Origin of the sequence: Modestobacter sp. VKM Ac-2984 (assembly GCF_026967985.1) — a bacterium.
Taxonomy (GTDB): Bacteria; Actinomycetota; Actinomycetes; order Mycobacteriales; family Geodermatophilaceae; genus Modestobacter.
The window spans coordinates 1-44,109 of record NZ_JAPVBJ010000005.1 but is presented as its reverse complement, the minus strand read 5'-3'; the positions used below and the strand labels follow the sequence as shown (position 1 = coordinate 44,109).

Sequence of the window (44,109 nt, the reverse complement as noted above, 5' to 3'; positions counted from 1 at the left end):
GTCGCCCGGATCGGCGTCACCAACGACGCTGCTGACGCTGCGGTGGGCAGGATCGGCGTCACCAACGACGCGGCCGACGCCGCCGTCGCCAGGATCGGCGTCACCAACGACGCCGCCGACCGGTCCGTGGCCCGGATCGGGGTCACCAACGACGCGGCGGACCAGTCCGTCGCCCGCATCGGCCGGTCGACCGACGCCGCCGAGGAGCTCCTCGCGGCGGTCGGCGGCACGGCCGGCGCCGCCGACGGCACCCTGGCCCGCGCAGAGGCGCTGCTCGCCACGATCGCCCCGCTGCTGGACGCCTACCGCCCGGCGTTGACCACACTCGCTCCGTCGCTGACCCGGTTCGCCGAGGAGCTGCACACCGACGAGGTCACCGCGATCATCACCCTCGTCGACCGGCTCCCCGACCTGGTGGTGCACCTCGACGAGGACGTCCTGCCGGTGCTGCTGACCCTGAGCGACGTCGCACCGGACGTGCACACCCTGGTGGAGACCGTGCAGGACATGCGGCAGGTGGTGAAGGGCTTCCCCGGCTCACGGCTGCTCCGTCGCCGCGGCGCCGAGGAGATCGCCGAGGAAGAAGCCGAGGCGGAGAACTCCTCCTCCTGAACGCACCGACCGGCGCCGCCCCCGAGGGGACGACGCCGGTCGGTGGTCAGGTCGGCTCTCAGGTCTCCGTCGGGTAGCCGAGCGCCCGGACGACGTCCCCGATCCGCTCGTAGACCTGCCCCTCGGGCAGTCGGGACAGCTCGCTGGCCACCACGTCCGGGGCCCGGTGGTCGCGAGCGGCCTCGACCAGATCCGGGCCGGTGCTGGGGAAGTCCGCGCGGTCCAGCCAGCGGGACAGCTCGGCCCGGGCCACGACGGCGTCGGCGTCCATGCCCTCCGGGGTACCGCCGACCAGGGTGCCGGCCGGATCGGAGTCGATGTCGGGCTGGTCCTCGCCGACCGGCTCCACCTCGCGCCACTCCTCGGAGCGCGTGGCCCGCTCGGCCTTCATCATCCCCTGCACCTCGTGCTCGAGCTCCTCGTCCAGGCGCGGGTTGTGCTTGGTGCTCCGGCTCCCAGTGAAGCCGCCGTCGGTCTCGCTCACGATGTCCTCCTCCGTGCGGGCGTCGCCGCGCCGCTCAGTCCTTCTCCAGTGCGCTGGGCTTGTGCACGGCGGTGCCCCCGCTCTTCTCGCTCTTCACCTCGTACTGCGGGTCGTCCGGGCTGGCGCGCACCGTGCGTCCGGCCGCCTCGGTGTCCTCGGTGATCTCCCGCTGCACCGTGCCCTCGGCCGTGCCGCCGTGGCTCTTCCAGCTCACGTGGTCGCCCTTCGAGAACTCCTCCGCCATCCCGGCCTCCCTCTCGCACCGTCGGTCCGGTGTGCCTGCCCGTGGTGGCGGCCGCGCACACATCGGGCGCCGGTGCACGCCGGGCGGCCGTCGGCCACCCGACGGCGGTCACCCGTTCGGGGGGTGTCCAGGGGGATGGTGGTGACGACGGCGAGATCGTCACGTAGCGTGCTCATTCGACGGGGTGCACACAGCGTCTTCCCTGATCAGTGCGATGAACTGGTCACGGTGGGTGAGGCCCTCGTCCACGATCGCCGGCTCGGCTGGTCCCATTCCCCCGGGGCCGGCCGGGTCGGCCCCGTTAGGGTCGGTCCTCGTGCCACCGACCGAGGAACCCGCCCCCACGGCAGCCGCCCCCGGCGCCGGGGCAGCCGATCCCGCCGTCCGCCCGGTCGACGTGCTCACCGTGACCTCCGTGCGTGACGTGACGCCGGCGGTCCGCCGGGTGACCCTCACCGCACCCGCCACCGTGGTCACCGCCTGCGGGCCCACGATGTCACTGCTCGTCCCCCGCGCCGAGGACCCTTCCCCGCGCTGGCCGGAGGTGGCGCGGGACGGTCGCATCGTCTGGCCCCAGGGCAGCCACGGCGTCGCCCTGCGCAGCTACACCGCGCGCCGACAGGACCCCGACGCCGGCGAGGTCGACGTCGACTTCGTCCTGCACGGCGACGGCCCGGCCGCCTCCTGGGCCGCGGCCGCCGCGCCGGGCGCCGTGCTGGGGCTGGCCAGCGCCGCGCCACTGGGCTCCTCGCCCGCCGGCTGGCTGCTGCTGGCCGGCGACGAGACCGCACTCCCGGCGATCAGCCGGATCCTGGCGGCGGCCGCGCCGGACACCCGTGGCGTGGCCCTGCTCGAGGTGGCCGGCCCCCAGGAGGAACAGCCGCTGACCGCGCCGGCCGGCGTCGAGGTGCGCTGGTTGCACCGGGCCGGGGTGGCGCCGGGGGTGAGCACCCTGCTGGTCGACGCGGTGGCCGCCCTGTCCCGCCCGCCGGGTGAGGACCTGTTCGCCTGGGTGGGCGCCGAGTCGGCCGTCGTCCGCGCGGTGCGGGCCGACCTGCGGGGCCGCTGGGGGCTGCGCCGGGGTCAGCACCACGCCATCGGGTACTGGCGCGCCGGCCGCGCGATGTCCCCGGCCGGTTGATCGCCCCGACACCGGTCCCACGACCTGATCCCCAGGCTGCTCACAGGTAGCGTCCAGGCCAGCCGCAGCCACCAGCGGGACCCTGGAGCGATGACGACGTCGCCGCAGGGTCCATCGGGAGGGGACGTGTCCACCATCAGCTCCGGCTCACCGGCGCCCGGCGCCCGGCGGCCCGAGGCCCGGCTCCTCGTCGTCGACGACGAGCCGAACATCCGTGAGCTGCTGTCGGCCAGCCTCCGGTACGCCGGCTTCGAGGTCGCCACCGCCCCGGACGGGCAGCAGGCCCTGTCGATCGCCGACCAGTTCCAGCCGGACCTGCTGGTGCTGGACGTGATGATGCCCGGGCTGGACGGCTTCGGCGTCGTCCGGCGGTTGCGTCAGAACGGGACGAACACCCCGGTGCTCTTCCTGACCGCCCGGGACGCCGCCGAGGACAAGGTGACCGGCCTGACCCTGGGCGGGGACGACTACGTCACCAAGCCGTTCAGCCTCGACGAGGTCCTCGCCCGGATCCGTGCGGTGCTGCGCCGCACCCAGAGCGTGCAGCAGGCCACCGAGGCACCGCGGCTGACCTTCGCCGACATCGAGCTCGACGAGGAGTCGCACGAGGTCCTCAAGGCCGGCAAGCTGGTCAGCCTGTCGCCGACGGAGTTCAAGCTGCTCCGCTACCTGATGACCAACGCCGGCCGGGTGCTGTCGAAGGCGCAGATCCTCGACCACGTGTGGAACTACGACTTCAACGGCGAGGCCAACGTCGTGGAGTCCTACATCTCCTACCTCCGCCGCAAGATCGACACCACCGAGCCGCGACTGCTCCACACGCTGCGTGGCGTGGGCTACTCCCTCCGTCTCCCCCGCGGCTCGTGACCGCGACCGCCCGGAGCAGGGCGGTGGAGACCGCACCGGCCCCGCCACCACCGGGTGCGCCGGTGGAGCACCCGGTCCAGGGCCCCACGCCCCGGGTCCCGCTGCGGGTCACCCTGGTGGCCCTGATGGTCGCCCTGGTCGCGGCCGCGCTGGCCGCCACCGGCTTCGCCGCCACCTCCCTGCTGCGCGAGTACCTCGTCGAGCAGCAGGACCGGCAGTTGCTCGCGACGCTGGACCAGACCGCGGCGCGGCCGATCGACGTCGTCCAGGTCTGCTCCTGGGGGGACATGCGCTTCCCCAGCAGCCAGTACAACGCGTGCCTCGGCCTCGGCGCCGAGGACGACACCCTGACGGTGGCGGCGGGCCCCCGGGACGACGAGGACCTGCCCGACGTCAGCGGCCTGGACCCGGCGTCGGTGGACGGGACCCAGATCTTCACCGCCGCCTCGGAGGACCGGCGGACCAGCTGGCGGATGGGCGCGACCCGGGTGCCGGCCACCCCGTTCAGCGACGAGTTCGTCGTCCTGGTGGGGCTCGACCTGTCCGCCGACGAGGACCTCCTGAGCCGGCTGGTGCGGATCGAGCTCATCGTCGGCCTGCTGGTCCTCTCGGTGCTGGGCGTCGCCGGTTACCTGGTGGTCCGCAACAGCCTGCGGCCCCTGGTCGAGGTGGAGCACACGGCCCAGGCGATCGCCGCCGGCGACCTGTCCCGGCGCGTGCCCGAGGGCGACGACCGGACCGAGGTCGGCCGGTTGTCGCAGGCGCTCAACGGCATGCTGGGCCGGATCGAGAGCTCCTTCCGCGCGCAGCAGGCCTCCGAGGAGCAGGCCGTCGCCTCGGAGGCGCGGATGCGCCGGTTCGTCGCCGACGCCAGCCACGAGCTGCGCACCCCGCTGACGTCCATCCGCGGCTTCGCCGAGCTGCACCGCCAGGGCGCGGTCGACGGCCCGGAGGACACCGGCCGGCTGATGCAGCGGATCGAGTCCGAGGCCACCCGGATGGGCCTGCTCGTCGAGGACCTGTTGCAGCTGGCCCGGTTGGACCAGCAGCGGCCGCTGGCCCTGGCCCCCGTCGACCTGGCCGAGCTGGCCGGGGACGCCGTGCACGACGCCCGGGCCGTCGCCCCCGACCGCCCGGTCAGCCTGCAGCTGGACCCCTCGCTGACCGACGCCCCCGTCGTGCGCGGTGACGAGGCCCGGCTGCGTCAGGTGATCGGGAACCTGGTCGCCAACGCGCTCACCCACACCCCCGCCGGCACCCGGGTGACCCTGCGGGTGGCCGAGGACGAGACGGAGCCCGACGGGCTCGTCCTCGCGGTCAGCGACGAGGGTCCCGGCCTGGCGCCGGCCGACGCCGACCGGGTGTTCGAGCGGTTCTACCGGGCCGACGCCTCCCGCACCAGGGCCGCCGGGGGCACCGGACTCGGGCTGTCGATCGTCGCGGCACTGGTCGAGGCGCACGGCGGCCGGGTCGAGCTGCGCACCGCCCGCGGCGAGGGCGCCACCTTCGCCGTCCACCTGCCCCGCTCCGGTCCGCAGCCGCCCGGCCCCTCCTGACCCGGCCTGCGGGTCGGCTGGTCCAATCCACGGGTGACGATCGAGGGAACCGCGACCGAGGCCGAGCTGCTGGCGGCCGTCACCGACCTGGGCAGTGCCCTGCGTGAGCTGGTCGGTGCCACGGTGACGACGACGGTCCCGGCCGCGGAGCTGCGCTCCGCCGCCGTCGCCGTCCGGGAGGTGACCGCCCGGCTGTCGGCGGCCCGCCGCAGCCGCGACCAGCTGCCTGCGCTGGACGACCCGGCCCAGGCGCGGCGGGTGTTCAACCCGGTCAGCGGGGTCGGCAGTCCGTTGGCCCCACCGCTGGTCATCCGGCGCGAGGACGGCGGTGTCGTCAGCGAGGTGACGCTGGGGCTGGCGTACGAGGGCCCGCCCAGCTACGTGCACGGCGGGGTGAGCGCGCTGCTGATGGACCAGCTGCTCGGATCTGCGGCGATCGCGGCCGGGCTCTGGGGCATGACCGCGCGGCTCGAGCTCGACTACCGCCGTCCGGTCCCCCTGGAGACGGCGCTGGTGCTCCGCGCGGCGGTCGACCGGAACACCGGCCGCACGACCGTCATCACCGGGACCATCGCCCTGGCCACCGCCCCGGACCAGCCGCTCGTCCAGGCCCACGGCGTGTTCGTCACGCCGCGACCGGAGCAGGTCGCCGCCTACTTCTCCACGATCACCGACGCGGCCGGTCGGCCGACCGCGCCCGGCCGGCCCGGGGACGCGACCGCGGTGGCCGACCAGGCCGGCTGAGCGCACCGCCCACCCGGGCCGGGTGGGCCATGACGGACACTGGGGTCCGGGAATCCCCATCACGTCGATGCGGTTGCCCCACTGATCGTGTCGCCGGCCGGCGATGCGTGCCGCCGTCCTCGGGAGCTCGACAGCGTGTCCATCGCCGACCACCGGCTCACCCAGCTGCAGACGCTGGAGGCCGAGTCCATCCACGTGCTCCGCGAGGTGGCCGCCGAGTCCGAGCGGCCGGTGCTGCTGTTCTCCGGCGGCAAGGACTCGATCGTCATGCTCGAGCTCGCCCGCAAGGCGTTCGCACCGGCCCGCATCCCCTTCCCGGTGATGCACATCGACACCGGGCTGAACTTCCCCGAGGTCCTGGAGTTCCGGGACAAGCGGGTCGCGGAGCTCGGCGTGGAGCTGGTGGTCGCCTCGGTCCCCGACGCCATCGCCGCCGGCACGGTGCGCGAGGAGCCCAACGGGTCGCGCAACCGGATCCAGACCCCCGTGCTGCTGGACGCCGTCGAGCAGCACGGCTTCACCGCCCTGTTCGGGGGCGCGCGGCGCGACGAGGACAAGGCGCGGGCCAAGGAGCGGATGTTCTCCTTCCGCGACGAGTTCGGCCAGTGGGACCCGAAGAACCAGCGCCCCGAGCTCTGGGACCTCTACAACGGCCGCACTCACCTCGGTGAGTCGATCCGGGTGTTCCCGCTGTCCAACTGGACGGAGCTGGACATCTGGGGCTACATCGCCCAGGAGGAGATCGCCATCCCGCAGCTGTACCTGGCCCGCGAGCGGGACGTCGTGGACCGGCAGGGGATGCTCTACGCGGTCAACGACTTCATCACGCCCCGGGACGGCGAGCAGGTGCTGCGCGAGAGCGTCCGGTACCGCACCGTCGGCGACGCCAACCTGACCGCGGCCGTCCGCTCCACGGCCATCAACGTCGAGGAGGTCATCGCCGAGATCGCGGTGACCCGGCTGACCGAGCGTGGCGCCACCCGCGGCGACGACAAGGTCAGCGACGCCGCCATGGAGGACCGGAAGAAGGAGGGCTACTTCTGATGGCGCCGACCCTGACGGCGCCGGGCACGCGCGGCCAGCGCGGCCTCCAGCCGCTCGACCTCGGCCTGCTGCCCCTGCAGACGAGCCCTGCGCAGCGAGCGCCGCAGGCGCCGACGGCGGTCGACCAGCACCCGGACGACGACGCCCAGGAGCACCAGCCCGGTCAGCCAGCCGACCACCTCGGGCACGCCCGGGTCCAGCGGCGCACCGAACGCCGAGTCGAGCAGACCGCTGGCCCACTCGGTGAGGGCGTAGCCGACGACGTAGCCGAGCACCACGACCATCAGCGCGGGCACCGCGGCAGCGAAGACGAACACCGTCACCTCTCCGTGGACGTGGCCCCCAGCGTCCGCCACCGCCGCGCCACCCGCCAGCGAGACCTCCGACGAGACAGGGGAGAGGCCGCCCGATGACCTCCGCCGACGCACCCATCGACGTCCACTCCGCCGCTGCCGAGGCGGCCGCGGAGATCGCGCACGCCCGCAAGGACATCCTGCGGATCGCCACCGCCGGCTCGGTCGACGACGGCAAGAGCACGCTGATCGGCCGGCTGCTGTACGACAGCAAGGCCGTGTTCGAGGACCAGTACGCGGCGATCGCGCGCGCCAGCCGGGGTGACTACGTCGACCTGGCGCTGCTCACCGACGGCCTGCGCGCCGAGCGCGAGCAGGGCATCACGATCGACGTCGCCTACCGCTACTTCAGCACCCCGCGGCGCACGTTCATCCTCGCCGACACCCCCGGGCACGTGCAGTACACCCGGAACATGGTCACCGGCGCCTCGACCGCGGACCTGGCGATCGTGCTGGTCGACGCCCGCAAGGGCATGGTGGAGCAGAGCCGCCGGCACGCCTTCCTCGCCTCCCTGCTGCGGGTGCCGCACCTGGTGGTCGCGGTGAACAAGATGGACCTGGTCGACTGGTCGGAGGAGGTCTTCGAGGGCATCCGCGACGAGTTCACCGCGTTCGCCACCAAGCTGGAGGTCCCCGACCTCACCGTGATCCCGATCTCGGCGCTGCAGGGCGACAACGTGGTGACCAGGTCGGCGAAGACACCCTGGTACGAGGGCACCTCGCTGCTGCACCACCTCGAGCACGTGCACGTGGCCAGCGACCGGAACCTGGTCGACACCCGGTTCCCGGTCCAGTACGTGGTCCGGCCGCAGTCCGACGCCTTCCACGACTACCGGGGCTACGCCGGCCGGGTCGGCGCCGGCGTGCTGCGCCCCGGTGACGAGGTGCAGGTCCTGCCCAGCGGGCTGACCTCGACGATCTCCGCGATCGACGGGCCCGACGGACCGGTGGAGGCGGCGTTCCCCCCGATGTCGGTGACCGTGCGGCTGGCCGACGACCTGGACGTCTCCCGCGGCGACATGATCTGCCGCCCGCACAACGCCCCGCAGGTCACGCAGGACCTGGACGCGCTGGTCTGCTGGATGGCCGACACCCCGCTCACCCCGCGGATGCGGCTGGCCGTCAAGCACACCACCCGCACGGTGCGCGCGATGGTCAAGGAGCTGCAGTACCGGCTGGACGTGAACACCCTGCACCGGGAGACCGACGCCACCGAGCTGGGGCTCAACGACATCGGCCGGGTGCGGCTGCGCACCACCCAGCCGCTGTTCGTCGACGACTACCACCGCAACCGGGTCACCGGTCGGTTCATCCTGATCGACGAGGCGACCAACGCCACCGTCGGCGCTGGGATGCTCACCCCCGCCGGGTGAACCAGCCGGCCCCGCGGGCCGTTCGCTCGCGGGGCGCGGCGCTGCTGCTGGTCACCGCGATCGTCGTCGTCGCACTGAGCCAGCGGCCCGCCATCGTGGCGGTGGCCCCGCTGCTCGGCGAGCTCCGGGCCGACACCGGCCTGAGCAGCGCGCTGGCCGGTCTGCTGACCGCGCTCCCGGTGCTCTGCTTCGGCGCGTTCGCCCCGCTGGCCCCACGGCTGGCCCGCCGGGTCGGGCTGGAGACGGCGGTGGCCGCCTCGCTCGCGCTGCTGGCCGTCGGCATCGGCCTGCGGCTGCTGTCCCCGGTCGCGCTCCTCTACGCCGGCAGCCTGGTGGCCGGCGCGGCGATCGCGATCGCGAACGTGCTGCTGCCGGCCTACGTCAAACGGGAGTTCGCCCGCCCGGGCGCCGTGATGGGCGCCTACACCGCCTCGCTCAACATCGGGGCGGCTGCCGCCGCGGGGCTCACCGTGCCACTGGGCGTGGCGCTGGGCGTGGAGTGGCGGGTGGCGCTCGCCTCCTGGCTGGTGCTGGCCGTCGCCGGCCTGGCGCTCTGGCTGCCGGTGGCCGGGGGCCGTGGCACCCCACCGAGGACGGCGGAGGCCGGCGCCGGGGCGTGGTCGTTGCTGCGGCAGCCGCTGGCCCGGCAGGTGACCGCCTACCTCGGCCTGCAGAGCGTGCAGTTCTACTCCTTCGCCGCCTGGCTGCCCACCCTGCTCGCCGACGCCGGCGTCCCGGTGCGGGAGGGCGGGCTGCTGCTGGCCGCCTCCAACGTGGCCGGTGCGGTCGGGGCGCTGCTCGTGCCGGCCGCGGCCGGACGGATGGCCCACCAGCGGCCGCTCGTGGCCGGCGTGCTGGCCGCGTACGCCGTCGGGCTGGGCGGGCTGCTGCTCGCCCCGGCCAGCGGCACGCTGGTCTGGGTGGCAGTCTTCGGTGTGGCCCAGGGCGGCGGGTTCGCCCTGGCGCTGACCCTCATCGTGCTGCGCAGCCCGACCCCGCTGGTGGCCGCTCGGCTGGGGGGCGTCGCCCAGTGCCTGGGCTACCTGGTCGCCTCCACCGGCCCGGTGGTGCTGGGTGCCCTGCACGACGTCACGTCGGGGTGGACCTGGCCCCTGCTGCTGCTCCTCGCGCTCCTGGCGCCGATGCTCCGGGCCGGCTGGGGAGCCGCGCGCGACGCCGTCCTGGACCCCGGGGAGGCGAGGACGGCGTCGCAGCTGGGCTAGGGGTGCCTGGCTAGGCCGACGGGTCGGTCGCCGCGTCCGGCTGCGGGGCGTCCGCGGCCTCGCCGTTCCAGTCCTTGCCGGCCGTGTCGGCGTTCTCGGAGGCGCTGTCGGTCTGCCCGGCGACGGTCTCCACCATCTCCTCGTCGGACAGACCCTGCCCGGCGGGCTCGGTGTGGCTGGTGGGCTCACTCATGCGACGACTCCTTCGTCTGACGATCGCGGTCCCCTCGACCGTCCCCGTGACGCGGGGACGGCAAACCAGCGGCGGTCAGACCTCGATGGGCTCCCCCGCGCCGCCAGGCGAGAGCTCGAACCACACGCGCTTGCCATCGGGGTGCTCCTCGGCTCCCCAGCGGTCCGCGATGGCGGCGACCAGCCGCATCCCGCGCCCCCGTTCCTCGGTGAGCGACAACGCCCGGACCACCGGCATCACCGCCGAGCCGTCCACGACGCCGATCCGCAGCCAGGCGCCGGCCAGGCCGAGCTCCAGGGTCAGCACGTCCCCACCGGCGTGGTCGACGACGTTCGCGACCAGCTCGGTCACGAGCAGCTCGGCGTCCTCCCGGTCCTGCGGGGCGTGCCAGGTGTGCAGCACGTCGCGGACCAGCCGGCGGGCGAGCGGGACGCTGCTCGCCCGGGACGGCAGGTCGATGCTCGCGGTGAAGGAGGACATGTCGTCTCGTCTCGGCCGGAACGATCTTCGATTGTGTACAACTGACTGCCGCATGACTCTCTCACCGAGCGCCTGCCTGTGCAACACCCGTTGCGTGTCATGGCGGTTGCGTGTCATGGCCCTTGCATGCAAGGGCCGTTCACTCCGGTAGCGTGCAACCGAATCGCTGGCCTGGACGGTCGGCGGCCGACGCGCGGGGTGGAGTTCACGGCGTGACGAAGACCGGCGGACCACCCGAGGACGACGCCACCCGCGCCCTGCGCACCCTGCTCCACGAGCTGGAGACGTGCACCGCCGAGCTGGAGCAGGCCAGGACCCGGGCCGAGGCACTGCTCGCCGCCCGCGCCTCCGGCCGCGCTTGGCTCGAGGTCGTCAGCCATGAGGAGCGCCCGCTCATCGTGGAGCGGATCAGCACCGTCCTCGGCACGCTGTCCACCGCCGGGCACTCCTGGCGCCGCGAGCAGGCCGCCGCCCTCCAGGCCGAGGACGTGAGCATCAACCGGATCGCCGCGCTGTTCGGCGTGACGAGGCAGCGGATCTCCGCCCTGCTCCGGGAGACCACCGACCCGGCCTGAGGGCAGCCGGGTCCCTCCTTCAGGCGCTGATCGCGTCGATCGCCTTGTAGACCCGCTGCTCGGAGATCGGCCGCGGGGTGCCGACGGTCTGGGCGAACAGGCCCACCCGCAGCTCCTCGATCATCCAGCGCACCCGGGTGACCGGGTCGTCCGGCGCCCCGGTCGGCGGCGCGGCGGCACGCAGCTGCGCGTACTCCGCCGAGACCGCGGCGACCTGCGCCGTCCACAGCTGGTCGCGGGCGGCGTTGGCCGGCAGCTTCTCCAGCCGGTGGGCCATCGCGGTCAGGTACCGCACGAGGTCCGGCAGCCGGCGCCGCCCGGCGTCGGCGACGAAGCCGCGGTGCAGCAGCCCGCCCATCTGGGCGCGCAGGTCGGCGATCGCCGCCTCCGGCACCCGGCGTCCGGGCGCGGCACCGATGGCGATCGCCACCTCGCGAGCCTGGGTCAGCACCGCCTCCACCCGGCGGACGGCGTCGGAGGTCAGCGGCAGCAGCTGCTCCCGCGCCGAGGCGACCAGCGCGGTGAACGCCTCCTCGGTGCGCGGCGGACCGCCGCCCGCGGCGATGAGCTCGTCGGCCGCCGCGTCCACGCAGTCGGCCACCAGGTCGGGGATCTCGCCGTCCGGGTTGAACTGCAGCGCCAGCCGGCTGCGCGGACCCAGCCCCTTGACCACCTGCTTGACCGGTGCCCCGGCGACCAGCACCAGCAGCCGCCGCGCGCCGCGCCAGCCCAGCCGGGTCGCCTCCGCCTGGGTGGCCACCACCCGGACGCCGACCGTCGCGCCCTCGTCGACCAGCGCGGGGTATGCGGTGACCACGTGGCCGCCGCGCTGCACCTCCACGGTCGCCGGCAGGTCCCCGAAGGTCCAGCCGGTCTGGCCGGTGCGCTCGTAGGTGGAGGCCGCCCGCGCCAGGCTGGCCCGGGCGTGCGGTGCCACCTCGGCGCGCAGCGCGGTCAGGTCCTTGCCCTGGGCCAGCGGACGCTGCTGGTCATCGAGCACCCGGAAGGTCGCCCGCAGGTGGGCGGGCACCTCGGCCGGCTGCCAGGCGTCGGGCGGGATGACCACCGAGGTCGCCCGGCGCAGCTCGCGCTCCAGCGCCGGCAGCAGCGGCTCGGTCAGGTCGACGTGCGGCAGCACCTCGCGCACCCGGTCGGGGATCGGAACCAGGCCGCGGCGCAGCTGCTTGGGCAGCGAGCGCAGCAGCTCGGTGACCAGCTCGGCTCGCTGTCCGGGCACGGTGAACGCCAGCGACTCCCCCGAGGTCCGGGCGAGGGTGTCCAGCACACCCAGCGGGACGTCGACGGTGACGCCGTCCTCGGCCGCTCCCGGGGCGAACGCGTAGGACAGCGGCAGGGTCAGCCCCTGGGTCAGCCGCACCTCGTCCGGGTAGTCCTCGGCCTGCACCTGCCCGGCGGCCGCGGCGTTGGTGAGCATCTCCGGGGTGAAGGTCAGGAGGTCCGGCCGGGTCCGGCGGGCCTCCTTCCACCAGCGGTCGAAGTGCCGGGTGGAGACCACGTCGGCCGGGACGCAGGCGTCGTAGAGCTCGAACACCGTCTCGTCGTCCACCCGGATGTCCCGGCGGCGAGCCCGCTCCTCCAGCTCGGCAACCCGCTCGATCGCGGCCTGGTTCTCCGCCCAGAACCGGTGGTGCGTCGTCCACTCGCCCTGCACCAGGGCGTGCCGGATGAACAGCTCGCGGGACACCACCGGGTCGATCGAGCCGTACTGCACCCGCCGGCCCACCACCAGCGGCAGGCCGTAGAGGGTGACCCGCTCGGTGGCGACGGCCGAGCCGCGCTTGGCGTCCCAGCGCGGCTCGTTGTACTGGCGGTTCACCAGGTGGTCGGCCAGCCGCTCGACCACCTCGGGGTCGATCCGGGCGACGGTGCGGGCGAAGAGCCTGCTCGTCTCGACCAGCTCGGCGGCGACCACCCAGCGCGGCGGCTTCTTGGCCAGCGGGGTGCCCGGGGCGATCACGAAGCGGGTGTTGCGGGTGCCCAGGTACTCCCGGCCGGGCCGGCCGGGCTTGCCGCTGCGGTCCTTGACCGGCTCGGCCTGCATGCCGACCTGGGAGAGCAGCCCGGCCAGCAGCGATGCGGTGACGCCGCGCTCGTCGGGGGCCGGGGCCAGCGAGCCGGTGGTCATGCCCAGCCGGCGGGCGGTGCTGCGCAGCTGGCCGTGCAGGTCCTGCCACTCGCGGATGCGGAGGTAGTGCAGGAACTCCTTCTTCACCGTGCGCCGGAACTGGTTGCCCGACAGCTCCTCGGCCCGCTCCGCCAGGTACTGCCAGAGGTTGAGCAGGGCGAGGAAGTCGGAGTTCTCGTCGGCGAAACGCTTGTGCAGCTCGTCGGCGGCCTGCTGGTGCTCCGCCGGGCGCTCCCGCACGTCCTGCACGGTGAGCCCGGCGGCGATGACCAGCACCTCCTCCAGCACCCCGCGCCGGTCGGCCTCCACGACCATCCGGGCGATCCGGGGGTCCAGCGGCAGCGCGGCCAGCGCCCGCCCGGTCTCGGTGAGCTTCCCGTGCTCGTCGAGGGCGGCGAGCTCCTCCAGCAGCGCGAGGCCGTCGGCGACCGCGCGGCGGTCCGGCGGGTCGATGAACGGGAAGTCGGCGACGTCGCCCAGGTCGAGCGAGGCCATCTGCAGCAGCACCGAGGCGAGGTTGGTGCGCAGGATCTCCGGGTCGGTGTACTCCGGCCGGGCGTCGTAGTCGGCTTGCGTGTACAGCCGGATGGCGATGCCCTCGCTGGTGCGCCCGCACCGGCCGGAGCGCTGCCGGGCCGAGGCCTGGCTGACCGGCTCGATCGGCAGCCGCTGCACCTTGGTGCGATGGCTGTACCGGGAGATCCGTGCGGTGCCCGGGTCGACGACGTACTTGATGCCGGGCACCGTCAGTGACGTCTCGGCGACGTTGGTGGCGAGCACGATCCGGCGGCCGGTGTGCGCCTGGAAGACCTTGTGCTGGTCGGCGGCCGACAACCGGGAGTAGAGCGGCAGGACGTCGATGGGCGTGCCGTTGCGCTCCGTCGTCCCGGCCAGCGCCTCGGCGGTGTCCCGGATCTCGCGCTCCCCGGCCAGGAACACCAGGACGTCGCCCGGCCCCTCGGCGACCAGCTCGGCGCAGGCGTCGACGATCGCCGAGACCTGGTCCCGGTCGGGGTCGGCGTCGTCGTCGTCGGGGTCGATGACCGGGCGGTAGCGGACCTCGACCGGGTAGGTCCGCCCGCTGACCTCGACGACCGGCACCTCGTTGCCCTCGTACGAGAAGTGCTTGGCGATCCGGTCGACGTCGATGGTCGCGGAGGTGATGACCAGCTTCAGGTCCGGACGGCGGGGCAGCAGCCGGGCCAGGTAGCCCAGCAGGAAGTCGATGTTGAGGCTCCGCTCGTGGGCCTCGTCGATGATGATCGTGTCGTACTGGCGCAGCATCCGGTCGCGCTGCACCTCGGCCAGCAGGACGCCGTCGGTCATCAGCTTGACCAGCGTGCGGTCGCCGACCTCGTCGGTGAACCGGACCTTCCAGCCGACGACGTCGCCCAGCGGGGAGCCGATCTCCTCGGCGATCCGCTCGGCCACCGTGCGGGCGGCCAGCCGGCGCGGCTGGGTGTGCCCGATCCGGCCGCGCACCCCGCGGCCCAGCTCGAGCAGGATCTTCGGCAGCTGGGTCGTCTTCCCCGAGCCCGTCTCCCCCGCCACCACGACCACCTGGGAGTCGCGCAGCGCGGCCGCGATGTCCTCGCGGCGCTGGCTGACCGGCAGCTCCTCCGGATAGCCGACCACCGGGACCGCGGCGCGGCGGCGCGCGATCCGCTCCTCGGCGGCGGCGACGTCCGTGGCGATCTGCTCCTGCTGGCGGGCGCGGGCCGCCGGGTCCTTGGTGCGCCGGGTGCCGTCGAGCCGTCGGCGGAGCCGGTGCTCGTCGGCGAGGGTGAGTGCGGACAGCCGGGACCGGAGGTCGTCGTGCGGGGTGGTCACGGGGTGCTCGCAGTTCCTTCCGAGGTGGACGGCTCCCAGGGTCTCACTTCTGCGGCCGCAGCTGCAGGCAGCACATCCAGTGCAGAGCACAACTGGTTGCGTGTACTGCGCAACGGCTTGTACCGTGCAACTGTTCCTCCGGCGCACCGTCGCGCTGCGCAGACCCGCCGCGACCCCCGGAGCACCGATGACCGACCTCGCCCGCCACCCGGACCAGGGGGTGGCCCTGGGCGACGAGCTCGCCCGCCTGATGCGGGTGATGCACGCGCTCAAGTCCCTGGCCACCGACGAGTCCGGCCCCGACGCCCGGGAGCGGGCGGCGCACGTGCTGCTGTTCCCGCTGACCCGGCTGGGCCCGGTCCGCCAGGGCGCGCTCGCCGAGGTCGTGCACGTCGACCCCTCGACGGTCAGCCGGCACGTCACGCTGCTCGTCGACCAGGGTCTGGTCCGCCGGGTGGCCGACGAGCGGGACGGCCGGGCCAGCCGGCTCATCGTGACCCCGGCCGGCGAGGCCGCCATGGAGCGGCTGCGCGAGGAGCGCAACGCCCACCTGGCCAGGGCCACCGCCGGGTGGACCCCCGCCGAGCTGGACTCCTTCACCGCGGCGCTGCAGCGGTTCGTGCAGGACCTCACCGACCACCTCCCGACCCCGGGCGCCCCCGCTGGCAGCGCCGGGGACGACAGCGAGAAGAAGGACCGATGACCCAGACCAGCGACCGCGCGACGGGCGCCGAACGCCGGAACGCCCGGGCCGCCGCGGCGGCACCCGACGAGTCCGGTGCGTTCACCCACCGCCAGATCATGACGATCCTGGGCGGCCTCCTGCTCGGCATGTTCCTCGCCGCGCTGGACCAGACCGTGGTGTCCACGGCGATCCGCACGATCGCCGACGACCTGAACGGCTACGACCTGCAGGCGTGGGCGACCACGGCCTTCCTGATCACCTCGACGATCACCACGCCGCTCTACGGCAAGTTGAGCGACATGTACGGCCGCCGGCCGTTCTACCTGTTCGCGATCGCCGTCTTCGTCCTCGGCTCGATGCTGTGCGGCCTGGCCGACACGATGTACCAACTGGCCGTCTACCGGGCGATCCAGGGCATCGGGGCCGGTGGCCTGATGTCGCTGGCGCTGGCGATCATCGCCGACATCGTGCCGCCGCGGGAGCGCTCGAAGTACCAGGGCTACTTCATGGCCGTGTTCGGCACCTCCAGCGTCCTGGGCCCGGTCATCGGCGGGTTCCTCGCCGGCCAGTCCACGATCCTGGGCATCACCGGCTGGCGGTGGATCTTCTACGTCAACGTGCCGCTGGGCATCCTGGCGTTCGCCGTCGTCTTCAAGGTGCTGCACCTGCCGCACACCAAGCGCGAGCACCGGATCGACTTCCCCGGCGCACTGGCGCTGATCACCTTCCTGGTGCCGCTGCTGATCGTCGCCGAGCAGGGGCGCACGTGGGGCTGGGCCAGCACCGGCGCACTGGTCTGCTACGCCCTGTCCGCGCTCGGCTTCGCGCTCTTCGTGCTCGCCGAGCGGGTCTACAAGGACGACGCGCTGCTGCCGCTGCGGATGTTCGCCAACCGCACCTTCGCGGTGACCAGCCTGAGCAGCATCGTGCTGGGCGCGGGCATGTTCGGCGGCATCCTGCTGCTGCCCCAGTACCTGCAGATCGTGCAGGGCTCCAGCCCGACCGAGGCCGGGCTGCAGATGATCCCGCTGGTCCTGGGGATCATGGCCGGCTCGATCATCGCCGGTCAGGTCATCGCCCGGACGGGCAAGTACAAGGCGTTCCCGCTGGTCGGCGTGGTCTTCATCGTCACCGCACTGGTGTCCCTGTCCTTCATCGTCGGCGCGGACACCCCGGTGCCGCTGATGTTCCCCTTCATGACGCTGATGGGGCTGGGCCTGGGCTTCAACTTCCAGCCGGTCATCCTGGCGGTGCAGAACGCGGTGAGCCCGCGGGAGATCGGCGTCGCCACCTCGTCGGTGACGTTCTTCCGCCAGATGGGCGGCACCCTGGGGACGGCGGTCTTCCTCTCCGTGCTGTTCACCCGGCTGCCCACCGACATCGGCAGCGCGGTCTCCGAGGCCGCTGCGGCCGACCCGGCGCTGGCCCCGCAGCTGCAGGCGGCGGCGGGCAACGCGGCCGACCTGTCCGACACCTCCTTCATCCAGGAGCTGCCGAGCGCCGTGGCCCTGCCGTTCAAGACCGGGTTCGCCGACTCGATCGACATGGTGTTCCTGATCGCCGCCGGCGTGGTCGCGCTGGGCTTCTTCGTGCTGCTCTTCCTGCCCCAGCTGGCGCTGCGGACGCAGTCCGGCATCCAGGCCCAGCAGGCCGGCGCCCGGGACGTCACCGACGACCCGAACACAGCGGCGGCGCACGCGGCCGGTGTCGCGGCGCCGACGTCGGTGGAGCCGCCGGTCGACGACGCCGACCGCACCGACCGTCGGTTGCACGAGGACACAGCGGCTGCGCCTGCCGACGGCGCACCGGCAGGCCGGCACGAGGCGACCGGGGACCAGCCGACCGGGCTGGACAGCGTCCCGGCCGACCACCTGCCCGACGGGGTCCGCGGACAGCGCTGACCCCGGTGGCGCGGAGCGGCCCGGTGACCCGGGCCGCTCCGCGGTCAGTGGGTGAGCTTCAGCCCGACGACACACCCGACGATGCCGGCCAGCAGCAGCACCCGGACGACGGAGAACTGCTCCTCACCCGACCACATCGCCCAGCCCGCGGTCAGCGCCGCGCCGATGCCGACCCAGACGGCGTAGGCCGTGCCGATGGGCAGGCCGCGCATCGCGTAGGCCAGCCCGGCCATGCTCCCGGCGAGGCCGACCGCGAAGACGGCCGTCGGACCCAGGCGGGTGAAGCCCTCCGACCGGCCGAGCGCGGTCGCCCAGACGGCCTCGAGCACGCCGGACAGAACGAGGACGAGCCAGTACACCGGGCCTCCAGGTACACCGTCTTGTCGCTGTCCGGGTACGGCGTGCTCGTCCGGGGGCCCGGCGCCGGGCCCGCCCCCAGCCTCGCACGGCCGGGGGCGGGCTCCTCAGCTGCCGGGGGTGAAGACGGCCCGCACGCAGCCGTCCTCCTTCTCCTTGAACATCTGGTAGCCGCGGGGCGCCTCGCTCAGCGGCAGCACGTGGGTGGCCAGGTGCTCGGTGGTGAGCTCTCCCCGCTCCATCCGCTCGAGCAGCTCGGGGATGTAGCGCTGAGCGTGCACCTGTGCCCCGCGGAAGGTGAGGCCCTTGTTCATCAGCGCACCCAGCGGGAACTTGTCCACCATCGCGGCGAAGACCCCGAGGGTGAACAGGCTGCCGCCCTTGCGGCAGGCCATGACCGCCTCCCGGAGCGCGGTGGGCCGGTCGGTCTGCAGCCGCAGCTGCTGCTTGACCTGGTCGTAGACGCCTGCACTGCCGGAGCTGTGCGCCTCCATGCCGACCGCCTCGATGCAGACGTCGGGCCCACGGCCACCGGTCCGCTCGCGCAGTTCGGCGAGGACGTCGGTGCGGGAGTAGTCGATGGCCTCGGCACCCACGTGCTCCCGCACCTGCTGGAGCCGCTCGGGGATGCGGTCGACGACGAAGACCTGCTCGGCACCCAGGAGCATCGCCGCCCGCGCCGCCATCTGGCCCACGCCGCCGGCGCCCCAGACGGCCACGACGTCGCCGGGCTTCGTGCCGGCCAGGTCCGCGCCCATCCAGCCGGTCGAGGCCGCATCGGAGGCGAACAGCGCCCGGGTGTCGGAGACGCCCTCGGGGACGACGAAGGTGCCGACGTCGCCGTAGGGCACCCGGATGTACTCCGCGTGGCTGCCGGCGTAGCCGCCCATGGCGTGGGAGTAGCCGAGGCAACCGCCGGGGCTCTGGCCCCACAGCCCCTCGGTGATGCCGGGGGCGGCGTTGCCGTTGTCGCAGAGGGAGTACTGCTCCTGCTTGCAGTACCAGCAGTTCCCGCAGGCCGCGAACGGCGCACCGACGACGCGGTCGCCGACCTTGCGGTTCCGCACGGCGGGCCCGGCCTCGACGATCTCGCCGATGAACTCGTGGCCGAGCACGTCGCCGGCCCGCATGAAGGGGATGTAGCCGCCGAGCAGGTGCAGGTCCGACCCGCAGGTGACCGACTGCTTCACCTTGAGGATCACGTCGTGGTCGTTGAGCAGCTGCGGCTCGGGCACCTCCTCGACGGAGACCTCGTTGACGCCGGTCCAGGTCGCGGCCTTCACAGCACGCCCTCCTTCGCTGCTCGCTCGTCCATGCCGTCGAGGGCCTTGCCCTGCGGGGTCTGCGCGCGGTGGCCGTGCGGCTGCGGCTCGTTCCGGAGCACCTCGCCGGTCTCGATCCGCTGCTTGGCCTCCCGCAGCGCCGAGCGGAGCTCACCCAGCTCCTCCTCGGTGACCGGCGAGCGGAAGCGGGCGGCGAGTTCGGCGCCACGATCACCCGGGGCCGGGGTCACCCGGACCTCGAGCCGGTCGCCGAACCGCGCCAACGGTGCCGGCGTCTCCGTCCGCAGCTGCTCGGGGTCGGTGAGCACCGTGACGGCTCGCCAGCGCCGGGCGGCGGTGTCCGGGTCGTCGGTGACCGACGCCTGACCGACGCCGGGGAGCCGGAGGTGCTGGAGCTGCTGGAGCGCACCGCTGCCGGCCTCGGTGGCCAGCCCGGCTGCACGAGCCAGGATCTTCGGTAGGGGCATGCCGCGCCCCCTACCCGGGCCGACCGGGCGACCAACCTCGGACAGTGCGACACGCTGCACGCCGACCGCCCGACGCTGGTCACCGAGCACCTCCGGTGACCACCGCCGTGCGCTTAACCTGACAGGGGGTCGGTCGTCCGCCCCGCCGACACCGCCGTCGTCAAGGAGCTCCCGTGCGCTCGTCGCTCGTCCTGTCCCCCCGCGACCTCGAGTTCCTGCTGCACGAGTGGCTGCAGGTCGAGACCCTCACCAAGCGGGAGCCGTACGCCGAGCACTCGCGGGAGACGTTCGACGCCGTCCTCGAGCTGGCCGAGCAGATCGCCACCGAGCAGTTCGCCCCGCACAACCGCAAGGCCGACGAGAACGAGCCGCACGTCGTCGACGGCAAGGTCGTGCTGATCCCCGAGGTGGCGGCCGCGCTCCGGGTGTTCGCCGAGGCGGGGATGAACGCCGCCGCGCTGCCCGAGGAGCTCGGTGGGCTGCAGCTGCCGGCGGTGGTGAACCAGGCGGTGCACGTGTGGTTCCAGGCCGCCAACATCGGCACCTCGGCCTACCCGTTCCTGACGATGGCCAACGCGAACCTGCTGGTCGCCCACGCGACCCCGGAGCAGGTGCAGACCTACGTGCCGCCGATGGCCGAGGGGCGCTGGTTCGGCACGATGGCGCTGTCGGAGCCGCAGGCCGGGTCGTCGCTGGCCGACATCACCACCCGCGCCGTCCCCCAGGACGACGGCAGCTACCGGCTGACCGGCAACAAGATGTGGATCTCGGCCGGCGACCACGAGCTGACCGAGAACATCGTCCACCTCGTGCTGGCCAAGGTGCCCGGGGGCCCGGCGGGGGTGAAGGGCATCTCGCTGTTCATCGTGCCGAAGTTCCTGGTCGAGGAGGACGGGTCGCTCGGCGAGCGGAACGACGTCGTGCTGGCCGGCCTGAACCACAAGATGGGCTACCGCGGGACGACGAACACCCTGCTCAACTTCGGCGAGGGCGTGCACACCCCCAGCGGGCAGCCGGGCGCCGTCGGCTTCCTGGTCGGCGAGCAGCACCGCGGCCTGACCTACATGTTCCACATGATGAACGAGGCGCGGATCGGCGTCGGGATGGGCGCCACGGGGCTGGGCTACACCGGGTACCTGCACGCCGTCGACTACGCCCGCGACCGCACCCAGGGCCGGCCGCTGACCGGTAAGGACCCCGCGACGCCGCCGGTGCCGATCATCGAGCACCCGGACGTGCGGCGGATGCTGCTGGCCGGCAAGTCCTACGTCGAGGGCGGGCTGGCGCTGGGCCTGTACTGCGCGCGACTGGTCGACGAGGAGCGCACCGCCGAGGAGCAGGCAGACCGGCAGCGGGCGCACCTGCTGCTGGAGATGCTGACCCCGATCGCCAAGAGCTGGCCCTCGCAGTGGTGCCTGGCCGCCGACGACCTGGCCATCCAGGTCCACGGGGGCTACGGCTACACCCGCGACTACCCGGTCGAGCAGTTCTACCGGGACAACCGGCTCAACCCCATCCACGAGGGCACCCACGGCGTCCAGGCGCTGGACCTGCTCGGTCGCAAGGTCGTCATGTCCGGCGGGGCCGGCCTGGCGCTGCTCGGCGAGACGATCGCGGCGACCACCGCGCGGGCTGCCGGCACGCAGTGGGCCGACCTGGGCGAGCAGCTCGACGGCCTGGTCCAGCAGCTCGGGGCGGTCACCGCGACGCTGTGGGGGCAGGGCGACCCGCAGGTGGCACTGGCCAACGCCAGCGTCTACCTCGAGGCGGCCGGCCACGTCGTCGTCGGCTGGCTGTGGCTGGAGCAGGCCCTGGCGACCGAGGGCCGGGAGGGTGACTTCTACGCCGGGAAGCGCCAGGCAGCGCGGTACTTCCAGCGCTGGGAGCTGCCGAAGGTCGGCCCGCAGCTGGCACTGCTGGCCTCGCTGGACACCACGGTTCTGGAGATGCGCGGCGACTGGTTCTGAACGCGACGACGGCGGCCCTCCGGGAGGAGGACCGCCGTCGTGGGGCAGTGAGGACCGCCGTCGTGGGGCAGTGCAGCGGCGCCGGGGAGGTCAGGAGACGGCGTTCGCGGGGAGCGACGAGCGGTTGTCGGCCGCCACGTGCCGTGCGCGCGAACCCGATGCTGCGCGCTTCTCCGCCTCATACCGCGCGGTGGACTGCGTGCCCATCGCGATGACCAGGGCCGTCAGGACCAGGAACCCGATCAGGGTCAGCGCCGGCCAGAACACCATCTGTCGCTCTCCATGCTTCTCTCCGAGGCTCGCCGGGACGCGCCCGGCGACTTCCGTCCGGCGTCCACTGCCCGGTCCGGCGCGCGACGAACCGCAGGTCACCCGAAATTCACCCAAACGAGTTGTGACGCTCCTCGCACCCGTCCTGGGCGGGCGACCAGGCACGTCGGGGTCGCCCCGACCCTCACACCACCCGGGACCGCCCGGTGTCGGATTCTCTCCCGCCGGAGGAGTGCCAGGGGCCGGGGCGGGGCACCCACCGCTCGACAATGACGGCGCCACATCCCCGGAGGCCACGAATGGCCGGAGCCAGTGCGCGCGACCCCCACGAGGGGGCGCGCAGTGACACTGCGCAGGACAGCCGTGAGCGAGACATCGCTCCCGGCGACGACAACATCACGCACGAGCGGGCGGACTTCGCGCCCACCGGCGCGGACACCGACACGAGCGCCGGCGGGACGCTGAAGCGCACGGCCAAGGAGTTCAGCGAGGACGGGCTGACCGACTGGGCGGCCACGCTGACCTACTACGGCGTGCTGGCGCTCTTCCCGGCACTCACCGCCCTGGCGTCGATCGTCGGCCTGCTGACCAACCCGCAGCAGCTCACCGATGCGCTCACCGAGGTCGTGCCCGAGCAGGCGGCCGACACGCTGAACCCGGTCATCGACCAGATCGCCGGCAGCCCCACCGCAGCCGGCTTCGGCCTGGTCCTCGGTCTGCTGGGCGCCATCTGGACGGCCTCGGGCTACGTCGGTGCCTTCACCCGGGCGGCCAACGTGGTCTACGAGACCCGCGAGGGCCGCAAGATCTGGAAGCTCAAGCCGCTGCAGCTGCTGGTCACGCTGATCGGCATCCTGTTCGCCGCGCTGATCCTGGCCATGCTGGTGCTCAGCGGTCCGGTCGTCGACGCCATCGGTCAGGCCCTCGGCCTGGGCAGCACCGTGCTGACCATCTGGACGTGGGTGAAGTGGCCGGTCATCCTGGTGGTGCTGGCGCTGATGATCGCCGTCCTCTACTACGCCACCCCGAACGCCGAGCTCCGCGGCTTCAAGTTCATCAGCCCCGGTGCCGGCGTGGCCATCCTGGTGGCGGTCGTCGCCTCCGCGCTGTTCGCCTTCTACGTGGCGAACTTCGGCAGCTACAACGCCACCTACGGGGCGCTGGCCGGCGTGGTGATCTTCCTGATCTGGTTCTGGCTGATCAACCTCGCCCTGCTGTTCGGCATCGAGTTCGACGCCGAGATGGAGCGGAGCAAGGAGCTGAAGGCCGGCGTGCCGCGCGCGGAGAAGGAGATCCAGCTGGACGCCCGGGACGAGCCGAAGCGTCAGCAGACCACCTGATCGACCCCTGCACACACGCGACGGCCCCCGGTCCAGCTGGACCGGGGGCCGTCGCGTGTCAGGCCGTCGTGCGTCCTCAGTCGGTCGGCCGGCGCATCGACCACATCTGGGCGGGGCGCTCGAACTGGGTGGCGATCTCCCAGCTGACCCCGGGCGGCCCGGTCTCCTTGCGGAAGTTGCCGACCGCCAGCCGGGCCAGCGCCGGGTCCCGGGCCACCCGGGCGGCCAGCTCCCGGGCGCGGCCCTCGACGGCGTCGTCGTCGTGGGCCTCCCAGGCCAGGCCCAGCCGGACAGCGGCCTCGCCGTCGACCTCCTCACCGAAGAGCGCCATCGCCGCGGCGGCCTCCCGCCCGATCAGCCGGGAGAGCAGCACGAAGTGCCCGCCGCCGGGGTGGATGCCGCGCTTGAGGAAGCCGCAGATCAGCCGGGCGTCACGGGCGACGATCCGCAGGTCGGCGGCGAGCAGCATGTTCATCCCGGCGCCGACCGCCGAGCCGCGGACGGCGGCGATCGTCGGCACCCGGACCTGACCGAGCCGGTAGAAGGAGTCGTAGATGGCGCCCATGCCGGCGTAGGCCTCGGGTGCCGCCGGGTCGCGACCGGCGTCGGTCAGGGTCTGCACGTCGCCACCGGCGCAGAACGACTTCCCGACCGCCTGCACGACGAGCGCGCCCACGTCCTCGCGGGCGTCGACCTCGTCGAAGGTGGCGATCAGCTCGGCCGCCATCGCGGGGGTGAGTGCGTTGCGCCGCTGGGGCGCGTTGAGCGTGACGACGGCGACGCCGTCGGACACTTCGAGCTGGACCTCGCCTGAGCTCTGGCCTGGACTGCCGGACATGCGACTCCCTCGCGTCGTCGGCCGGCGACGGTGCCGACCGTGTCCCTGCGATCAGACCACGCGGCCGGGGACGCCGTTCGGTGGTGGCACCACGGCGGACGCGGACGTGAGGGAGAGTGGGTGCCATGGCGAACCTGATCGGTCGGGCCCGGCGGACGGCGCAGGACCCGGTGGGCGAGAAGCTGGCCGGGCCGCTGCACGCGGTCGACGCGGCCGTCGGGCGCCCTGCGCTGGAGTCGTACGAGGACGTGCCGGCGCTGTGCGGCACCTACGTGCAGGTGGTGCCGGTGGAGGACGTGCCCGATGACACCGGGCTCTGCCCGGCCTGCCAGTACGGCGGCTGACCGGCAACACCGATTGCGCCGTTCCCGTCGGGTGTCGTCCCCGTCGAGCAGACTGCCGCGGTGACCACGGGCAGGCCGACGCCGGAGGACGGCGTCCCTGACCGGGTGCTCCTGGTCCGCGCGGCACCCGGTCGGGTCGAGGCGCGCGAGCTCTCCGGCGGCGCCGCCGGCCCGCCGGTGCGGCTGCCGGAGGAGGAGCTGCCCGGGTTCGTGCGGCAGCGCGAGCGCACCCGCTGGGTCTGGGACGACACCACGCGCTGGTACCCGGCGCTGCTGGCGGCCGGGGTGCGGGTGGAGCGCTGCAGCGACCTGCGGCTGAGCCGGGCGCTGCTGCGCCACTCCCCCTTCGTCGACCAGACGACCCTCGCCGGGGACGACGCCGCGGCCTGGGACGCGCTCGCCCCGGTCGCCGCCGAGGAGCACGCCCTCTTCGCCCTCGACGACCTGGCCGAGCGGCTGGACCCGGCGGCCGAGCACAGCCGGCAGCAGGCGGCCCTCGCCGCGGCGCCCGAACGCGGGCGGCTGGCCCTGCTGCTGGCCGCGGAGTCCTCCGGCGCCCTGGTGGCCGCGGAGATGACGCACGCCGGGCTCCCCTGGCGCGCCGACGTCCACGACCGGCTGCTGACCGAGCTGATGGGCCCGCGCCCGCCACGGGGGCAGCGGCCGGCGCAGCTCGACGCGCTGGTCCCGGAGATCCGCGCCGCCCTGGGGGCGCCGCAGCTGAACCCGGACTCCCCCGTCGAGCTGCTGCGGGCCCTGCAGAACGCCGGGCTGCCGGTGAGCGACACCCGGTCCTGGACGCTGGAGCAGCTGGACCACCCCGGCGTCCCGCCGTTGCTGGAGTACAAGAAGCTGTCCCGGCTGCTCGCGGCGAACGGCTGGGCCTGGCTGGACAGCTGGGTGCGCGACGGCCGGTTCCGCCCCACGTACCTGCCCGGCGGGGTGGTGACCGGCCGGTGGGCGTCCTCCGGCGGCGGGGCGCTGTCGGTGCCGACCCAGATCCGCCCGGCGGCCGTCGCCGACGCCGGGTGGCAGTTCGTCGTCGCCGACGTCGCCCAGCTGGAGCCACGGGTGCTGGCCGGGATGAGCGGCGACACCGCCATGGCCGAGGCCGCGCGGGCGGCGGACCTGTACCAGGCGATGGTCGACAGTGGCGCCGTGCCGAGCCGCAGCGACGCCAAGCTCGGCATGCTCGGCGCGATGTACGGCGGCACCCGGGGCGAGAGCGGTCGGATGCTCCCCCGGCTGGCGCGCCGCTACCCGCAGGCCATCGGGCTGGTCGAGGAGGCCGCCCGGGCCGGCGAGCGGGGCGAGGTGGTGCACACCCTGCTCGGCCGCGGGTCCCCGCCGCCGACCGGCGCGTGGGCCGAGCGCTCCCTCGAGCCCGCGGACGACGGGGTGCCACCCGAGGAGCTCGCCCGCGACCGCCGCGCCTGGGGCCGGTTCACCCGCAACTTCGTCGTCCAGGGCACCGGTGCCGAGTGGGCGCTGTGCTGGCTGGCCGACCTGCGCAACCGGCTCTGGCGGCTCGGTGGCGCCGGCGAGCTCACCGACCGCCCGCACCTGGTCTTCTTCCTGCACGACGAGGTCGTGGTGCACACCCCCGCCCACCTCGCCGGAGAGGTGACGGCGGCGGTGCACCAGGCCGCGGCGCAGGCCGGCCGGCTGCTGTTCGGCGGCTTCCCGGTCGACTTCCCGCTCGACGTCTCCGTCGTCGACTCCTGGGCGGACGCGCACTGAGCCGACGGCCGGTTCAGTGCGGGTCGACCGCCACGAGCGAGCAGCCGGTGGTGCCGAACGGCTGGACGTCGAAGCCCAGCTGCAGCAGGCACTCGGCGATCGCGGCGTTCATCGTGCGCTGCACCGCCTCGTGCGCGTCGGCGCCGCGCATCTGGTGGCGGCTCATCCGGTCGTGCTGATGCCAGCTGACCAGCACACCCGGGTGCCCGGGCTCGGGCGTGAGGCAGACCCCGCCGGCCGGCCCCTCCCCTGCGCAGTCGTGCAGCTGCAGCCCTGCCTCGAGCAGTGCCGCGGCCACCTCGACCCCCAGCGAGACGAGGTCGTCCTCGTCCGCCAGCGGCCCGTCCCACTCCTCGGGCAGCCGGTCGAGCTGGTCCCCGAGGTCGCTGAGCCACTCCCGCTCCGCCGGCAGCTGCCGGCGGACCAACCGGCCGTCCGAGCGGAGCACGCCGTAGACGGCGCGACCGGCGCCCGCCGGTGCACCGGACATCGCCAGCCAGTCCGCCTCGATCGGGTCGACGAAGGGTCCTGCCAGCACCTGCTCGCGTGCGCCGTCCCCCGACTCCTCGACCAGCCACCAGGCCGGCGGGGTGCCCTGCGCGCCGCCCTGCCGGCCCGCCGGGTGCGCCGCCATGCCCGAGGTGGCCACCGGCGCCACGACGTTGGCCGGCTCAGCGGCCCGCGGCAGGGCCACCGCACCGCCGGAGACCGCTGCTGCCCCCACCGCCACCGGGGCCGCGACCGAGGCTTCGGCTTCGGCCGTGGCCTGCTGGCCCTGCACCTGGTTGCGCTCGAACTCGTACCGCGCGGTCGAGCTCTGCGCGAGGGCCACGACCAGCGCAGCCAGCACCACGAAACCGACCACCGCGACCACCGGCCAGAGCAGCATCACTGCCACCCGGCGGAGACGGCGCCCCAGCTGGCGGCCCGACGCGAGGAGCCCTGCGCCCACCGGAGGAGCGAGGTGGCGGACGACCGCAGGGAGGTGCGCACCGACGTCGGTTCGTCCTCCCCGGGCTCGAACAGCTGGAGCAGGGCGGCCAGGTCCAGCTCCTCCTCCGTCGGGATCACGGTGGACGACGGGCGGGGTGCGAGGTCGAGCGCGGTGTTCACAGAGGGCTCCTCGGTGCAGTCCGTCGCGGCTGGGGAAGTGCCGCGGACATGCCAAAAGCTAGGGCTCCCGCCGCGCCGGACGACGCGCTTTCACACCGTCATCACAGTCCCGTCACCGAATCGTTGTGCAAGCCACCCGAACGGTCGATGACCGGCCTCTGAACAGCCGCCTTGTCGACATCTTCCCTGCGCTGAGCTGGGCTTTCCCAGAATGAAGGCGCGGTCATCCAGATTCGGACCGGTGATTCGGCATGTTGCGCCCGCCATTCCGCAGACGGCCGCCCACATGTCGGAGTCGCGATTCGTGGAGGGTTGAAGACCCTTCCTCGGGCACCACCTGGTGCTGGAGCTGCACCGTCCGAGTGAGGACGGGGGACCCGACGGAGAGCGTCTGCGGTCCTGCCGGTCAGCCGCGACGCGACGCCCGCGCCACGGTGGGGGCCAGGAGGCCGGCGGCTGCCGCCGCCACGAGGGCCAGGGCCACCCGCAGCGGCATCGGCCATCGTCCGCGGTCGGGCTCGCCGGCGGACCGCACCTGCAGATCGGGCACGAGCGATGTCGCCAGTTGGAAGCGCCCGACCCCGTAGTTGCCGCCCGTGGGGACGACGCTGAGCCGCTCGATGGCGCCGTCGTCCAGGGACACCCGGTTCACCCAGAACTCGTCCGGGTCGCTGCCGTCGCCATCGGTGCGCGCGGAGAGGACGAGCACCTCACGCGGCGACGCCCAGCCCAGCACCCGGCGCGACTCGGCGACCGCCCCTTCCAGGGGCTCGGGGACCTCTGTGGGCCGGCCGGTCGCGGCGACGAAGGCGATGACGTCGGGGATCGACTCCCACTCTTCCTGGCACGCCGTCCACCGGGCTTCCTCGACCAGGTCCAGGCACGGGAACGGCACGCGGGAGGTGGCCAGCAGCGCGCCGTCCGGGGACCAGGCGTCCGCGCCGCCGAGCTGGTGCCCGGCGGGCAGGTCGAGGCTCCGCCGTCCTCCGCCCTCGAGGTCGAACACCTCCACGGTCCCGCCGGCGGTGGAGGAGCGCTGCACGGCGAGCTCGCTGCCATCCGGGGAGAACGCCGCCGTCGACACCTCCGTGGCCCCCGCCAGCGTGTGCACCTCACCGCTGGACACGTCGAGCAGGCCGACGTCCCCCTCGATCGGCATCCCGCTGTAGGGGTTGGTGGGCGTGGCGCCGGCCAGGTAGGCGACGAGCCGCCCGTCCGGGGACCAGGCCACGGGGACGGCGCTGTGCCCTTCAGGCAGGGCGTGCGTGGTGACCTCGCCGTCCCCGAGGTCCAGCACCGCCAGGTCGAGTCGGTCGCTGTCGTGATCGCCCACGACGACCCGGGTGCCCTCCGGGGACAGCAGCATCGGCGCCGGGTCGCCCTGGGTCTCCGGGCCGGCCCGGTCCTCGGCGAGGTCGACCCGCCGGTACACGTCGCCGTGGGCACCGACCGCGACCGCCTGCGGGAAGTCCATGAACTCCACGCCCCAGCCGTGCTGGAAGAGGGCGACCGCACGCCCGGGAGGGGAGTCGGACACGTCGCCGGTCAGGTAGGAGTAGCCGGCCATCCGGTCCGGGATCCCGGCTGCCACGCCGTGATCGGCAGCAGCCGGACCATCGCCGGGCAGCAGGGCCACGACCAGGGCGGGCAGCAGGGCCAGTCCGCCCACGGCCAGCGGGAGACGTCTCCGGGTGCCCACGGCCCCAGCATGGAGCCCGACCGGTCGGTGCGGCCACCTGCTGAGGCGGCCAGCACCTCAAGGGAGCAAGAAGAGACGGTGACCTTCACGCGTGATGCGAGATCGCCGGTCCGCAGGAGTGGGCCCTGTGGGGATCGAACCCACAACCCGCGGAGTAGCGGGTAGTTCATCATCGATGGGGCTCACTCGCCCACCTGACCCTCCGCGAGGTCAAGGTGGTCAGCATCGGGCGGTGGCTGCGAGGGATCGGGGAGACCAGCGGCCCCCACGCGATGAAGACGGCACGGTCGGTCCTGAGCGGAGTTCTACACCTCGCCGTCCGGCACGAGGCCATCCCCCACAACCCTGTGCGCGACGTGGGCAGCGTCCGCGTGCCGGCCAAGCAGACCAAGCGCGACCTCCAGCGGGCGTTCACGCGTGAGGAACGAGAAGCCCTCCTGACCTTCGCCGACGCCGACCCGACGGCTCAGCGCCGAGACCTCGGTGACCTGCTGGCGTTCATGGCCGGCACTGGGGCGCGAGTCGGAGAAGCCTGCGGCGTCCGCTGGTCTGACCTGGACCTGGAGGTGGGCACAGTCAAGCTGGGGTCTCTCCCTGTACGCGTGCCCGGCCAGGGACTGGTGCTGCAGCAGAAGGGCAAGACCAAAGGAAGCACCCGAACTCTGGTACTGCCCCCGTGGTTGGTCTCGCGTCTTCTGACTCGCAAGATCGACGCCATCCCCAACGAGTGGAACGTGGTGCTCTGCTCGCCGATGGGCATGTTGCGCGACACCTCCAACACCACCAAGCACGTGCGGGCACTGCTGGACGCCGCCGGGTTCGAGTGGGCCACCGGACACACGTTCCGCAAGACAGCAGCAACGTGGCTGGACGAGGACGGTGTCTCCGGGCGGCAGGTCGCCAACCAGCTCGGGCACGCCAAGCCGAGCATGACCATGGACCGCTACATGAGCCGTCGCGCCATCACCGAACGGGCTGCCGACGTCCTGTAGGGGGACACGGTCAAGCCGAGCCTGGCCGGTCAGCCGTGAAGCTGCGCACATGGGCTGGCCGTGGCAGAAGCGACGCCCAGCCCCCTCGTACCAGCCACTGCTACGGGAGGGCTTAGGCCACCTCCTCGCGGACTACGTCTGCGAGGTCAAGGAGAGTCCCGATCACGTCGCTGTCCGCGGAGAGGCCGCCCAGTGCCCGTTCGGGATCGACCTCGTCGAGAACCTGGCCATCCTCGATGCTGGCGCCGAGGCGGAGTTCGTGAGCGAGTGGCTGTTACGCGGGCCTGAGGACGTGACCGATCTGCTGCGCCTCATCGAACGCGTGCTGGGCGGTCAAGCCATCACCAAAAAGGAGAAGCTCGGCTTGGGCGAGCTGAAGTCTCATCAGCCGTACTCCCGTATCACCGGCGCGAGCTGACCGGGCCAGGCGGGACCATCGCCTGAGGCTTCGGCTCTCGACGCGTTGGAGCAGACGAAGCGACCACCGCGCAAAACGAGGGGTTTCCGAGGGATCAGGTCCTTGGGCTTCACCCCGAAACGACCGCGCACAGGTGAACTCACTGGTCAACGCCCATAACGCGTGGGCCCCGTGGGGATCGAACCCACAACCCGCGGATTAAAAGCTCGGACGATATAGTGCCGTGACCTGCACGTTCACTGACCAATAAAGGCATTGACCAGCGGATTCACCGTTGGAAGGACATGATCGCGAACGAGCGGTAAGGACCCTTCTGTGGGCGTCTTGTGGGCGCCGGTGTCGCTCAGCGCCTCGGGACGAACCTCAGTTCGCGCGCAACGGACGGGAACGTAGCGAGCACGGTCAAGGAGTTCATCGGTCCGTGCTGTTTCTGTATCTGAAACCGGGCAGGCGACGCTCCGCGCCGCCTGCGACCCGCCCAATCAGACCTCGCGATCCGCCAACGTCCTGACCGCAGCGTCATGGGAGTCGACTCCGCACCCGGCCAAGCTCCGGTCGACCAGGCGACCTACCCGGCGGTTGAGCCGGCTACGCCGGCGCTGAGGGAGCTCCGCTCCCCTCCCAGCAATCCGAGCCTGCGGGCGCGTCCGCTCCGGTCAAGGTCGTACGTCCTCGCTCCGCTCCGAGCGCTCCACCTTGACCTCTACGGCCTCTTGCGCCCGCTGACTTCTTCTTGCCGGAGGGGGCGGGGGGTGGTTGGCCGCCAGGACTGCGGTGGTGGAGCTGGCGGCCGGGGGTGGCAGTCGCATAGTGGGGTGGTGCCACTTCGTGATTCCGGCCCGCCACCGCAGCTGCTGCCGGTTCCCGACCACCTCCTCATCACCTCCTCCGACAACCTCGCCTTCGCACTCGAGGAGGCCGACCGACGCATGGACCCACCGGTCCCGGTGCGGGTCCGGTGGAACGGTGAGTGGCACGCCCCCTCTCTGCTGCACGGCTGGCAGCAGAGCGAGAACCGCGGCGATGGGTGGCTCGGCTGCGTCGAGTACCACCGCGAGATCGCGCCCGGTTTCGGCTTCGCTGTCGGCCGGTGAACGCCGGCCTGGAACATCGAACGCGCCGAGGAAGACGCACCCCCGTTGTGATCGGGCGCGCTAGCGTGCAGCCTCGGCCTGGCAGCCGCCCCCGTAGCTGCCAGGCCAACTCAGCACATGCCGGTTACGCCGACGCCTGGACCTCGTTTGCTCCGGCCGGCTCCGCCCGTCTCCACGGCGGCACGCTGTTGGGCGGCGGCTCGCCGACCCACTGCCCGGTGACCTTGTCCTTGGGAGCCGTTCCGAGCAGAGCTCGAAACCCCTCTTCTGTCGCGCACTTCTGAATCAGCTTCCGGACATAGGCGTCCTTATAGCCGTAGTCGTTGTGTCGCTCGTCGTAGGTGCAGTACTGCTCGAGGGTCCGTTCCGGGTTTGGGGAGTCGCTGGGGGGACGGACGTCCATCGCCTTCCAGGCCTTCGTGAAGTGCCCCATCGTGAAGTTGTAGGGAATCTGAGCCTGCACCGCCTTCACCACCTGGCTCGGCTTCTTCAAGCCAGAGCCGACGACCTCCCTCTTCCGTTCCTTGATGACGACGAGCCCCTTCTTGCCTGCCGCCTCGACAGCTGCCTTCTGCTCGTCGGTCATGTCGTCAAACCGGGTGTACTGCACCGACAGGGCGTCCGGGTCGCCCTTGGGAGCGAGCTCCTGAAAGACGCGCAGGCGAAGCTCGAACCGCGGGTCGTCCGTCACGGTCTGGTCGAGGTTGGCGCTGTACTCGGTGATGTACCTCCGCAGTGGTGCCGGCAGCGTCTTCCGGAGCCTCCGAAGGCTCCGCTCGCCCTCATCGGTGAAGGAGCCGATAAAGACCGGGAACCGCAGGCGGGTCGCCAGGGAGGCGCTACTGCCGAACTGGGCGACCAGCTCCTCCTCGTAGTTGAGGAGGAGCGCTTGTGCCTGGCCACCGACGACGGCTGACAGCGCCTGCTGCTGCTGCGCGAACCGGTGCTCAACCTTATTGCGCAGACCGATGAAGAACTCGATGTTGGCGCGGACGGGATCGCGATCGCTCGTCCACCGTTCGCGGACGCTCTTGGCCAGCTCCCACCGCTTCGGCTCGCCGTCGATCTTCTCCAGCAGACGCGGGTTGTCCTTCTGGTGGTAGCGGAAGTCGATGGCGTCCCTGGTGAACTCGGCGTGGAGGAGGTAGAGCCACGCGAGGTGCATGTGGACGACGAAGGCCTCGAAGGAACGGACCTCGGCGGGATCGTTGTACAGGCGAACAGCCAGGGATGCCTCGTCCCTTGAGGCCTCGACCATCGGCCAGTGCTTGCGTGGGCGGGGCACACGGACTCCCTCTGTGGGGGACGCCAACGTAGTTGCGCTGACGGGGGTTGCCCATCGGAAGCTGGACGGACCGGCCGAGGCTTGCCTCGGCGATCGACTGTGCGGCGTCTTCCTCCAGGCGTTGGCGGCCTGACCTCTTCGATCCCCGCGGGCTCTCGGCACCTCAACAGCAGGTGGGCAGCCAGCGATGACCGCGCCACCTGTTTAAGGGACGCGGCCATCGAGCACGACTGCCCACCGGATCTCGCCACGTGAGCAGCAGCGCAGCCGCTCGCAGAGTTAGAAGTTGTAGGCCGTTGAGGCCTCGCTTCATTCCTAAAGAATCAGCATGCGCTCCAGCTGTTCCCTGTCTGGGTCCTCGAGCAAAACCGATCCACCGCGCAGCTGCAGCTCCACGACATGCTTGTAGACCTGGAGTGCTCGGTTCACGATCGTCGTCTTGTTCGCCTCCTCAACGTCGACGAGCCACTGCAGGTCCTGGGCGGGCCGCTTGTTCAGCTCGACAACGAGGCGTCGAGGCGCCTCCCCACCTCCGTCGGTGCTGGGGGTGGGTCGCCTGCGACCCGGCTGCTGGGTCGTGTCCGGTTCGGTTGTTGCGGGTCGTTCGGTGTTCACGGTGTTCGTCATGGTGTCCTCCTGAGCCAGCCCGCTTGGCTGGCATATTTCCGCGCTCTCTGGCGGTGATAGCTGTTGCGCAGGGGTCATGCGGGCCAGCGCGGATCTTCCCGCGCAGCAACCCGCCGACGTGCGCACCGGCTGGGTGACCACAGCACCGTCAAGGTGCCTGGTCGAGCGTTGCGCTACCTGTGTGCTCTCTCCTGGGGACGACTCGTCCCCAGACCCCTCCATCGGGGCGTGCTGACCGAGTGGGCTCTTGCGATCACCCGTTGAGCTGTCGTGGCCTGCGACCGCTCCTCGATCGTCCGGACCTAGGCGGCGGTTCGCCGCCGCACAGTCCTCGCATCCTGCCGTGACACGCCCCTGGCGCGCTGAGCTGCAGGTTCACTGCAGTGCCCGGTCGATGTCATGACGATGACGGTACACCCGTCGCACTAGCAATACCAGTCTTACTGACATGACACCCCATCCAGCGATAACAACAGGGCGTGCAGAACTTGTCACACAGAGGACGTTCTTGTCGTACCCGCTGGTACTATGGGGCCACCACAAGCGCGACACGTGGACACCAGGAGGAACCAGTCATGTGCACCACCCACATGCACCAACCGCCCCGCCCGGGGCGGTACAGACACCGACACCGAGGAGACCCGCTATGCCCGAGCACGACGACGACGATGCGAGCAACCCTGACCTGACCCCGGCCCCCACGCCGGCCCCGCAGCCTGTCTCCAGCAGCGCTGGGTCCCCGCCCGAGTACGGCGGTCCGCCGCCGCCCCCCGAGGACGACGCCTTCATCACGGCGCCGGCCATCGAGCTCAAGGCCAGCCTCACCGGCGTCGAGGCGAAGGCCACCCTTCCGGTCGCCTCTCTCGTGGCCGCGCTCGTCCTGGTCATCTTCGGGGCGATCATCTGGGTGACCGCTGCGGCCCTGCCCGGCATCGTGGTGATGATCTTGGGGGTCATCATCCCGACCGTCTGGCAGCGCACGATCGGACGGACCATCAACAACCAGCGCAAGACCAAGTAGCCGGGGAAGGCGGCAGAGCGCGGCACGACGGGGTCGGCGTCCACACGGACGCCGCCCTTTTTTCTATCGCCCACCTGGCAGATAAAGGACGTTCTCGGCCACCTCCTCTCCCCGGAGCTGCGGGGCCGACCATGCTGGGCCGCCGATCGACGAGCTGTTCAGATCGGTTGCCGGACGTGGTGCTGTGATGGGACCCGTGACGAACCGTGAGCGCCCGGCCGGCGACTTCGACTACGAGCGGCATGGCCAGGACTACGCGGTCTTGCGTCAGACCGACCCACGGATCGAGGGGAAGGTGCACGCGGCCCTCGGCGTCAGCCGGACGGTGCTCAACGTCGGCGCCGGGGCCGGGTCCTACGAGCCGACCGACCGGTACGTGCTGGCGGTCGAGCCGTCGGCGGCGATGCGCGCGCAGCGTCCTGCCACGGCGGCGCCGGCGGTCGACGCGGCGGCCGAGCGGCTGCCCTTCGACGACGACAGCTTCGACGCGGCCATGGCCACGGTGACCGTCCACCAGTGGAGCGACATCGAGCAAGGCCTACGCGAGATGCGACGGGTCAGCCGTGGTCCGGTCGTCGTCCTCACCATCGACGCACCGGCGCTGCAGGACTTCTGGTTGAACGACTACTTCCCCGAGGTCATCGCCCTCGACCAAACGCGGTTCCCGACGATCGAGGAGCTGACCAGCACCCTCGCCCACGGCAGCGCCGGGGTGCGCGTCGAGGTGGTGCCGGTGCCTGCTGACTGCGTCGACGGGTTCGGGGAGGCGTTTTACGCCCGCCCGGAGGCATTCCTCCGCCCGGAAGTCCGTGCCGCCACCTCCGGCTTTAGTCTGACCGACCCAGCTGCCGTGCAGCGCGGCCTGGAGCGTCTTGCAGAAGACCTGGCCAGCGGGGCTTGGGACCAGGCGCATGGCCACGTGCGCGAGCTGGCCGAGTACGACGGCGCCCTGCGCCTCATCACCGCGAACACCTGAGCCCAGCTCGACCATGTCGGAAACGCCGGCGGTCTCAACGGGTCTGCGCAACGGCCTCGTTGAATGCTTCGGCGGGAGTCTTCCAGCCCAGGGTTCTTCGGGGTCGTCCGTTGAGGCGTGCGGCGATGGCGTCGAGGTCGTCTTGAGTGAATGCGCGCAGGTCAGCGCCCTTGGGCAGGTATTGGCGCAGGAGCCCGTTGGTGTTCTCGCTGCTGCCTCGCTGCCAAGGGCTCTTGGGGTCGCAGAAGTAGACGCTGACCCCGGTGGCGACGGTGAACTGGGCGTGTTCGGCCATCTCCTTACCCTGGTCCCAGGTCAGGGAACGGCGCAGCTGGGCCGGCACCCCCTGGATCGCAGCAGCTAGGGCAGGGTGAACCTGCTCGGCCTTCTTGCCCTCGGGCAAGGCCACCAGCGCTACCAATCGGCTGGTTCGCTCTACCAGGGTGGCGACCGCGCTGGGCAGCTTGCCCAGCACCAGGTCGCCTTCCCAGTGCCCGGGCACCGCCCGGTCCTCGACCTCGGGCGGGCGGGCGGAGATCGGAATGGTGTCCCGGAGTTGCCCGCGGCCGGTTGGTAGCTTGGCGCCGCGGGGGTGGCGGGTGGCCCGCCCGGTGCGCAGCGACCTGGTCAGCTCGCGCGCCAATTCGCCTCTGGCCTGCACGAACAAGGTCAGGTAGATGGTCTCGTGGGAGACGCGCATGTCCGGGTCGTCGGGAAAGTCCACGACCAAGCGTGCCGCGATCTGCTGCGGAGACCACTCCAGCCCTAACCCCCGCACGACCTCAGCGCGCAGCCGGCCATGGACGGCCAGCTTTGCCGGCTTCGGTCGCAGCGCCCGCACATCGGCGGCAGCGTCGGCCGCCGCGGCCCGGTAGGCCTCCCGCCCGCCGTTGCGGGCCAGCTCTCGGCTGATCGTGGGCGCCGGCCTGCCCAGGCCCCGGGCGATCGCCCGGCACGTGGCACCGGCGGCGATCCCGCGGCTGATCTCTTCCCGCTCGGCCGCGGTCAGCGCCAGTCGGCCCCGCCGACGGGCCGGTGGCCGCACCCCACCGCAAGCCTCCACGTATCTGCGCATCGGCCCGCGGGACACCCCCATCGACCGGGCCACCAGGCGCAGCGACTGACCCGACCGCCACTGCACCCACAGCTGCTCCTGCTGCTCCACCGACAACCCGAACGACTTCACGCCAACCGCCTCTCAGACCACGAGCCCGTGATCATCCACAGAGGCTGTTGCACGCACCCATTGAGACCGCCCCCGTTTCTGGGCCGCCTCCCGCACCCCTTCAGTCGTCGGGCGTTTGCGCAGGTCGGCCGATGGGTTCACCGGCCCAGAACTCGTGCCCGAAATCAACGGCCCGAATCCGGCGACCCCTGATGCTTGTGGGTCGCTCCGCTGGTCCGCCGATGTGACCCTCACCGACGCAGTGGTCGTGCTCCTGGTGACACTGCTCGGCGTCCTGTACGCCCGGACGGCGCCGTCATGGTGTGCCTTGCACGCTGCCCGTGCGCACTCAGAGGTAGCTGTCTTTCCTGTATCGCCCTTGCCGTGCCTGCTGAGCTGCATCGGCGATGCTCGCGCGGTGATCGTCCCTGTACTTGTCGAGGAAGGCGTCGACCTGGGGCCCCGACCAGCCAGCTGCGGCGATGAGCGCCCACACCCCCAGCTCGTCGTTCGGATGCTGCGGATCGCTTAGACGCCGATCCGCCTCGGCCGCGATCACCGCGATCGCGTCGGACGGAAGCACCAGTTGGAGGACGGCGACGGCACGTTGGGCGCCCTCGGCCAGTAAATCGACGTCTTGGCGGTGGCACCACAAAGCCGGCTCCGGGTCGTCCGGATGCTGACGTCCGAGACGGACGATGGCACCACCAAGGCCGTGGTTGACCATCGTGGCCTCGCGAGGATGACCCGCCAGGTCCTTCAACCAGTCCACGTCCTGGGGTGAACCGGTGACGGCGAGGGCCATCACCATCTGGTACCGCGTCTCCCAGGTCCGCTCGTCGCCCACTTCGCGCTCGAGAGCGGCACGAACAGCGGGACCCGTCGAGGCATCGGCCAGGCCGCGCAGCCGCTTGGCACCTCGGCGTCGTTGCGGGGAACGAGGGTGGTCAAGCAGCTCCAAGGCCTCAGCTCGGGTCAGCGCCATGCCCGCTGTCTACCAGCAGCGGCCGACCAGCCCACAGGTCATCACGCGTCTTCGACGCGGCTGCATGCCGACGTCCTCACCAGCTACCTGAGCGTCCGCGATCACCGTTAGATCAAGGACGTTCTCCATGGGTCAGCCGGCTGCGCACCACAACGCGGCTGTCCAGGGGGCACCGAACCGCTCGAGGACTGGCGCCCCCAGATGATGGCCGCATGAGCGACGCCCCCGACGCACAGGTGCCCCCGCAGGTCCTGCAGCTGGCCATCTCCGAGGAGGTCCCCGACAGGATGGAGGCAGGTCTACGCCTGGCCTCCTTCGCAGGGCAGTCGACCGTCGATGCGCTGCCCCATCGCCTGCTACTGGATGACGAGAACACCGCGGTCACCTACGAGACCGCCGAAGCACTCCTGGCCCGCAAGGACCTGGCCGGCGCCCGCGCCGTCGCCCGGGCCATTGCCGAAGCCGACCCACGAGACCTGACAACGGCATGGATCGGCGACGCAGTGCACAACGAGTGGCGGATGCGTCAAGAAGACCTCGATCTAGGCCATCGGCTGTGCGAGGCCCTGCTCAACTCCGACGAGGCACCTGTCCGCCAGGGAGCTGCTGCCCTCGCTGCCTACCTCGACCACGGGGCGTGGCCGGGCGGCCCTATCCCTTCCGTATCGCAGCCTCGGCGCCCTGGTCTGCTGGCTCGCCTCCGTGCTCACGCCCGGCCTCGACCGCACCGTTAGATAAAGGACATCACGTAACGGTCGGTGGTGTGGAGGCTGGCGAAGCGCGAACGGGCCACGGACTGTCAGACCAGCGGGATACAACTCAGGAGTGAGCGGAAAGCGCAAGCACAACACGAAACGACACAGGTCCCCCCGGCGCAAGGGCCGGACCAGCCACAGTCCTCGCCCCGGTCGCAGCAACGAGGCAGATGACCTGCTTCACCGCCGTCTGAGTGGCCACGTCGAGCGGATCGAAACGCTTTTGGCGGAGGCCGACGGCGACTGGTCGCTGGTGGCAGACCGTGCCGACGCGCAGGTCTCATCGCTCGTTGTACAGGCGCAACAGGCGCTCGCACTTTGGCATCCCTTGGATGCGCTCGCCTGGCTGCGGATGTCCAACGTCCCACTCAACCCCGAGACCTATCAGGAGAGCACCTTCCAGGGCTCCCTGGCCGTAGTCGAGCTGGCTGGCTTGCTCCTCCTCGCCCGCGACCCGGTCGATGCACGAGTCGGCTCGTTGCCCGCAATGGCATCCCTGACCCAAGATGGGCACGACCTAGCCGATCCCGGTCACGTCGCTCAAATGTGCCGTGACGTGATTGCAACGCTCCAAGAAGTCTTGGATGTCGCCACCGTGCGCGAGATTGCGGGGGCGATGGCGGCCGGGGAGGCCGCGCGCAACGAATACATCCCCATCCGCATGCGCAGCCGCGAGGTGGGACTGCGCAACATCGAGTATGAGCACAAGCATCGACGCGCCCTGGTCGAGCAGTTCTCTCGTCCTGGTATCGCCGAGCTGGTGCTGCAGCACTGCGGTTTCGAGATGACCGATGCCTTGGCTGTCCTTGACGTCTTCAACGCTCAACTCAACGATGCCTTCCACGCCTCGATCGGTCATGCTCGCACGGAGATTCGCGCCTTTCGAGAAGCGACCGACCTGGAAGTCGTGCGCCTCCGAGAGTCGCTCGGCGCGGAGACCCAGCGCATGGAACGCGCCTTTGCGATGACCGTGGGCACCGATCGACTGGGCCAGCGCGCCGCACGAAGTGCCGTAGCGCTGGCGGAGCTCGCCGGCCGTCCCCTCGACCGCGTGGAGGCGGTCCTCAGGGCCTTCTCACAGCGTCTGCGCGGCCCCGGCTTCTCGGCGCACGCTGCCGTGCTCGACTTTCTACACGGGCGGAACGAGTGGCGTCTACGACCCATCGTGCGCACCGACGACGACCTCTACTACGCCTTAGACATAGGCCTGATGCTCTTCGCACTGCGAGAGGTTGCGGAAGCCAGCCTGCCGCAGAACGCACGACCCAAGTACGCCAAACACACGGCGGACTGGATGGAAGACACATCCATCCAAGCGCTGGTCGACGTCCTGCGCCCGGACCGAGTCCTACGCAATCTCGAGTACATCGATCGTGACGGGGCAGCTCGGGAACTCGACGCGCTCATCATCTGTGACCGGGTAGCTATCGCCGTCGAAGCGAAGGGTGTCGGGCTCAGCGCCCGTGCCCGTACCGGTGATGCACTACGGCTACGACGGGACCTCGGACGGATGGTCGAGGACACACTGCACCAAGCAGACCGGGTTCGAGACGCCATCTTGTCCGAGGGCCTGATCCGGCAGCGAGGATCTGATAGCCCCATCGACCTCAAACACATCAAACGTGTCTTACCAATCGCGGTCACGCTTCACGACGTGACCACGATCGCAGGCACGGTCGACGAACTGATCCGTGAGAACGTCGTGGCTTTCGACGGAACGCCACCCTGGCTGGTGAGCCTTCATGACCTCCGCGTGATCACCGACATCACCGAAGGACCCGCTCAACTCCTGGCATACCTAGATCACCATGAGCGGCTCATCGACCTCAGCATGCTCAGCGTCGCCGAGGAACTCGACCTCTTCATGCTCTTCCTCTCGGAAGGGCTCTACATGGGTAACTTCCTGGACGAGGAAGGACGCCCACACACGCGCTTACTTCTTCCCTCCCAGACCGATGCCCTCGACGCGTACTACATGTTCGCCACCGGTCTGCGCCGGACGCCAGCACCCAAACCGCGCCAGACGTGGAATCCGCCCACCTTCGTCTCACTGCTGCAACGTCTAGAACGCGAACGGCCCGAAGGCTGGACGACTGCAGTCATCAACCTCCAGCAAGTCGATGATCAGGTGCGCAAGAAGTTGGGGGGCATGCCGCGCTGGCTCATCCGCCGAGCTCGCGAATCTCGCACGGCCCGCAACCTGACCATGTGCTTTCAAGGCCCTTTCACTTCCGCGTCAGGCATCAGCGGTCTAGCCGGTCCTCCAGGCAGTGATCGCGACGACGTCAAGCGCCTCCTCGACCAGCTGTGCAGAATGCGGAAGCACACACAACAAGCCGCAACGTGGACGGGAATCGGAGTCCAAGCTGATGCCCCCGACGCTCCCTTGCTGCTGGTCCAACTTGATGAGCACTGGAAGCCTGATGCCGAGCTCGATGCCCTGATCCACGAGTTGAACATTCGGCCGGCTCGGGAGGTCAGCGCACCTTGGGGGAGTTGAGGTAAGCCCTCATCGCGGGGCGGGGTGCTCGGCTCGCGTGTTCGGCCTGAGACCACGTCATACAGGTGCTGCGTGGTAGGCCGAGGCGTCCGCGGGCCGGTCGCCGGGCGCATGCCACAGACCGACATCGAGGTCGGACAACTCATCAGCGACCAGCCGCCCAGCTCCAGGGCTTCCCGGAGATGACCGCTCTCCACGGCCCCGATCAGCTCACGCAGCAACCGCGCCTGCCGTGCCAGCTACCTCGGCAGCGCATCAACCCAGCCGAGGCCGCCGGCCGGTGCAGGACCTGCCGGCAAGTCGAAGGCCCCGTCTCGTGCCCCCCGGGGCTATCTCCACGCCGGCGTGAACGAGAACCGGCTGACGCGCCGGATCATGCTGAACCGTCGTGGCCGGCGATGAGCCGGTCAGTGCGCTGCGTCGTAGGCCTCGACGACTGCGGTGGGGATCCGGCCGCGCTCGGATACCTCGTGGCCGTTCTCCCGGGCCCAGCTGCGGATCTCACCGGTGTCCTTACGACCCGCCGCTGCGAAGCTGCTCGCGGCCTTCCGACCTTGCGTCCCACCTCGTGACGCGCTGGTCTTCCGGGCGGCGTCGACGTAGCGGCTCAGGTCCGCCCGCAGCTGCACGGAGTTCCCCTCCGATAGGTCGATCTCATAGCTCTGACCATCGAGGGCGAAAGCGACGGTCTCCCCGCGCCCCTCTTCTAGCACCTGCCCGGTCAGGTCGTCCTCAAGCACAATCGTCGTCTTGCGAGCCACTGAACATTCCTTACACATTGAGCATCCGGTCAATCACAAGCTACTTCACCCGGTCCAGGAGCATGTGCGGTGAGCTGGCGGGCTTTCGAGTCCGCATCCGGCGCGACTTGTCGGTGGCTGGCTCCATCATCGGTGGTGGATTCGATCGGCGGGTCCACGATCCGAGGAGCAGCCATGCCCAAGGCCAACATCGAGACCTACAACGACGGCGGCGAGTGGAAGAGCCGGCGGGAAGGCAGCACCCGCGCCTTCGCGACCGGAGGCACTAAGGCCGAGCAGCAGGCGCAAGGGCGCGCGGCCGCCAAGCGTGACGGTGTCGAGCACGTCATCAAGAACCTGGATGGCAGGATCGGTCAGAAGAACAGCTACGGCAACGACGACTCCCCGCCGAGGGGCTGACTTTCTGCCAGCCGGCCGACGTCGCGGGGGTGATCATCCGCGCCGTCGGCTGGTGCCGTGGCCTAGCAACGCGCGCCCGACACTCTGAGGGCAGTCGAGTCCCTGAGTATATTCGCGTCCACTTAACAAGTTGTTAGCTCATGCAGCTCGATGCCTCTGCGTAAGTACCGTCAAGCTTCAGGATTAAGTGCGCGCCGGAGGTCCTCGACGGCCTGCGTGGGGTCAGGGGCGCCGCCATCGAGAACCATCTGCTCAATGGCCCCAACGACTAGATCAATAGTGGTCCGTTCCGTCAGCGAGCCAGTCACTTCGACGGACGTGCCCAGTGATCGGCCAAAATTTCGCGTCCTCTTACCCAGCGGCCCCCAGTCGACTCGGTGGTCAAGGTCGTTTGGGCGACTCTGATTCTGTCCGTCAGCGTTGTCGGCCAGCAGGTGCAACTCAACTCGGTTCACCGCTGCCTCAGGAGCAAACAGGCTGGCCAGCGCATGAGGCACGGTGACTGCGGCGCCGCTCAGCGCATCGCGCAGAACAGTTGCAAGCTCGACCAGGGACAATAGCGCTCGGACTGAGATTGCAACATCGACGGTTATCCGAACAAGGTCACCCCTGCCTATGCGCGGCATGGTGACAGTAATCAAGGACCCGACACCACTAGAAGCGTCTCCGCCCAGCCGATAGGTGGCGTCCGCGGTGGTCTGATGACCTCCCGGCGGTAAATGCCATTCTGCGGGGAGAGCTTGTGGCTCGGCGTCAAGGTAGCCCGATGCCGATGCTGGCCGATGTTGCCGGAAGAGGTTGCGAAGTCGCTCGCTCAAGGCCGCGTTGTCGAGGGCCGCGGTCAGCCGAGCGCGGTCTTCAGGTCGGATTCGCTCGACAGTATCGACGTTGGCCGGGGTGAGCACCGCAGTGGCGCGGAGCATAAGAAGCGGCACACTGGACCACCCCGCCGGGACGCCACCGCTGCCTGGCGGCCACGCATATTCGGAGCGGTATCGGAAAGCGTGTTGGCGCGGAACTAGGGGGTCGACTTGTGGCAGTTGCCTTGCCGCCGACGATTCGTGAATAAGAGACGGGGTGCGAGCTTGGTCGGATACGTCCAGCAGTTGATGGGCGCCGCCCCGAACGTAACCCGGACGGGGAGCTACCTCAAAGGCATTGACAAGACCTGTCGTGACCCTTTGTGCGAGCCCAGCAGAGTCGCGCCATTGGACGGTCGTATGCCGACTGCTGACTTTCTGGCGGAACGTCTGTAGTGCTATTGCCCGGCGCCCCGTGTCGACGAACTTGGCGGGGATGTCCTGCGGCGCCCCATGAGTAAACGCAAGAACTGGGATGCCGCGGGCATGTGCGTAGTCGTACTCACGCTCCGTGTAGCTGATATTTCCATCAGTCATAGAGCCGTACCGGCCTGCGAGCATCAACACGAAGTAGTCAGTGCTGTCAATGATCGGAGTGATGACGTCCCACGGCGGCAAGGCGCTGGCCTGGAACAGCTCCATCCCCGCTGGAATGCCACGCAAGTTCAAGATCGCTTGGGTGACGGCAAGGCGCTCGTCCTCTAGGTCGATGAAGGTTGAGCTGAGGAAAACCTGATAGCGCTTGCCGGTCACCCCCCAGCTCTACCACCTGACACTGCTGCGCCGCGACGGCTCACATGACCCGCGGGACAGACATCCGCCTCACCCGCTGATAAAGGAGGCTATTAGCGGGTCCCTGTCGGACCCCTGATCCAGCGTCCCGGGCATGGGGACCCGGCGTCAGCGCGACCGGCAAGGCCGCAGGTGGGCCAGCGGCGTGGGCCGACGTCGCCGCAGTCGACCACGGCGCGGTGGTCGTGCTCGAGAAGCTGCAACCCGCCGGCGCCAGGGCACTCGATCTGGTCGACGGTGCGCTGAGGCCCTCGGGCGTTGATCAGCTCGGTCTTGTCACCCCTCGAGGGTCGAAGGTCTCGTCACCCCTCGAGGGTCGCAGTACGTATGAACAGCTTTCGCTGCGTGGCTGATGCGCCCGGTGCGGCTCGTGCGGCTTGCAGTGGGGCACCGCGGGAACCAAGCCCTTCTCGTCAGGGCTCTCAGACCCACAGGCGGATGCGTTGACGCCACACCCGTGGACGGGCCGCTCGTCAGTGCCCCCCCTCCGCTGATGTCAGCCCACCAGGCGACGTCCCCAAGCAGAACGCAGCGTCCGACACACCTCTTGCACCTGCGGTACGAAGGGGCGTCCCGTCGCCGAGGCGGGGTGCTCGTGGGCGTCACCGGC

At 71.2% G+C, this 44,109-nt stretch carries 42 protein-coding genes, 1 pseudogene and 1 riboswitch; of the genes and pseudogenes, 23 read left to right on the top strand and 20 right to left on the bottom strand.

Features of this window, described 5'->3' with window-relative positions:
- Positions 1 to 612 (top strand): annotated as a pseudogene (locus tag O2W16_RS11825) (hypothetical protein); the annotation flags it as partial.
- A 58-nt stretch (positions 613 to 670) separates the two neighbouring features.
- Here the strand turns inward: O2W16_RS11825 and O2W16_RS11820 are convergent.
- Both O2W16_RS11820 and O2W16_RS11815 read right to left on the bottom strand, forming a co-directional pair.
- On the bottom strand, positions 671 to 1,096 hold the full coding sequence (locus O2W16_RS11820; protein ID WP_269159025.1) for a DUF2795 domain-containing protein: 426 nt from the start codon (positions 1,094 to 1,096) through the stop codon (positions 671 to 673).
- 34 nt (positions 1,097 to 1,130) lie between these two features.
- The gene (locus O2W16_RS11815) at positions 1,131 to 1,340 is read right to left on the bottom strand and encodes a DUF2945 domain-containing protein (protein WP_269159024.1); all 210 of its coding nucleotides are present in this window, start codon (positions 1,338 to 1,340) and stop codon (positions 1,131 to 1,133) included.
- A gap of 316 nt (positions 1,341 to 1,656) precedes the next feature.
- On the opposite strand from O2W16_RS11815, the gene O2W16_RS11810 reads away from it, so the two are divergent.
- The 5 genes from O2W16_RS11810 (at position 1,657) to cysD (ending at position 6,692) form a co-directional block, all read left to right on the top strand.
- A complete protein-coding gene (locus O2W16_RS11810) occupies positions 1,657 to 2,481 on the top strand; it encodes a siderophore-interacting protein (RefSeq protein WP_269159023.1) in 825 nt (274 codons plus the stop codon).
- A gap of 126 nt (positions 2,482 to 2,607) precedes the next feature.
- Complete coding sequence (locus tag O2W16_RS11805; protein WP_269159022.1) at positions 2,608 to 3,348, top strand: response regulator transcription factor; 741 nt, start codon at positions 2,608 to 2,610, stop codon at positions 3,346 to 3,348.
- A 23-nt stretch (positions 3,349 to 3,371) separates the two neighbouring features.
- Positions 3,372 to 4,904 carry a sensor histidine kinase gene (locus O2W16_RS11800; protein WP_269159021.1) on the top strand — a complete coding sequence of 511 codons (1,533 nt, stop codon included), beginning with the start codon at positions 3,372 to 3,374 and terminating at the stop codon, positions 4,902 to 4,904.
- A gap of 33 nt (positions 4,905 to 4,937) precedes the next feature.
- A complete protein-coding gene (locus tag O2W16_RS11795) occupies positions 4,938 to 5,648 on the top strand; it encodes a PaaI family thioesterase (protein ID WP_269159020.1) in 711 nt (236 codons plus the stop codon).
- A gap of 135 nt (positions 5,649 to 5,783) precedes the next feature.
- Positions 5,784 to 6,692, top strand: coding sequence for a sulfate adenylyltransferase subunit CysD (gene cysD / locus O2W16_RS11790; RefSeq protein WP_269159019.1), 909 nt, complete (start codon positions 5,784 to 5,786; stop codon positions 6,690 to 6,692).
- On the opposite strand, the gene O2W16_RS11785 is transcribed toward cysD, so the two are convergent.
- The gene (locus O2W16_RS11785) at positions 6,683 to 7,009 is read right to left on the bottom strand and encodes a hypothetical protein (RefSeq protein WP_269159018.1); all 327 of its coding nucleotides are present in this window, start codon (positions 7,007 to 7,009) and stop codon (positions 6,683 to 6,685) included. The genes cysD and O2W16_RS11785 overlap by 10 nt on opposite strands.
- Positions 7,010 to 7,101: 92 nt before the next feature.
- Between O2W16_RS11785 and O2W16_RS11780 the strand changes: the two genes are divergently transcribed.
- Together O2W16_RS11780 and O2W16_RS11775 are read left to right on the top strand one after the other, a co-directional pair.
- On the top strand, positions 7,102 to 8,418 hold the full coding sequence (locus O2W16_RS11780; protein WP_269159017.1) for a sulfate adenylyltransferase subunit 1: 1,317 nt from the start codon (positions 7,102 to 7,104) through the stop codon (positions 8,416 to 8,418).
- Positions 8,415 to 9,641, top strand: coding sequence for a CynX/NimT family MFS transporter (locus O2W16_RS11775; protein ID WP_269159016.1), 1,227 nt, complete (start codon positions 8,415 to 8,417; stop codon positions 9,639 to 9,641). The genes O2W16_RS11780 and O2W16_RS11775 overlap by 4 nt, the downstream gene beginning before the upstream one ends.
- Positions 9,642 to 9,651: 10 nt before the next feature.
- Here the strand turns inward: O2W16_RS11775 and O2W16_RS11770 are convergent, their stop codons facing one another.
- Positions 9,652 to 9,834: a hypothetical protein gene (locus O2W16_RS11770; protein WP_269159015.1), complete on the bottom strand. Its 183-nt coding sequence runs from the start codon at positions 9,832 to 9,834 to the stop codon at positions 9,652 to 9,654.
- A 75-nt stretch (positions 9,835 to 9,909) separates the two neighbouring features.
- Positions 9,910 to 10,314: an ATP-binding protein gene (locus O2W16_RS11765; protein WP_269159014.1), complete on the bottom strand. Its 405-nt coding sequence runs from the start codon at positions 10,312 to 10,314 to the stop codon at positions 9,910 to 9,912.
- Positions 10,315 to 10,526: 212 nt separating this feature from the next.
- Here O2W16_RS11765 and O2W16_RS11760 point away from each other — a divergent pair, with 212 nt between their 5' ends.
- A complete protein-coding gene (locus O2W16_RS11760; RefSeq protein ID WP_269159013.1) occupies positions 10,527 to 10,889 on the top strand; it encodes a hypothetical protein in 363 nt (120 codons plus the stop codon).
- 19 nt (positions 10,890 to 10,908) lie between these two features.
- Here O2W16_RS11760 and hrpA read toward each other — a convergent pair whose 3' ends face one another.
- Complete coding sequence (gene hrpA / locus O2W16_RS11755; RefSeq protein ID WP_269159012.1) at positions 10,909 to 14,865, bottom strand: ATP-dependent RNA helicase HrpA; 3,957 nt, start codon at positions 14,863 to 14,865, stop codon at positions 10,909 to 10,911.
- Positions 14,866 to 15,052: 187 nt separating this feature from the next.
- Here hrpA and O2W16_RS11750 point away from each other — a divergent pair, with 187 nt between their 5' ends.
- Together O2W16_RS11750 and O2W16_RS11745 are read left to right on the top strand one after the other, a co-directional pair.
- Complete coding sequence (locus O2W16_RS11750; protein WP_269159011.1) at positions 15,053 to 15,568, top strand: MarR family winged helix-turn-helix transcriptional regulator; 516 nt, start codon at positions 15,053 to 15,055, stop codon at positions 15,566 to 15,568.
- Positions 15,565 to 17,451, top strand: coding sequence for an MDR family MFS transporter (locus O2W16_RS11745; protein WP_269159010.1), 1,887 nt, complete (start codon positions 15,565 to 15,567; stop codon positions 17,449 to 17,451). Before O2W16_RS11750 ends, O2W16_RS11745 begins: the two co-directional genes overlap by 4 nt.
- Positions 17,452 to 17,495: 44 nt before the next feature.
- Here O2W16_RS11745 and O2W16_RS11740 read toward each other — a convergent pair whose 3' ends face one another.
- The 3 genes from O2W16_RS11740 to O2W16_RS11730 form a co-directional block, all read right to left on the bottom strand.
- Positions 17,496 to 17,810, bottom strand: coding sequence for a DMT family transporter (locus tag O2W16_RS11740; RefSeq protein ID WP_269159009.1), 315 nt, complete (start codon positions 17,808 to 17,810; stop codon positions 17,496 to 17,498).
- A gap of 10 nt (positions 17,811 to 17,820) precedes the next feature.
- Positions 17,821 to 17,885, bottom strand: a riboswitch (guanidine-III (ykkC-III) riboswitch).
- Between the two features lie 30 nt (positions 17,886 to 17,915).
- Positions 17,916 to 19,091 (bottom strand): zinc-dependent alcohol dehydrogenase, encoded by a 1,176-nt coding sequence (locus O2W16_RS11735; protein ID WP_269159008.1) that lies wholly within the window; start codon positions 19,089 to 19,091, stop codon positions 17,916 to 17,918.
- Positions 19,088 to 19,558 (bottom strand): hypothetical protein, encoded by a 471-nt coding sequence (locus tag O2W16_RS11730; RefSeq protein WP_269159007.1) that lies wholly within the window; start codon positions 19,556 to 19,558, stop codon positions 19,088 to 19,090. Before O2W16_RS11730 ends, O2W16_RS11735 begins: the two co-directional genes overlap by 4 nt.
- A gap of 173 nt (positions 19,559 to 19,731) precedes the next feature.
- Between O2W16_RS11730 and O2W16_RS11725 the strand changes: the two genes are divergently transcribed.
- A complete protein-coding gene (locus O2W16_RS11725; RefSeq protein WP_269159006.1) occupies positions 19,732 to 21,525 on the top strand; it encodes an acyl-CoA dehydrogenase in 1,794 nt (597 codons plus the stop codon).
- Positions 21,526 to 21,615: 90 nt separating this feature from the next.
- Here the strand turns inward: O2W16_RS11725 and O2W16_RS11720 are convergent, their stop codons facing one another.
- A complete protein-coding gene (locus tag O2W16_RS11720) occupies positions 21,616 to 21,795 on the bottom strand; it encodes a hypothetical protein (protein WP_269159005.1) in 180 nt (59 codons plus the stop codon).
- 299 nt (positions 21,796 to 22,094) lie between these two features.
- Between O2W16_RS11720 and O2W16_RS11715 the strand changes: the two genes are divergently transcribed.
- Entirely contained in the window at positions 22,095 to 23,135 is a 1,041-nt protein-coding gene (locus O2W16_RS11715; protein ID WP_269159004.1) for a YihY/virulence factor BrkB family protein, read from the top strand.
- Positions 23,136 to 23,211: 76 nt separating this feature from the next.
- Here O2W16_RS11715 and O2W16_RS11710 read toward each other — a convergent pair whose 3' ends face one another.
- On the bottom strand, positions 23,212 to 23,973 hold the full coding sequence (locus O2W16_RS11710) for an enoyl-CoA hydratase/isomerase family protein (protein WP_269159003.1): 762 nt from the start codon (positions 23,971 to 23,973) through the stop codon (positions 23,212 to 23,214).
- A gap of 125 nt (positions 23,974 to 24,098) precedes the next feature.
- On the opposite strand from O2W16_RS11710, the gene O2W16_RS11705 reads away from it, so the two are divergent.
- Positions 24,099 to 24,317, top strand: a complete 219-nt coding sequence (locus O2W16_RS11705) for a hypothetical protein (RefSeq protein ID WP_269159002.1) — start codon at positions 24,099 to 24,101, stop codon at positions 24,315 to 24,317.
- A 60-nt stretch (positions 24,318 to 24,377) separates the two neighbouring features.
- A complete protein-coding gene (locus O2W16_RS11700) occupies positions 24,378 to 26,057 on the top strand; it encodes a bifunctional 3'-5' exonuclease/DNA polymerase (protein WP_269159001.1) in 1,680 nt (559 codons plus the stop codon).
- A 13-nt stretch (positions 26,058 to 26,070) separates the two neighbouring features.
- On the opposite strand, the gene O2W16_RS11695 is transcribed toward O2W16_RS11700, so the two are convergent.
- From O2W16_RS11695 to O2W16_RS11685, 3 genes are all read right to left on the bottom strand, one after another.
- Positions 26,071 to 26,946, bottom strand: coding sequence for a hypothetical protein (locus O2W16_RS11695; protein ID WP_269159000.1), 876 nt, complete (start codon positions 26,944 to 26,946; stop codon positions 26,071 to 26,073).
- Positions 26,946 to 27,170 (bottom strand): hypothetical protein, encoded by a 225-nt coding sequence (locus O2W16_RS11690; protein ID WP_269158999.1) that lies wholly within the window; start codon positions 27,168 to 27,170, stop codon positions 26,946 to 26,948. Before O2W16_RS11690 ends, O2W16_RS11695 begins: the two co-directional genes overlap by 1 nt.
- Before the next feature lie 406 nt (positions 27,171 to 27,576).
- Positions 27,577 to 28,869 (bottom strand): WD40 repeat domain-containing protein, encoded by a 1,293-nt coding sequence (locus O2W16_RS11685; protein WP_269158998.1) that lies wholly within the window; start codon positions 28,867 to 28,869, stop codon positions 27,577 to 27,579.
- 215 nt (positions 28,870 to 29,084) lie between these two features.
- On the opposite strand from O2W16_RS11685, the gene O2W16_RS11680 reads away from it, so the two are divergent.
- The 3 genes from O2W16_RS11680 to O2W16_RS11670 all read left to right on the top strand — a co-directional run bounded on the left by O2W16_RS11680 (position 29,085) and on the right by O2W16_RS11670 (position 31,373).
- Positions 29,085 to 29,861 (top strand): tyrosine-type recombinase/integrase, encoded by a 777-nt coding sequence (locus tag O2W16_RS11680; protein WP_269158997.1) that lies wholly within the window; start codon positions 29,085 to 29,087, stop codon positions 29,859 to 29,861.
- Positions 29,862 to 29,910: 49 nt separating this feature from the next.
- A complete protein-coding gene (locus O2W16_RS11675; protein ID WP_269158996.1) occupies positions 29,911 to 30,279 on the top strand; it encodes a hypothetical protein in 369 nt (122 codons plus the stop codon).
- 818 nt (positions 30,280 to 31,097) lie between these two features.
- Positions 31,098 to 31,373, top strand: a complete 276-nt coding sequence (locus O2W16_RS11670) for a hypothetical protein (protein WP_269158995.1) — start codon at positions 31,098 to 31,100, stop codon at positions 31,371 to 31,373.
- Positions 31,374 to 31,497: 124 nt separating this feature from the next.
- Here the strand turns inward: O2W16_RS11670 and O2W16_RS11665 are convergent, their stop codons facing one another.
- Both O2W16_RS11665 and O2W16_RS11660 read right to left on the bottom strand, forming a co-directional pair.
- Positions 31,498 to 32,631, bottom strand: coding sequence for a DUF3644 domain-containing protein (locus tag O2W16_RS11665; protein WP_269158994.1), 1,134 nt, complete (start codon positions 32,629 to 32,631; stop codon positions 31,498 to 31,500).
- Positions 32,632 to 32,973: 342 nt separating this feature from the next.
- Positions 32,974 to 33,285: a hypothetical protein gene (locus tag O2W16_RS11660; RefSeq protein WP_269158993.1), complete on the bottom strand. Its 312-nt coding sequence runs from the start codon at positions 33,283 to 33,285 to the stop codon at positions 32,974 to 32,976.
- A 646-nt stretch (positions 33,286 to 33,931) separates the two neighbouring features.
- Between O2W16_RS11660 and O2W16_RS11655 the strand changes: the two genes are divergently transcribed.
- Complete coding sequence (locus O2W16_RS11655; RefSeq protein ID WP_269158992.1) at positions 33,932 to 34,306, top strand: hypothetical protein; 375 nt, start codon at positions 33,932 to 33,934, stop codon at positions 34,304 to 34,306.
- 187 nt (positions 34,307 to 34,493) lie between these two features.
- Entirely contained in the window at positions 34,494 to 35,282 is a 789-nt protein-coding gene (locus O2W16_RS11650; RefSeq protein ID WP_269158991.1) for a class I SAM-dependent methyltransferase, read from the top strand.
- Between the two features lie 34 nt (positions 35,283 to 35,316).
- Here O2W16_RS11650 and O2W16_RS11645 read toward each other — a convergent pair whose 3' ends face one another.
- Together O2W16_RS11645 and O2W16_RS11640 are read right to left on the bottom strand one after the other, a co-directional pair.
- Positions 35,317 to 36,468 carry an IS30 family transposase gene (locus tag O2W16_RS11645; RefSeq protein WP_269158990.1) on the bottom strand — a complete coding sequence of 384 codons (1,152 nt, stop codon included), beginning with the start codon at positions 36,466 to 36,468 and terminating at the stop codon, positions 35,317 to 35,319.
- 328 nt (positions 36,469 to 36,796) lie between these two features.
- The gene (locus O2W16_RS11640; protein WP_269158989.1) at positions 36,797 to 37,432 is read right to left on the bottom strand and encodes a hypothetical protein; all 636 of its coding nucleotides are present in this window, start codon (positions 37,430 to 37,432) and stop codon (positions 36,797 to 36,799) included.
- A gap of 212 nt (positions 37,433 to 37,644) precedes the next feature.
- Between O2W16_RS11640 and O2W16_RS11635 the strand changes: the two genes are divergently transcribed.
- Together O2W16_RS11635 and O2W16_RS11630 are read left to right on the top strand one after the other, a co-directional pair.
- A complete protein-coding gene (locus O2W16_RS11635; protein WP_269158988.1) occupies positions 37,645 to 38,166 on the top strand; it encodes a hypothetical protein in 522 nt (173 codons plus the stop codon).
- A gap of 91 nt (positions 38,167 to 38,257) precedes the next feature.
- Positions 38,258 to 40,687 carry a hypothetical protein gene (locus O2W16_RS11630; protein ID WP_269158987.1) on the top strand — a complete coding sequence of 810 codons (2,430 nt, stop codon included), beginning with the start codon at positions 38,258 to 38,260 and terminating at the stop codon, positions 40,685 to 40,687.
- Positions 40,688 to 41,094: 407 nt separating this feature from the next.
- Here the strand turns inward: O2W16_RS11630 and O2W16_RS11625 are convergent, their stop codons facing one another.
- Positions 41,095 to 41,448, bottom strand: coding sequence for a histone-like nucleoid-structuring protein Lsr2 (locus tag O2W16_RS11625; protein WP_269158986.1), 354 nt, complete (start codon positions 41,446 to 41,448; stop codon positions 41,095 to 41,097).
- Positions 41,449 to 41,622: 174 nt separating this feature from the next.
- Here O2W16_RS11625 and O2W16_RS11620 point away from each other — a divergent pair, with 174 nt between their 5' ends.
- Positions 41,623 to 41,847 (top strand): DUF2188 domain-containing protein, encoded by a 225-nt coding sequence (locus O2W16_RS11620; protein WP_269158985.1) that lies wholly within the window; start codon positions 41,623 to 41,625, stop codon positions 41,845 to 41,847.
- A gap of 170 nt (positions 41,848 to 42,017) precedes the next feature.
- Here O2W16_RS11620 and O2W16_RS11615 read toward each other — a convergent pair whose 3' ends face one another.
- Positions 42,018 to 43,460: a DUF4062 domain-containing protein gene (locus tag O2W16_RS11615; protein WP_269158984.1), complete on the bottom strand. Its 1,443-nt coding sequence runs from the start codon at positions 43,458 to 43,460 to the stop codon at positions 42,018 to 42,020.
- Positions 43,461 to 44,109: the final 649 nt, after the last annotated feature.

Excerpts from the sequence above, each read along its gene's own strand:
- O2W16_RS11730 (WP_269159007.1), bottom strand. The coding sequence starts at position 19,558 with ATGCCCCTACCGAAGATCCTGGCTCGTGCAGCCGGGCTGGCCACCGAG.
- O2W16_RS11715 (WP_269159004.1), top strand. The coding sequence starts at position 22,095 with ATGGCCGGAGCCAGTGCGCGCGACCCCCACGAGGGGGCGCGCAGTGAC.
- O2W16_RS11675 (WP_269158996.1), top strand. The coding sequence starts at position 29,911 with ATGGGCTGGCCGTGGCAGAAGCGACGCCCAGCCCCCTCGTACCAGCCA.
- O2W16_RS11640 (WP_269158989.1), bottom strand. The coding sequence starts at position 37,432 with ATGGCGCTGACCCGAGCTGAGGCCTTGGAGCTGCTTGACCACCCTCGT.
- O2W16_RS11660 (WP_269158993.1), bottom strand. The coding sequence starts at position 33,285 with ATGACGAACACCGTGAACACCGAACGACCCGCAACAACCGAACCGGAC.
- O2W16_RS11635 (WP_269158988.1), top strand. The coding sequence starts at position 37,645 with ATGAGCGACGCCCCCGACGCACAGGTGCCCCCGCAGGTCCTGCAGCTG.
- O2W16_RS11720 (WP_269159005.1), bottom strand. The coding sequence starts at position 21,795 with ATGGTGTTCTGGCCGGCGCTGACCCTGATCGGGTTCCTGGTCCTGACG.
- O2W16_RS11750 (WP_269159011.1), top strand. The coding sequence starts at position 15,053 with ATGACCGACCTCGCCCGCCACCCGGACCAGGGGGTGGCCCTGGGCGAC.
- O2W16_RS11710 (WP_269159003.1), bottom strand. The coding sequence starts at position 23,973 with ATGTCCGGCAGTCCAGGCCAGAGCTCAGGCGAGGTCCAGCTCGAAGTG.
- O2W16_RS11780 (WP_269159017.1), top strand. The coding sequence starts at position 7,102 with ATGACCTCCGCCGACGCACCCATCGACGTCCACTCCGCCGCTGCCGAG.
- O2W16_RS11745 (WP_269159010.1), top strand. The coding sequence starts at position 15,565 with ATGACCCAGACCAGCGACCGCGCGACGGGCGCCGAACGCCGGAACGCC.
- O2W16_RS11815 (WP_269159024.1), bottom strand. The coding sequence starts at position 1,340 with ATGGCGGAGGAGTTCTCGAAGGGCGACCACGTGAGCTGGAAGAGCCAC.
- O2W16_RS11655 (WP_269158992.1), top strand. The coding sequence starts at position 33,932 with ATGCCCGAGCACGACGACGACGATGCGAGCAACCCTGACCTGACCCCG.
- O2W16_RS11765 (WP_269159014.1), bottom strand. The coding sequence starts at position 10,314 with ATGTCCTCCTTCACCGCGAGCATCGACCTGCCGTCCCGGGCGAGCAGC.
- O2W16_RS11665 (WP_269158994.1), bottom strand. The coding sequence starts at position 32,631 with ATGGTCGAGGCCTCAAGGGACGAGGCATCCCTGGCTGTTCGCCTGTAC.
- O2W16_RS11650 (WP_269158991.1), top strand. The coding sequence starts at position 34,494 with ATGGGACCCGTGACGAACCGTGAGCGCCCGGCCGGCGACTTCGACTAC.
- O2W16_RS11705 (WP_269159002.1), top strand. The coding sequence starts at position 24,099 with ATGGCGAACCTGATCGGTCGGGCCCGGCGGACGGCGCAGGACCCGGTG.
- O2W16_RS11620 (WP_269158985.1), top strand. The coding sequence starts at position 41,623 with ATGCCCAAGGCCAACATCGAGACCTACAACGACGGCGGCGAGTGGAAG.
- O2W16_RS11770 (WP_269159015.1), bottom strand. The coding sequence starts at position 9,834 with ATGAGTGAGCCCACCAGCCACACCGAGCCCGCCGGGCAGGGTCTGTCC.
- O2W16_RS11695 (WP_269159000.1), bottom strand. The coding sequence starts at position 26,946 with ATGCTGCTCTGGCCGGTGGTCGCGGTGGTCGGTTTCGTGGTGCTGGCT.